Raw genomic sequence first — 50,717 nt, 5'->3', positions numbered from 1 at the left:
GCCTCATGATTTTCATTCTGAAACGCAAGTGAGCGATTAAAAACAAAGCGACAAGCCCCAGCGAAGCGCCGCATATCGCGCTCTTGCTGGCCATTAGGTCTTAGCTGGAATTTAAAGGCTTGTAATCGTTTCATATGGAAGATGATATTTTTGGCCTATGACAAAAGAAATTGATATTCGTCGAGGAAGACATTGCACATTCCTGATGCATGTTCACCTGGTATTTGTTGCCAAGTATCGACGCCGAGTATTTGATCAGGATGCTATCGAGAAGTTACGCAGTTACTTTGCCAGTGTATGCGCTGATTTTGATGTTGAACTGGTTGAGATGGATGGAGAAGGTGATCACATTCATTTGTTGGTTAACTACCCACCAGAATTAGCGGTATCCAGTTTGGTTAACAGTCTTAAAGGGGTGTCCAGTCGATTGCTTCGTCGTGATCGCCCAGACATTACCACACGGTATTACTACAAAGGCGTTCTGTGGACTCCGGGCTACTTTGCCAGTAGTTGCGGCGGTGCGCCAATATCCATCATCCGGCAATACATTGAGCAACAGCAAACACCAGGTTAGGTAGAAAACCGTGCCTTCGCCCTGAAGGACGGGGATATAAGGCACACTGGGTAAGCGTCGGCCACACCAGCGGCCGACACAATAAAACGGTTATGAAATTGGATAGGTGTACGGTGCGTTAACGCCCAGCGGCAGCCCCAGCGCCCACCACACCAGCAGGAAGATGCTCCAGCAGATAAAGAAGATCACCGAGTAAGGCATCATCATGGATACCAGGGTACCCACACCGGTGGATTTCACATAGCGCTGGCAATAGACCACCACCAGAGGGAAGAAGACCATCAGCGGAGTAATAATGTTGGTGGTTGAGTCACCGATACGGAACGCCGCCTGGGTCAGCTCCGGGGAAATGCCCACCGCCATCAACATTGGTACCATGATTGGCGACAGCAACGCCCATTTCGCAGAAGCAGAACCAATCAGAATGTTCACTACCGCCGTCAGCAGAATCATACCAATGATGGTGGCTTCACCCGGCAGCGCCATGGTTTTCAGCACATCCGCACCCGCCAGCGCAATCAGCGTACCAATATTGGAATCGCCAAACGCTTTGATAAACATCGCGCAGAAGAATGCCATCACCATGTACGAACCCATTTTACTCATGGATTCATTCATCGCATTGATCACATCTTTACCGCTGGTAAAGGTCCCGGCAACAAAACCGTAGACGATGCCAGGAATGATGAAGATCAGGAAAATCAACGGCACGATAGATTTCATAATCGGTGCGCCGTAGCTGGTGAGCGAGCCATCCGTTGGGCTGCGCAGCAGTGAAGTTTCCGGCCATGCCAGTGCGGCCAGACCTGCCAGCCCCAGAATCATCACCAGACCTGCGGCTTTAAAGCCGCGGCTTTCCTGAGGGCTGTAGCTGCTCATATCTTCGTTATGCTGAAAATCACCGTCAATTTCCAGTTTAGAAACGCGCGGTTCAACAATACGTTCGGTGACCCACCAGCCCACCAGGGTAATCATGATGGTCGAGCCGATACCGAAGAACAGGTTACATAAGGTGTTAACGGTGTAAGTGTTATCCAGAAGCTGCGCGGCAGTCTGGGTGAAACCTTGCAGTAACGCATCATTACCGGTTGGCACCATATTGGCCGCAAAGCCGCCAGAGACACCGGCAAATGCCGCCGCAATACCTGCCAACGGGTGGCGTCCGGCGGACATAAAGATAATGGCACCCAGTGGGATCACCAGCACGTAGCCCGCATCTGCCGCCACGTGGCTGAACATGGCGACGAAAATAATCATCGGCGTCAGCAGCTTCTTCGGCGTCACACGCAGCATTTTTTTCAGGCCGGTATTAATAAAGCCTGAGCTTTCCGCCACGCCCACGCCCAGCATTGCCACCAGCACAATACCCAGCGGGGCAAAACCGGTGAAGGTGGTGACCATGGAGGAAATCGTGACGGTTAAGGCCTGCGCTGAAAGCAGGTTGTTGATTTTAACGGCTTCATTCGTCACCGGGTTGACGACGTCAAAATCAACGGTGGAAAGCACCGCCGACATCGCCATCACTACCAGTAAAAAATAGAAAAAGATTAACGCGGGTTCGGGTAATTTATTTCCTGCTTTCTCAACGGCGTTGAGAAACCCTGTCATTAGACGACCTTCCGTGTTCCTTGTCGTTGTGCTCATTACTACCTCGTCTTCCTGTTACATTCATAAAAGTCATTGCTCGGCGCAATTAATAACATTTTAGAATAATTAACAGCTACTAACTTTACGTTACTAGTAAAAACGCGACATTGTAGAGTGATAGATATCAAGAAATTGGCGAAAAGCCATACAATGCGGTAATGAACCGGCTACAAATTAGAATAAAAAACGCCTAAAACTTCCCAAAACGCCAGCCTGTGTATCAGGTGGTCGCCGTATGCTGGCGTACAGAATGTGGTGGGAATGTCGGATTCGCTTGCGCTAATCCGACTTAAGAGGACTATTCCGGCGGTAAAACGGGCTGTTTTTCAGGGCGCGGATATTTTTTAAGCCAGCGGCCGCTGACCATTCGCCAGTAGAACAGCACGCCGCGCACCGTCCAGTCGAAGAACATCCCCAGCCAGACGCCAACCACTCCCATACCCAGTATCACCCCAAGAGTGTAACCCGCGACCACGCGGCAGCCCCACATGCTTGCCATCGAAACCCACATCGCAAAGCGGGCATCCCGCGCGCCTTTCAGCCCGGCAGGCAGCACCCACGAGGCCGCCCAGATTGGCATAAATGCCGCATTCAGCCAGATTAGGATCTTAACGACTTCTTTTACATCATCTTCATGGGTGTAGAACGAAGCCATCAGGCCTGCGAAGGGCGCCGAACCCCAGGCGATAATTGTCAGCCCAAGCGTGGCGAGCCAGAACACATGGCGCAGCTGCCGTTCGGCCTGACCGATCTGCCCCTTACCTAAGCGCTTACCGACAATAATCGTAGAAGCCGACCCCAGCGCGTTGCCCGGCAGGTTAATCAATGCCGCAATCGAGAAGGCAATAAAGTTACCGGCAATGACGTTTGTTCCCATCCCGGCAACAAACATCTGCGTCAGCAGCTTACCTGCGTTAAACAGCACCGATTCAATGCTGGCCGGAATACCAATTCCCAGCACTTCCCACAAAATGCCTACTTTGAGCGGCCTGAAATAGCTTTTTAGCGAGATGCGCAACGAAGGGGCAATCCCCGCCACTAACACATAAATAAAAGCGAGCGCGCCGATGTAGCGCGAGATTGTCAGCCCCAGACCGGCCCCGAAGAAGCCCAGACCGTTCCACCCCAGCGCGCCGTAAATCAGGATGCTGCTGATAATAATATTGAGAATATTCATTCCGCCATTAATCAGTAACGGAATTTTGGTGTTTCCTGCCCCGCGCAATGCGCCGCTGCTGATAAGCGCGATGGCCGCCGCCGGGTAGCTCCACACCGTGGTTTGCAGGTAGGAAAGCGCCAGCGCTTTCACTTCCGGCGTTGCCGCTCCGGCAATAACATCTACCACATGTTCGCCCGCAAGGTGGATGCCCGCCGCAAGGCCAATGGCGATGATAGTCATTAATATCAGCGACTGGCGCGCGGCATCACGAGCACGCTTTGGATCACGCTTGCCTAAACTGAACGCCACCACCACTGTGGTACCGAGATCGACGGCAGCAAAAAATGCCATAATGACCATGTTAAAGCTGTCAGCAAGGCCGACCCCCGCCATCGCCTCTTTTCCCAGCCAGCTCACCAGGAAGGTACTCAAGACCCCCATCAGCAGAACGCAGGTATTTTCGAGGAAAATAGGCACCGCAAGGGGTGTAATCTCGCGCCAGAACAGCACTCGATAGCTTTTTCGTTTGGCATACCAGCGTGTTTTTGCCACGCGCTGGCGTAGTGCAGCATGTAAATTCAAGATTGACCCTGGGGGAAGTGAAACCACATTTCAAATAATGATTTACAAACGCTTATCCTGCAAAGGATTTTTCAACCGTTTGCCTGGAAAAGCGGCAATGGCAGACGAATGGCCGGGCTGAGATTTTTTACCAGATGAATCTATGCCACCAATAAAAAACCTGCAAAATCAATTTATTGATATTCAGCTATTCGCCAGGCAGAAGAAAAAACTACACTTTTTTCTTCTGTAATCAGCGCGCTCAATAAGTGGCGATGTTTGCCGTTTTGCATCAGTAATGGTTTTAGATCACGAAGGGTTAACATTACTTATAAAAATAACTTTCACTGCAACAACCTTCAGGGCGACGGGATACAACGATTTGCTTTAATACTCAACAGGTTGAACATTAAAAGAGCAAACAAAATTTTTTTTCGCATCCCCTTTGACATGGCATGAGCTAATCGCTACTATGCGCCCCGTTCACACGATTCCTCTGTAGTTCAGTCGGTAGAACGGCGGACTGTTAATCCGTATGTCACTGGTTCGAGTCCAGTCAGAGGAGCCATTTTGTTATTTTCATGCATCCTTGCGAATCTTGATTCAACGGGTTAGCGTGAAAAAGCTTCCCGATGCGTTTTTAGTTTTCCCTCTGCATTGGGAAAGTTTGGTGGTCTGATCTGGGGTCATTTCAGTTCGATTATGGAGTGACCACCAAATGTCTCTTACCGACGCTAAAATTCGCAGTACCAAACCCTCTGATAAACCCTTTAAGTTGACCGATTCTCATGGGCTGTATCTGCTTATCACTCCCTGCGCTCCCGTCTCTGGTACCTCAAATATCGCTTTGATGGCAAAGAATCCCGTATTGGTTTAGGCCCCTACCCTCAGTTATCCCTTACCGAAGCAAGGCAACAACGGGAAGGTATTCGCAAGCTACTGACTTAGAATATCAATCCAGTTCAAACCTCCAGATACTGGATATAAGGCCCAATATCTGGAAGCAATACAATCTAGCCGATCATTCGATCCCATCATTAATGTTGCAGATAAAAACGGTCGAGGTTCATGACTTTCGTCCATGCTTTTATAAAATCCTTGTAGAATTTTTGCTTTGCATCAGCAGAAGCGTAGGCTTCGGTCGTAGCTCGAAGCTCTGAGCTTGCACCAAAGATTAAGTCTACATTGGTTGCCGTCCAGCGTTTTTGACCGCTTTTTTTATCGAAACCGTCGTAAACTCCCACTTTACTGGTATTTTTCTCCCAACGTGTGTCCATGCTTAAAACATTTACGAAGAAGTCGTTGCTAAGGACACCGGGATTATCGGTCAGCACACCATTTTCAGAATGACCTTGGTTAATATCAAGGGAGCGTAAGCCGCCTAGTAAAACCGTCATTTCTGGAATGGTCAGATCAAGCGTACTGGCCTTATCTACCAACGCATCGATAGGTGATAACGCATCCGGTTCATTATGGTAATAGTTACGGAACGCATCGGCTGTAGGTTCAAGCACAGCAAAAGATTTCACATCCGTTTGTTCCTGGGTTGCATCCACCCGACCCGGTTCGAATGGGACATGAATAGTAACTTTAGCTTCTTGTGCTGACTGTTCTAAACCGACATTACCAGCCAGCACAATCACATCAGCAAGAGACACTTTACGCTCGCCGTGAGAAGCTTGGTTAAAGTGATCGCGTACGGTCGTTAACTTATCAAGGACTCTTTTTAGCTCTGGTGGATCATTAACGGCCCAATCACGTTGAGGCTCCAGGGCAATGCGTGCACCATTTACTCCGCCACGATGATCGGTGGTGCGATGGGACGCCGCCGCCGCCCAAGCTGTTTTGACAAGTTCTCGATTACTTAGACTCGTTGCTGTAATTGCCTTTTTCAGCTTATTGATATCCTGCTGATTAATTTTCGCATAATGCGCTTTTGGCAATGGATCTTGCCAGAGGAAGTCTTGTTCAGGGACTTCTGAACCCAAGTATCGAGATTTTGGCCCCATATCACGAACGACCAGTTTGAACCATGCACGTGCAAAAACGTCAGCAAATTCTTTGGGATTTTGTGCCCAACGTTCGATAATTGCTCTATAAACGGGGTCTGTTTTGAGGGCGATATCCGTAGTGAACATCATTAACGGGTGCATTTTTTCTAAATTATCTGGCTCCGAAGCATCCGGAACCACGTTTTTAGCGTCTTTAGGGACCCACTGAGTGGCTCCTGCAGGACTTTTGGTTTGTACCCAGTCGTACTTAAGTAAATTTTTAATGTAGTTATTGGTGAAGTGAATAGGATCAGAAGACCACGCCCCTTCCAGGCCACTGGTAATAGCATCTGTCGCTTTTAACTTGCCTGTTACACACTTATTTTTCCACCCCAAATCTTGCTGTTCGACCGGGGCAGCTTCAGGAGCTGCTTCGACACAAGAAGCTGGCGCTGCACCATGTGCTTTACCAAAGGTATGACCACCCGCGATTAAAGCTACGGTTTCTTCATCGTTCATCGCCATGCGTCCAAAAGTAAGGCGAATCATTTTTGCGGCAAGGGCCGGATCTGGAACGCCAGCGGGGCCTTCTGGATTGACATAAATAAGGCCTTTATTACTGGATGCTAAAGGTTTTTCTAACTGAGCCTGACCATTACCCTCAAAATGGCCCTGTATCGCTTCTTTGTCCGGGAAAAATTTAGTCCCAGGCCCCCAATAAACCCGCTCAGATTGCCAGTCATCAGGTCTTCCTCCGACAAAACCGAGGGTTTTAAAACCCATTGAGTTCAAAGCTACATCACCAGATAGAACGATCAGATCTCCCCATGATAGTTTCTCTCCGTATTTTTGCTTCACAGGCCAAAGTAAGCGACGTGCTTTATCTAAGCTGGCATTATCTGCCCAACTATTGAGTTCGGCGAAGCGTTGTTGGGCACCTTCTTCTCCGCCACGGCCATCCAGTAGACGATACGTCCCGGCATTATGCCAGGCCAGGCGAATAAAGAAGGGGCCATAATTTCCGTAATCGGCAGGCCACCAATCTTGCGAAGTGGTCATGACATTAAGAATATCTTTGCGAACCTCCGCCAGATTCAGAGTAAGAAATTTTTTACGGTATTCTGCTTGATAATCGGCGCCATAAGGATTGGATTCGCTGTTATTAAAGCGAAGAGAATCTAAATCTAATTGGTTTGGCCAATAGAATTGATTGCTCTTTTCTATACCATTCGCCATTGCCGTAGGCAGGACACCGGCAAATAAGTTTGATGTCAGTATTAAAACAGTCAATTTCAGTTTATTTTTCATATATTAGCCCACTCGTTATTGTCAATAATCAAGAAAATAAAGATTCTGTTGCATTAAGGTACCGTCAGGTAACATACTTTTTTTATGATGTTGTCTGCTATATCTCTGATCCAAAAAGCGTTGCGTCGTCAACATTATTCCCGTCGAATTAATGCCCTGTGTGTTCGCTGAAATCTGGCTTATGCAATGCCTGTGCACACTCTCGGATAGATGCTGGAATTCTATTTTTCAGCTCAAGATTGCCAAACTGGGCAGTCTCAAAAAGAGAGTGCGGCGGCATGTTTTATTATCCATGACTCATGATTGTTTAACTTTACGCTCTGAGTTTACTTTGATAATTGCAGCAGTAACTGATTCTATTTTCAGGAAAATGGAAGAATGGGCAAGTTTAAAAATATGACCTTTCTGCTGGACGTAGTGATGGCGGGTGGACTGACCGGTGCAGGGATTGCCAGTAAAGCCTGGTAGGAAGTAGAGCGGATGTGTAACAGCGGCGGCTGATCGTTATTTTTAGCCTTGTCGGTTTTAGCCGCAACGATAAAAAACATGTCGGCCCCAGTTTGTCCACCCACAACGACATTTTCAACCGTTGGAGGTCAGCGTATTCAGTGAGTTCTTTATCAATGGGCTGGATAAAAAATAAGTTGGTTCTCAGGGTTTTGTTCATAAAAATAAAATAATTAATTCTGTTTTACTGCAATTATCAAAAGTGAATATGTAGCCCAGAATGACTCATAATGATCTGTACACATGTATCTCGGTTGTCAGCACCCTATTTATGAAGATATCTACAGGGGGAATAACGTCGATTGAACATTAAATTAGCCAAAAAACGCGCGAGTGGTGCGAGCAATTACTTTAGATTTACTCAGGATATTGAAAGCGACGCTCGTTGATATTATTCAATAAAACTGGAGGTTTTTATGTTAGTTAAAAAAATTAGTGATAACCATGAAAATATTTCAGCACTTACAAAGTGTACCAATAAAAATATAGGCACACATAAGCTACTAGAAAACAATGAATTTACCATATGGCAAATTCACCTGGAGCCAGGGGAAGAACTCCCGCCACATCTCCATGACAAGCCCTACTTTTGGACCGTATTAACTGATGGATACGCACGCGCACTTTACGACGATGGTAGCGTGATCGAAGTAGAATATAAGAAAGGAGACACTAAATACTTTCCAGATTTAACTTCCAAAAAAAAATTCATTCACTCTCTTATTAATCAGGGCCAGTCACCACTTGTTTTCGTCACAGTTGAATTTCACTCTGTCAGATAGAGGAATATTGCTATCCCATCTAGTTCATTATTTTATACCCATACTAAATCAAGTTGCATCGCGGCGGTAAAAGAATAAAACCCGATGAGGTTATTGAAGTAAGTGATTATTCGGCCCATAAATGCGCCTTCCCCGTCGGGACCACTGCTAGCGTCATTCAAATCTACTGAAAGCAGATTTGTCGGGCGCGTGAGTGTAGCCAGCAAAGAGGCAACTTGAAGAATGACGGGTATAAACCAATATAGGTATCCATTATGACCAAAGGTTCTGATCTCCTCGTCGCTGCACTAGAAAATGAAGGTGTCGACCAAATATTCGGCATCCCCGGTGAAGAAAATCTCGACGTAATGGAGTCGCTCCGCAAATCCTCGATCCAGTTAGTTTTGACTCGACACGAGCAGGCAGCCGCATTCATGGCTGCGACGTACGGTCGGTTAACCGGCAAGCCGGGCGTCTGCCTTACAACACTTGGACCGGGTGCCTTGAATCTTTCGACGGGTGCGGCATACGCGCTTCTCGGTGGTATTCCAATGGTAATGATTACCGGGCAGAAAGGAATACTTTCGTCCCGACAGGCCAGATTTCAGGTGGTCGATGTCGTGGCATCGATGAAACCGCTGACTAAACTTACCCGGCAAATCGTCTCGCCGCAGATAATCCCGACAATGGTCAGGGAGGCATTCCGGATCGCACAGGAAGAAAGGCCCGGCCCGGTTCATCTTGAGCTTCCAGAGGACATCGCAGCCGAGGAATGCGAGCCGATCGGCTTGGTTACTCCGAATAAGCTGGAGCTGCCAATAGCAAGTGATGCGGCACTCGATCACGCAGCTTCACTGATCACCGCTGCACAGCGCCCGCTGCTCATGTTCGGAGCAGCAGCCTCGCGTCCCCGCTCAACGTCAGACATTTCGCATTTTGTCGTTCGTACTGGCATTCCATTTTTTACGACCCAAATGGGGAAGGGAACGGTTTCCGGCGGAACAGATCTGTACATGGGTACTGCCGCGCTATCGGAAAAGGACTATGTCCACGAGGCAATCGAGCAGGCTGACCTCATCATCACCATCGGCCATGATACGATCGAAAAACCGCCTTTTATTATGGGTAAGAGTGGTCCAAATGTCGTTCATATCGGCTATCAGCCTGCGACCGTCGAGCAAGTCTACTTCCCGCAATCGGAGGTCATCGGCGACATCGGCCCCTCACTGAAGGCGCTGGCAGATCGCCTTGAAGGCAAGCTACCAAACGCTCAGGCCCTTCTTCATCTGAGAGCGCGAATCCTTGAGCGTGTCACCGTTCGTGAGGAAGAGGATCGATTTACGCCCCAGCGACTGGTCCACGACATCCGGGAGGTCATGCCACAGGACGGTATCCTCGCGCTTGACAATGGCATGTACAAGATTTGGTTTGCGCGGAACTACCGCACGCGCGTTGCAAACACACTGCTGCTCGACAATGCTCTTGCGACAATGGGGGCTGGGCTCCCATCGGCCATTGTCGCCTCGATGCTTTACCCCAAGCGGCGTGTCATGGCGATCTGCGGCGACGGTGGTTTTATGATGAACTCGCAGGAACTCGAAACGGCCGTCAGGTTAAAACTTAATCTTGTCATTCTCGTCATCGAGGACAATGCCTACGGCATGATCCGCTGGAAGCAGGCGGTAGAAAAATTCCCGGATTTTGGGATGACGTTTGGTAATCCGGATTTCGTCAAATATGCACAGTCCTATGGTGCAAAGGGTATAAGAGTCAACGATATCGCCCAATTTAAGCAATCTCTTGAGGATGCTTTTTCTGCTGGAGGCGTCTGTCTGGTGAACGTTCCCGTCGATTACTCTGAAAATGAACGAGTACTTGTGAAGGAGTTACGTGAGCGGCTCCCTACTATTCTGGAGGATGGAGATGGCGCATAATCTAAAGGTTTATCAGGCATTCGACCATGAGGTCATCGCAGAAATCTCGACGGACGATGCGAACGCTCTTGAGTGTAAGCTCAACATTGCCGCAAGGGCTTTCGCAGATCGTGATGGCTGGTTGCCGGCGCATAGCAGGATGGCGATCCTCAGAAGGGTGTCAGAGCTTCTGTCGGAAAACCGAGATCGGTTCGCTGTCATGATTGCACGCGAGGGTGGAAAGCCGCTCACTGATGCAATCAACGAGGTTACTCGGGGCATTGATGGTCTTATTAATGCAGCCGACAAGTTACGACATTTTGGCGGCAGTGAAATCCCGATGGGCCTTACTGCCGCCAGCATGAACCGATGGGCATTCACAACCAAGGAGCCGATCGGTGTCGTGGCGGCGATATCGGCATTCAACCATCCTCTGAATCTCATCATTCATCAGATTGCGCCTGCGGTAGCCGTGGGCTGTCCAGTCATCATCAAGCCGGCAACAACCACTCCGATCTCTTGTATCGAGATCGTCAAACTATTCTGGGAAGCTGGGCTGGACAAACGCTGGTGCCAGACTTTCATCACAGAAGACAGCGCGCTTGCCGAGAGACTTGCCACGGATCATCGTATCGCCTTCATGAGCTTCATCGGCTCGGCAAAGGTTGGCTGGTATCTGAAGAGCAAGCTGCCCCCAGGCACGAGATGTGCGCTGGAACACGGCGGCGCGGCTCCCGTCATTATCGACCGTAGCGCCAATATCGACGCCATCGTCGGGACGATCGTCAAAGGCGGGTATTATCATGCGGGTCAGGTCTGCGTTTCCGTGCAGCGCCTGTACGTTCATAATGACATTCTATCCAACTTCACCGACGCGCTCGCTGCCACGGTAGCAAACCTTCGTGTCGGTGACCCCACATTGAAAGAAACTGAGGTCGGGCCGCTTATCTTGCCTCGAGAAGCTGATCGTGTTTCAAGCTGGATCAGGGAAGCTACCGATGCAGGTGCTAAACAATTCGGTGGAGGACGGCTGTCAGAGACGACCCTAATGCCCTCCGTACTGCTTGAGCCACCTGTTGATGCTAAGGTATCGCGACTGGAGGTCTTTGGCCCCCTCACCTGCGTCTATGGCTATGGCGATGTTGACGAGGCGATCCGAATAGCTAATTCGCTGCCATATGCGTTCCAGGCAAGCGTCTTTACCTCGGATATCGCGATTGCCCTCAAGGCGGCACAACACCTTGATGCAGCTGCTGTCCTCGTGAACGACCATACCGCTTTCCGAACCGACTGGATGCCCTTTGCTGGTCGTAGGCAGTCCGGATATGGTGTCGGAGGTATTCCATGGACGATGGAAGATATGGCCAATAACAAGATGGTAGTGTTTAACGGCGTGAGTTGATCAGCAATATCTTTGCGACGGGCAGGAGCCGTGGTTCTATCACATTAAGGCGTCGTCAGGTAACCTGAGCACCCTCGGAGAGAGGGTGAAAGCTTCATGCGGACGCTTGCATCGAATTCCTGCCAGTCTTTTGCCACAGATAATTGATTGGGAATAGTGAACTGATCTTACCCGCGAATAGTGGACACGCGACTAAGTGAGTAAACTCTCAACCAGAGGTGACTCACATGACAAAATCAGCATCAACCATCAAAAACATCCGCAAGCAGCACTCGCCTAAATTCCGTCAGGAAGCCCTTAAACTGGCTGAGCGCATTGGTGTTGCCGCTGCAACCCGCGAGCTCAGCCTGTATGAATCGCAGCTTTATAACTGGCGCAGTAAACAGCAGCAACAGCTCTCATCCTCTGAGCGTGAAAATGAACTCGCTGCTGAAAATGCCCGTCTCAAACGCCAGCTGGCGATCCCAGTCAGAGGAGCCAAATTTAGAAAAGCCTGCTTAGGAAACTTAAGCGGGCTTTTTGTTTTGCAGCATCTATTAGCCTGCCGTTCCAGGCGTCCATAACAATTATTGCTTTTATGGCCCCGCTTGCCACTTCCGTTCGATCCCGTCGATGACATACTATCGAAACCTGCTTATTGAAAAGCAGGATTAAGGAGAGAAGATGACGCATCAGACAGTCGCCAGCGCCCTTACCCCAAACCAGGCCCTCGATAAACTAGAGGAGCTGTACGATGCCGCGGTCAATGCGCTGCGTGACGCCATTGGCCAGTATGTAGAGAAGGGTTCACTCCCCGAATTACAGCAGCGTGCCGCAGGATTGTTTGTTTACCCGGAGCTGCGCGTCAGCTGGGATGGCACCGTTCGTCACCCCAATAAAACTCGTGCCTATGCCCGCTTCACCCATTCCGGCAGCTACACCACCACCATTACCCGCCCCACGCTATTTCGCCATTATCTCGCCGAACAATTAACGCTGCTTTATGAAGATTATGGCGCCCGGATTGAGGTCGGTTTATCGCAGCATGAAATCCCCTACCCTTATGTAATTGATGGCTCCAGTTTATCGCTTGACCGCTCCATGAGCACCGGTTTGCCGCGCTATTTCCCGACGACCGAACTGGCGCAAATTGGAGATGAAACGGCTGACGGCCTGTTCCATCCCACCGAGTTTTACCCGCTTTCCCATTTCGATGCGCGCCGCGTCGATTTCTCGCTGGCCCGCCTGCGTCATTACACCGGTACGCCGGTTGAACATTTCCAGTCATTCGTCTTATTTACCAACTACACCCGCTATGTCGATGAGTTTGTACGCTGGGGCTGCCAGCAGATCCTCGACCCGGAAAGCCCGTACGTTGCTCTTTCCTGTGCAGGAGGCGTGTGGCTGACTGCCGATAGCCAGGCCCCGGAAGAAGCCATCTCCGATCTCGCCTGGAAGAAGCATCAGATGCCGGCCTGGCACCTGATTGACGCCAACGGCACCGGCATCACGCTGATTAACATTGGGGTGGGTCCGTCGAATGCGAAAACTATCTGTGACCACCTGGCCGTATTACGCCCGGCAGCATGGCTGATGATTGGCCACTGTGGCGGCCTGCGTGAAAGCCAGTCGATTGGCGATTATGTGCTGGCGCACGCTTATCTGCGCGATGACCACGTGCTGGATGCGGTGCTGCCACCGGATATCCCAATTCCAAGTATTGCCGAAGTCCAGCGCGCCCTGTACGACGCCACCAAGCTGGTGAGCGGGATGCCGGGTGAAGAAGTTAAACAGCGTTTACGCACCGGTACGGTAGTCACTACCGACGATCGCAACTGGGAATTGCGCTATTCAGCCTCGGCCCTGCGTTTCAACCTCAGCCGCGCGGTGGCTATCGATATGGAAAGCGCCACTATCGCCGCCCAGGGTTATCGCTTCCGCGTGCCGTACGGTACCTTGCTGTGTGTTTCCGATAAGCCGCTGCACGGTGAGATAAAGCTCCCCGGCCAGGCCAACCGTTTTTATGAAGGGGCGATTTCCGAGCATTTGCAAATTGGCATTTGCGCCATTGACCTGCTGCGTGCCGAAGGCGAACGTCTGCATTCGCGCAAGTTACGCACCTTTAATGAACCGCCTTTCCGCTAAGAGAAGAGAAGAATGCAACCTCAATCACCTCTGGCTGCGCTACGCAGCCTGCTTAAAGAGCGCGAACTGGATGGCATGCTTATTCCACGCGCCGATGCTCATCAAAGCGAATACTCGGCCCCCTTTGACGACAAGCTGGCATTTATCAGCGGTTTTGATGGCTCGGCGGGGCTGGCTTTAATTCTGGCCGACCGCGCATTGCTGTTTGTTGATGGCCGCTACCAGGTTCAGGCGCGCCAGCAGGTCAAGCTGGATGAGTTTGACATTCACCATTTACACGATGAACCGGTACATCTCTGGCTACGCGACAACCTGCCTTCCGGCAGGCGCATAGCCTTTGAACCGATGCTGATGGTCAATAGCCAGTATGAAAGTCTGCGTACCAGCGGCTGCGATCTGGTTGCCGTTAACGACGATCCTCTCAATGAGATCTGGACTACGCGCCCGGCAGCGCCGCGCGGCGCGATCCGCCCAATGCCCATTGCGGTTAGCGGCGAATCAACAGCCTCTAAATGCAGCCGTGTGGCAAAAGCACTGGACCACGCAGGTGCCGATTATCTGGCCGTGACTTTGCCAGACAACATCGCCTGGCTGTTAAATGTCCGTGGTTCAGATATCCCGATGAGCCCGGTGCCGCTCTCTTTTGCGCTGGTCAGCGCCGAGGGCGGTGTGGAATGGTTTGTTGATGAAGAGAAACTGCGCCAGCTCGACAGTTCACTGCTGGAGTCTGTCAGCATCCAACGCCCGGAGGCTTTTATTGCGCGCTGCCAGCAACTCGCCGCCGGCAAGAGATTCTTGCTTGATGAGGATAACGCGCCGGTCGCGGTTCGTTTTGCCGTGGAGCAAGGTGGCGGTGCGATTAAGTGGCAGGCTGACCCTATCACGCTGATGAAAGCCAACAAAAACGACGCTGAGCTGGAAGGCTATCGCGCCTGTCACGTCCAGGACGGGGCGGCATGGGTGAATTTCCTCGCATGGCTTAGCCACGAAGTCCCGCTGCGTGAAGCGGCAGGCAACCCGCTTAGCGAACTGGAAGCGCAGGAAAAGCAGCTCGCATTGCGCAAAGCGTGTGACAACTTCCGGGAACAGAGCTTCGGTACCATCTCTGCCGCAGCGGCTAATGCAGCCATGTGCCACTACCACAGCACCCCGGAAACCAACGTCGCCATCACCAGCAACGAATTTTACCTTAATGACTCCGGCGGCCAGTATTCCAATGGCACCACCGATGCCACGCGCACGCTGAATTTTGGGCAAGTCGACGCCCAGCGCCGCCTGCACTATACCGCCGTGTTAAAAGGCTTCCTGTCGCTGATTTCACTGCAATTTCCACAAGGTACGCAAGGCCACCAGCTGGATGCTTTTGCCCGGCGCCCGTTGTGGGAGCTGGGGCTGGATTACGATCACGGCACCGGTCACGGCGTTGGCCATTGTCTGCTGATTCATGAAAATCCTCACCGGATGGCAAAGAAGGTTAATCCATGGCCAATGCAGCCGGGCAACATTCTGACCATCGAACCGGGTTATTACCTGGCGGGAAGCCACGGCATCCGCATTGAAAACCAGGTTGAAGTGGTCGCCTCTCAGCCGGGCTTCTGTCAGTTCGCCTCGCTGACGCTGATCCCCATCGACCTGAGTGCCGTAGAGCTGTCCTTGCTTAGCGAGCAAGAGATAGCCTGGCTTGATGAATATCACCAGAGGGTACGCGAGACGCTATCGCCACACGTTGCAAGCGAAGCGCGCCCATGGCTGATTGAAGCCACCGCACCGGTCAGAACGCAGCGCGCGTAATGACGCTTAAGAGCCGTGTTTTGCCGGCTCCCTGCGTCTGTTTGCTGATTAAACCAGCAAACAGACGCATTTCCTCAAAACAGCCTTTGACAACCCTGCGGCCGCTCGTTACTATGCGCCCCGTTCACACGATTCCTCTGTAGTTCAGTCGGTAGAACGGCGGACTGTTAATCCGTATGTCACTGGTTCGAGTCCAGTCAGAGGAGCCAAATTTAGAAAAGCCCGCTTAGGAAACTAAGCGGGCTTTTTGCTTTTCGGGCCTGCTTATAAGTCCCTGTTCAGTTAGGTTTTAATAAGTTAGCATAAAAATATTTACCGATGGGTATCTGTTTTTCCCTGAGCATGCGGCGAAATTGGTGGTCTGATTTGGGGCCATGTCAGCCCGATAATGAAGTGGCCACCATATGTCCCTGTCCGACGCGAAAATCGGCAGTATCAAGCCTTCTGATAAACCCTTTAAACTGACTGATTCTCAGGGTCTGTATCTTTTACAGTAAAAATCCGTAGTGAGAACCATCCGGCAGTTCAATATCAAGGCGTAGCTTGCCGCCGGTCGCTTCAACGTAACGTTTCAGTGTGGAAAGCTTCAGGTCGCGCCCTGGTTTTTCCATTCCTGCAACGGTAGGTTGCCTGATGCCCAGCGCTTGCGCCATTTCGACCTGCGTTTTCTGTACTTTCTCGCGCAGTTCGGCAAGGTGAATGTTGAGCAGGATGTCCGTCGCCATCGCCTGAGCTTCGGCCACAACTTCAGGTTTTTCATCCGCAATAAGCTGTTCCAGAGTTCTGCCCATCGCGTTACTCCTTCTCTTTTATTGTGTTCAGCCAGTTCGTGAATTCCCGATCTGCAACCGGGAGCATCTCATCGTAAAAACGTTTTTCATTGCCGATTTTATTTCCAGCACAAAGTACAATGCCGGTACGGGTTGGATCAAAAGCGAAAAATGCCCGTATCGGATTGCCCCGGCTCTGAATGCGCAACTCTTTCATGTTGCTAAAGCGGGAGCCTCTGAGCGTATCGGCATAAGGTCTGGACAAACGCGGCCCCTTTTCCCGCAGGACCAACAGCGCTGCAAGCACGCTGGCCCGCTCGGTATCATTGAGCGAGGAAAACCAGCGATCAAACGTATCCGTTGTTTTAATCGCCCACACGGGATCTCCAGAGAGATATAGGTTAAATACTATATAGATGTAAAGCTATAAAGATGATTATGAAACGATGGAATGAGGGATTCATGCGACGTTGCTGCAAAGGCTTCGCAGTGATTAGCGAGTACGGTGAAATCCATGGTGGTATTAAAGGGAACATGAACAGTTCGTCCGACACTAGCTAACCTGTCGGGATGCTGATGGTTCTCTGGAGTGGAACCGCCCTCTGTCGCCGGAGAAAGATCGGCTGATTTTAGCCGTAAGGACCAAAGCATCAGCGATTGTTCGAACCGACCTTTCCGCCGCGTTACGCCATCTTTCCCAGCAAGGCTGCAGAGCAGCCAGTTAATGGCAAAGGCGATCCCAGTCAGCGGCGCCAAATAATGAGTAACAGTTACCGTTAAAATCGGTAACCATTACTTATTTAAGAAGGTTTTTTCACGCAGGATTAAGCGCCGGAGCTATCGAGCAAATCTTTGCTGGCCGCTTTTAAGTACTGGAACATAGACCAGAAAGTGAGTACCGCCGCGATAAAGAACAGGCCTATCCCCGCATACTCGACCCACAGATTCGGCCGCCAGAGCATACCGATCAGCGCCAGCATCTGCGCCATGGTTTTGGACTTACCGATCCAGGAGACCGCGACGCTGCTGCGCTTGCCAATTTCCGCCATCCATTCGCGCAACGCCGAGATAATGATTTCGCGAGCAATCATGGTGGCCGCAGGCAGCGTCACCCACCATGAATGGTAATGTTCAACCACCAGCACCAGCGCCACTACCACCATCACTTTATCCGCTACCGGATCGAGGAAGGCACCAAAACGGGTGCTCTGATTCCAGCGACGCGCCAGAAAACCATCAAACCAGTCGGTAATAGCGGCAAACCAGAAGATAAAGGCGCACAGGAAAGGTGCCCAGCTGAACGGCAGATAAAAAGCCAGCACAAAGAATGGGATAAGGATGATACGAAACAGAGTAAGCAATGTTGGGATATTAAATTGCATAGTGCTGGTTAACTGTCTGTCGTAAGTGGAAATTGTCTCTATGTTGCTACAGAGGCCTTAATGTTTCAACGAGTAGAAGATCTTTTCTGCAAGCAGCTGCGAGATACCCGGCACTTTTGCAATTTCTTCTACCGATGCATCCTTTAACGGTTGCAATCCACCCATATATTTCAACAACATCTGGCGACGCTTTGGTCCAACGCCCTCAATGGTCTCCAGCGCGCTGGTATTTTTCACTTTGGCACGCTTTTTCCTGTGGCCAGAAATCGCGTGGTCATGGGATTCATCCCGGATATGTTGGATAACATGCAGCGCCGGTGAATCTGACGGCAGCGAAAAGCCTTCCCCTTCCGGTTCAAAAAACAGGGTCTCAAGCCCGGCTTTACGATCGGCACCTTTTGCCACGCCTAATAATAAGGGATGATCTTTGTCCCATGCGACATCAAGCTGCGCGAAGACCGTTTTCGCCTGGCCGAGCTGCCCTTTCCCACCATCGATAAGAATCACGTCAGGAATTTTATCCTCATCAAGGGCTTTGCCGTAACGGCGACGCAGCACCTGATTCATCGCGGCATAGTCATCACCCGGAGTAATACCTTCGATGTTATAGCGGCGGTATTCAGCACGCAGCGGGCCACTGGCATCAAAAACCACGCAGGAAGCCACCGTCTGCTCACCCATGGTGTGGCTGATGTCAAAACACTCCATTCTTTTAATTTCCGGCAACGCCAGCACGCTGGCTAATGCCGCCAGCCGTTGGTGAATGGTCGACTGCTGCGCCAGCCGCGTCACCAGCGCGGTAGCGGCATTGGTGCGGGCAAGCTTGAGGTAACGGGCGCGATCGCCGCGTGGCTTCGTCTGCACGTTGATACGCCGCCCTGCCAGCTCCGTCAGGGAGTCTGACAGCAAGGTTTTATCCGGCAGATTGAAATCCAGCAGGATTTCAGAAGGCAGCGTACGCATCTGGCTGCCCTGCAGATAAAACTGCCCGACAAAGGTTTCCACCACTTCCGCAAGCTCCGTGCCGCCTGGCACTTTGGGGAAGTAGCTGCGGCTACCCAGCACCTTGCCCTGGCGGATAAACAGAACGTGAACGCAGGCCATCCCCGAGTCAAACGACACGCCAATGACGTCCAGATCGTCGCCGGTATTGGAAACAAACTGCTTTTCAGTGACGCGACGCACGGCCTGAATCTGGTCACGAATGCGGCCGGCCTCTTCAAACGCCAGGTTTTTGCTCGCCTGCTCCATGCGCTCAATCAGCTGATTGAGAACCTGATCGTCCTTACCGGACAGGAATAAGCGGACATATTCTACCTGCTGAGCGTAATCTTCTTCGCTCACTAAACCGGAGACACACGGCCCCAGGCAGCGCCCAATCTGGTATTGCAGGCAAGGACGCGAGCGGTTGCGATAAACATTGTTTTCGCACTGGCGGATCGGGAAGATTTTTTGTAATAACGCCAGCGTTTCGCGTACCGCATAGCCGTTAGGGAATGGTCCAAAATACTCCCCTTTCGCGTGTTTCGCCCCGCGATGCATAGCCAGTCGCGGGTGGGTATCAGCGCTCAGGAAAATGAAAGGATAGGATTTATCATCGCGCAGCAGCACGTTATAGCGCGGCTGGTATAGCTTGATGTAGTTGTGCTCCAGCAGCAACGCTTCGGTTTCTGTATGGGTTACCGTGACGTCAATATGCTGGATTAATGCCACCAGCGCTTGGGTTTTACGGCTGGCAAGATGGCTGCGGAAGTAGCTCGACAGCCGCTTTTTCAGATCTTTGGCTTTACCAACGTAAATCACCGTCTCGCTGGCGTCATACATGCGATAGACGCCAGGCTGGCTGGTTACGGTTTTGAGAAAAGCGCGTGGGTCAAAGGTTTCACTCACTACTGATTAACGTCTCCGCACTAAATAAACCATGACGAATGGCCAGGTGTGTCAGCTCAACATCGCCACTGATATTCAGTTTACTAAACATGCGGTAACGATAACTGTTAACCGTTTTTGGGCTAAGACTAAGCTGCTCTGAGATCTCATTGACCTTCTGGCCTTTGGTGATCATCAGCATAATCTGTAATTCACGCTCAGACAAACTGGCAAACGGGGTATCCGTTTTTTCCGGTTCGATCTGGCTTAACGCCATCTGCTGGGCAATGTCGGAGGCAATATAACGCTGGCCGGCATTCACCGAACGAATAGCGTTAACCACATCCTGTGGGGCCGCGCCTTTACTTAAATATCCCGCAGCGCCTGCCTGCATGACTTTTGCAGGTAGCGGATTTTCGGTGTGAATCGTCAACATAATCACTTTGATATCGCTTGAATAGCGTGCGATTTTGCGTGTCGCTTCAAGACCGCCAATCCCCGGCATGTTCATATCCATCAGCACCACATCCACCGGATGGCTACGGCACCACTTTACGGCATCCTCACCGCAATTTGCTTCACCTGATATCTTGATCCCTTTGATATCTTCAAGAATGCGTCGTATCCCTGCGCGCACCAGTTCGTGGTCATCAACAAGAAGTACGTTGATCAAAGGGGAACTCTCCAGAAAAGGAATTACGCTGCTAAAATTACCGCACCATATTAACGGGTTTTCCGACAACTTTAAAATGCAAAAACAGACTTTCAGAAGTTACACGGCTGCTGGTGATTTAATTGTACCGTGGAAACTCGGCAAGCTAGCGGATTTATTTATACTTTAAATAGTAAAAATGCTTTTCACATTAAAAAAAACGACACACCATTAATATAAGAAAACCTGAACAATCGCCGCAGGCAGGCTTTTATTTAACCTTAATTAAACATATTAAAAACAATTCCACAGCATTCTTACCCCTGGCGACCGGTACCCAAAGCGTAAGCACTAATAAAATGGTTTACGACTGTGCTATACTCCGCCGCCTTACGAAACCGTTACGCGAAACAACGGTGTATTCACCGAGACCGAGGAACACAAATGAGCACTCCTGATTTTTCCACCGCAGACAACAGTAGTGAACTGGCTATTGAAGTCACCTGCCTGAAAGCCATGCTGACTCAGATGCTGAAAGCCATGGGCCAGGCCGATGCCGGCAAGGTTATCATTAAAATGGAAAAGCAAATTGCTCAGATGGACGACTCGGCACACGCGGAAGTGTTTGGTAATACGGTTAAGCAAATTAAACAGGCATACCGTCAGTAAGGGCTAAACGACGGCTGGATGAGGCATTTTCTCCAGCCGTTTTGTTGCCGGCATTATCGGCGTACGCTTATCTTTAAATTATTCCAACCGCCGCGGCATAACAGGCAATTTGCGTTTTATTCGGCGCATTGAATTTCTTCTGCATATTTTTCTGGTGAAAGTTAACGGTATTTTCTGATATCGATAAAATCATCGCTATTTCAGCCGAGGTTTTTCCTTCTCCCGTCCACTGCAATATTTCCCGCTCGCGCTTGCTGAGCTTCAACGGCATCGCATCCATTGACGGATCGTGAAGACGCATTAATGTCATCAGGCTCAATTCCCCCAGATATTGCAGGCGCAATGCCAGCTCATCATCGGGTAATATTTTCCCTTTCTCCGTAGTACGCGACACCGAATAAAAGCCAAACGCATGGTTAGGCGCCATCACACACTGGCTGATCCCGCGCCTTAAACCGTGATCCCGAGCGGCATCCCAGAATAGCTGGGTGTCGCTAAAAAGCTCGTCATTCCACGGTAAATGTCCACGGATAAAATTATCCGGACGCAGCACCGGATCAATGGCGAAGTAATTTTCCGCATGGTAACGATCGAGCCAGCTTTGTGGATATGACGATCTTAAAAATGTTTTTGGCCGGGTAAACGGCACCGGATGACGAATGCAAAGCGAGTAATAATCAAACTCCAGCAGCTGCGTTTGCCGCTGGAGAATTTTGTTTATTTCATCCGCCTGCGTGACGGACTGAAAGAGAGCCAGCGCATCCTGCCGCCAGTGGAAAAAGTTGCGAGCATCCATGATGTCTGGCGTTTCTCCTGACATGTATATCATTACCAAATGTAATACGTAACGCTATCACATTTATCAGCATTATTAATCTGTTTAATCACGGCTCCGGTCATGGAGCCGCGTGGCTTGCTGGCTACTGGGTGAGGAATTTTTCGAGGAATTGCTGTGTTCGCGGCTGCTTCGGATTAGCAAAGAGTTCACGCGCCGGCCCCTGCTCCACAATGCGCCCCTGATCCATAAAAATGGCGCGGTCGGCAACGTCGCGGGCAAAACTCATTTCATGGGTCACAATCACCATGGTGCGCTTTTCTTGCGCCAGCTGGCGGATGGTGCTCAGCACCTCCCCCACCAGCTCAGGGTCAAGCGCTGAGGTCGGCTCATCAAACAGAATCACTTCCGGGCGCATCGCCAGCGCGCGTGCAATCGCTACGCGCTGCTGTTGCCCGCCAGAAAGGCGACGTGGATAGCTGGTTTCTTTACCGCTTAACCCGACTTTTGCCAGCAGTTCACGCGCGCGCGCCAGGGCTTCCTCCTTCGGCTCTCCTTTGACTATCACCGGCCCTTCAATGATATTTTCAATCACCGTGCGATGTGGGAAAAGGTTGAAGCTCTGGAACACGAAACCGACGTGCTGGCGCAGTTCGCGCACCCGATTTTTCTGTTTACTGAGCGATTGCGCGGCATCAATAGCGATCTCACCCACTTTAATGGTTCCCGCTTCCGGCTGCTCCAGCAGATTGATGCAACGCAGGAGCGTAGTTTTACCCGAGCCGCTCGGCCCGATAATCGCCACCACTTCACCCGCTTTCACTTCCAGATCGATGCCGTGCAGCACGGTCTGCCCGTGGAATTTTTTGACCAGTTGTTTTACGTCGATGGCGCTCATTTGGGATCCCTGTCCTGGCGATTAAGTTGATTTTCAAAGTAGTTTTGCAACGAGGAAAGCACCGTTGCCATCACCCAGTAAATCAATGAAGCCGCGAGATACATGGTAAACACCTCAAGGGTACGCGAGGTAATCAGCTGAGCCTGGCGGAACAGCTCAGGGACCTGAATCGTTGCCGCAAGGGAAGTATCTTTGACCAGGCTAATAAAACTGTTGCTCAGGGGCGGTAATGCCACGCGAGCCGCCTGCGGTAAAATCGCCCGACGCAGGGTTTGCCAGGGTGTCATACCAATACTGGCCGCGGCTTCCCACTGCCCTTTTTCGATGGAGGAAATCGCCGCGCGCAGCGTTTCCGAAGCATAGGCTGCGGTATTGAGCGATAAACCAATCATCGCCGCCGGAACAGGATCCAGCTCAATGCCGAACTGCGGCAGGCCGTAATAGATCATAAACAGTTGCGCGATTAACGGCGTACCGCGGAACACGGAGACGTAAAAACGCGACAGCCATGAAAATGGCCAGAACGGCGATAAACGCATCAGCGCCAGCAAAAAACCGAGAACCAACCCAAAGAACATGCCGCCGATGCTGAGCTGCAGCGTAAAGACGGCCCCTTTGAGCAGAAACGGCGCTGAGTCCAGCACCAGTTGAATACTCTCTTGCATAGTAACCCTGTATTTTTATTATGACTTAGATGTGCGGATGGTAAGCAAACAGCGCTGGCGCCCCACCGGTATGAATAAAGACTATCGGGCCGGTGTCTTTAAAGCGCTTTTGGGCCACGCCGTCAATTAATCCCGCCATCGCTTTGCCGGTATAGACCGGATCGAGCAGAATGCCTTCCAGGCGTGCCAGCAGTTTAATCGCCTCCAGCCCTTCTTCATTAGGCGTGCCATAACCGGGGGCGAAATAGTCATCCCAGAGCTGAATCGGATTATTTGCGCTAACGCTCAGGGAGTGCGCAACGGCCTGCTGTAGCGCCTCTACTTTCGGCAGCTGTTCGGCAATGGTGCGCGACACGGTGACGCCGATCAACTCAACATCCGGCATAACTTGTTCCAGCCCAACCGCAAGCCCTGCATGCGTCCCTGCGCTGCCGGAGGCGACCACCACAGAAGAGACGTTCACCGCACCTTCACACTGTTGGGCTATTTCCAGCGCGCTTTCCACATAACCCAACGCGCCCAGCGCATTAGACCCGCCAACCGGAATGATATACGGACGGAAACCCTGTGCTTCGAGGCGCACGGCGACCTCTTCGAGTTGGTTATCCGGTGAATGCAGCGCCGCGCACATTTCAATTTCCACATCGAACAGATCGAGCATTAAACGATTGCCGTTGCTGAGGTAGTTTTCTGCCCGGGTGGCAATCGGATTTTCCAGCAGGGCGACGCACTTCAGGCCAAGTTTTGCCGCCACCGCAGCGGTCTGGCGCACATGGTTCGACTGAATCGCGCCGGCAGTAACCAATGTGTCGGCCCCTTCGCGCAATGCATCAGCAGCGAGGAACTCAAGCTTGCGCAGCTTATTACCGCCCAACGCCACGGGCGTAGTGTCATCACGTTTAATGTAGATTTCGCGGCCGAGGTAGTCAGAAAAGCGCGGCAGATAGTCAAGCGGCGTAGGGGCACCAATAAATTCCAGACGCGCAAAGCGCGTCAGATTGTGCAGTGACATGAACAGCTCCGTTACACTGATAAAAATTTCACATTCCTTCATTATGTACCAGCACGGCCCTTTCCCGGCAAATACAAATAAAAAAGGCGGATGTCGCTTACGCTAATCCGCCCAACGCTGCCCGAATGAATTATTTGGTTACGTCAGCCCCAAACCACTTCGCAGAAAGCTTCGCTAAAGAACCGTCTTTGTGCATTTCAGCGATAGCTTTGTCGATCGCTGCTACCAGGTCTTCATTGCCTTTACGCACCGCGACACCCGCTTCCTGACGAGAGAACGCATCCCCCGCTACCGCCAGGGTATCTTTGGTTTTCTTCACCAGATCCAGCGCGGCCAGGCGGTCAACCAGAATCGCGTCAATACGGCCTACGCGCAGATCCTGATATTTCGTCGGGTCATCATCATAGGTGCGGATATCAACGCCCTGCGCGTTGGCGCGCAGCCACTCTTCGTAGTTGGTCCCAAGGCCGACACCCACTTTTTTCCCTTTCAGCGATTCAGGCCCGGTGATGCTGCCCTCATTGCCCTTTTTCACCAGCGCCTGAATACCCGAAACGGTGTACGGCGTGGAGAAATCATATTTTTTCTTACGCTCATCGGAGATGGTGACCTGATTGATCGCCACGTCGATGCGTTTAGAATCCAGCGACGCCAGCATGCCATCCCATTTAGTCGGCTTCAGGGATGCCTTCACGCCGATGTGTTGTGCCAGCTGCTCGGCAAATTCCACTTCAAAGCCGGTCAGCTTGCCATCGTCCCCCTGGAAGCTAAACGGGGGATAGGTCCCTTCCAGCCCAACCAGCAGCGTGCCGCGCTCTTTGACTTTATTGAGTAAATTTTCTGCCGCAAAAGTTTTTACGCTCGCGCCCGCGACCATTGCCACAGCCAGCACGCCCATCAGCGCCTGACGCCCCACCATTGCAAATTTCATAGTCACCCCGAATATTGATAATTTTGTTGTATTGTAACGGCTTAATATAATCAATCAAAACCACTGCGCTACAACTTATGCCATTTTAATATATATCAGAAGTTGATTTATTTTCCTGGAAATGAACATTCATATTTTGCTTCCGGGCCTGAAACTGTCCGTACTTGCGTAGCGCAATGCGGTAGTTATTGGTGCTGGTGGGCGGCAACCAAGGTTCAAGCGAATCGTCGAAGTAGCCTTTAACGGAGCCAGGGGCGGGAATATTGTGCGAGGCCAGATGAGTTCCGAGACGGCGCAGGCGCACCACATATTCACGGATAGTGCCGTGGCTCATTGCGGTTTGCTCGCACAGATACTCTTTAAAGCCGATGATATCAAAATAGTGCTGCTGTTCTTTGCAGTATAAATCGCCACAAAAACGGCACAATGCCGCCCAGGCGTGGCGCTCAACCTGCCAGCTATGCTCATCCATTAGGGTATCAAGCCGTGCGATGGCGGTTTTGCTGACGATTTCGCCCCGGCGTGTGAGAGTAATGCGGTCAAGCAATTTTGCGCACCTGCCGCAATGTGTTTGCGTGTGTTTAAAATCTTTTAAGAAGCGGTTTAATGGCCGTTTTTTTAACTGTTGCACCGTCATGATGGTATCCCGGTAAGCTGATATTTCGGCGGCACTCCCTACAACTTACCGAGCTTAGTGCGTAAGCGTTTAATCGCCTGGCTGTGCAACTGACTGACGCGCGACTCCCCCACTTCCAGCACCGCGCCAATCTCTTTGAGATTCAGCTCTTCCTGGTAGTAAAGAGTCAGCACCATCTTTTCGCGATCGGGTAACGCCTCAATGGCGTCCATCACGCGTTGGCGTAAATTCCCTTCCAGCAGCTGCTGGAGCGGGTTCGCCTGCTGATGATCCTCAGTAATCAGTTCGATACTGTCACCATGCTCTTCATGCCACTCGTCATAAGAGAAAAGCTGGCTGTTATTGGTGTCGAGCAACATCTGACGGTATTCGTTGAGCGGGATATCCAACCGTTCAGCCACTTCTGTTTCGGTGGCATTGCGACCCAGCTCTTGCTCCAGTTGACCCATTGCCTGCGCAACGCCGCGGGCGTTACGCCTGACGCTGCGGGGCACCCAGTCACGGCTGCGCAACTCATCAAGCATCGCCCCACGGATGCGCTGCACCGCGTAGGTGGTAAATGCCGTTCCTTGCAGGGCATCATAACGTTCCACTGCGTTTAACAACCCGATGCCGCCCGCCTGTAGCAGGTCGTCAAGCTCCACACTCGCGGGCAGGCGTACCTGCAGGCGTAATGCTTCGTGACGCACCAATGGTACATAACGCTGCCACAGCGAGTGTTTATCCATCACACCTTCAGCGGTATACAGTGAATTCACGATAAACAGCCCTGCGTTAGTTGAGTTATCGGCATGATTATCCGTTTCTGCAGGGGTTTTAATCGCAAGAATAGTGGGCGAAATAAGGGGTTATTTAGGGTGATGGGTAACAGTGGTTAGCAAAAAACCCCGCAAGCGCAGGGTTTGGTCAGAATTTTGCGTTTAATTAAAAAATTAACGCAGCAGAGACAGCACGCCCTGCGGAACCTGGTTTGCCTGCGCCAGAACAGAAGTACCCGCCTGCTGCAGGATCTGCGCGCGAGACATGTTAGAAACTTCGGTCGCGTAGTCAGCATCTTCGATACGGCTACGAGCAGAGGTCAGGTTATTGATGGTGTTGCCCAGGTTAGTGATAGCAGATTCAAAACGGTTTTGAACCGCACCCAGCGCACTACGCTGAGTATCGATCTGAGCTAAAGCAGCATCAATTGCTTTTAATGGATCGGCAGTACTGCCACTTTTCATATCACCTAAATCTAATGCAGCACCGTTCAGCGTAAAGGTAGCGGTGTTACCTGCTACAGTCGCATCGGCTGGATTGAGAGCAATATAGAACGTTTTTGCCGTACCAGCTTGAACATCTAAGCCTTTATCCTGTGCGTTTTTAGCCTCAACCGCGGTTAAAGTCGCAGCAAAAGTAACGGCCGCAAATAAATTACCATTATCATCTTTTACCGCTGTACCACCTACTGTAACCTTCGTATCTGCAACACCCGTTGCTGTACCAATTTGAGCAGGAGTCACCCCAGCAATTGCTGTTGTAGTCACTGCGGTGGTGGCACCCCAGGTTGCCTGGTAGTCAGCGGCAACGAGAGCGCCAGGCGTTCCGTTTGGTCCAGAAACGTTGAAACCACCTAGTTTAAGAGTACTTGCAGTAACTTCGCTCAACCCAATTTTGATAGTTTCATCATCGTTTGCACCAACCTGAATGGAAAGAGTCTGATTTTTACTCAAGACCTTAGTGCCGTTAAATTGAGTCTGGGCAGAGACACGATCGATTTCGTCTAGACGTTGTTTAATTTCATCCTGAATGGATGACAGGTCAGTCTTAGTGTTAGTGCCATTTTGAGCCTGTACAGTCAGTTCGCGAACACGTTGCAGGTTGTTGTTGATTTCGTTCAGCGCACCTTCGGTAGTTTGAGCCAGAGAAATACCGTCATTGGCGTTACGAGAAGCCTGCGTCAAACCTTTAATGTTTGAGGTGAAGCGGTTGGCGATTGCCTGACCTGCCGCATCGTCTTTAGCGCTGTTAATTCGCTGACCGGAAGACAGACGCTCGATCGCGGAACCCAGAGCGGACTGAGATTTGTTCAGATTGTTTTGGGTCAACAGCGACAGGCTGTTAGTGTTGATAACTTGTGCCATGATTTTATCCTTATCAATTCACATTTTATGGTTGGGCTGTTGCCCACGGTTTCTCACCGTCTACCCATGTATCGGCACGCTATTTTCGAACTTTAGAATAATTTCATTTTTTCTCTAGCCGCCGAAATAACCCGTAACGCCTTCATTATTCCCGCCATTAGACAAGCGCAAATATCATTAAACTTTGCGCTCTCGTTGCCGATACCACAGTGAATAATTCTTAGTAATGAAAAGGGAATAATAATGGCTAGCGTTTCTTCATTAGGAGTCGGCTCCAATCTGCCGCTGGATACCCTGTTAACCAATCTTTCGACCGCAGAAAAAGGGCGACTGACGCCGATTACGGCACAGCAGTCCAGCTATAGTGCAAAACTTACCGCTTATGGTTCACTTAAAAGTGCGATTGAAAAATTCCAGACCGCCAACACGGCACTGAATGATGCCGCTATTTTTAAAAGCAGTATTGCCAGCAGCAGCACTGCTGATTTAGGCGTGAGCACTGGTGCAGGTGCCGCAGCGGGCAAGTACACCATCAGTGTCACGCAACTGGCTCAGGCACAATCCCTGGCAACAGCGGGTAAGAGCAGCGCTACCGATAAGCAGAGCAATGTACTTTCAACCGATCGCAAACTGGTTATCAACCAGCCGGGCCGTGAAAAACCGCTGGAGATACAGCTAAGCGATGACCAAACCTCTTTAAATGGCATTCGCGACGCCATTAATACCGCCGACGGTGGCGTATCAGCGAGCGTAATTAAAAATAAAGACGGCGAGTTTCAGCTGGTTATTTCTTCTGCCGAAACTGGCGTTGAAAATGCGATGACCATTAGCGTCACAGGTGATACCAAACTTAACGATCTTATTGGCTATGATTCAAAGACCACTACTGGTGGTTTATCACAAACCGTCGCCGCCCAAAATGCCCAGTTGACCATTAATAATATCCAGGTTGAAAGCGCCAGCAACACCGTCAAAGATACCCCGGAAGGCGTGACGTTAACGCTAAATAAAGAAGTCACCAACGCCACCGTCAGCGTGAACAAAACTAACGAGAAATCGACCGCGGCGATTAAAAGCTGGGTTGATGCCTATAACTCAATGCTGGATACCTTCAGCTCGCTGACCAAATATAGCGCTGTTGAAGCCGGTGCCAGCCAAAGTTCTGGTAATGGCGTCCTGCTTGGTGACAGCGTCATTCGCATCATTCAAACCGGCATTCGCTCTCAATTCACGACTGGCGATACCGGCTCAAATTTTAGCACCTTATCGCAAATGGGCATTGCTCAAGACCCAACCACTGGCAAACTAAAAATTGATAACGATAAACTGAGTACTGCATTAACCAAAAACTCTGTTGATACGCAAAAACTACTGGTTGGCGATGGCAAAACCACCGGTATCACTACCACTACCGCTAATCTGGTAAAAAATTATCTGGCTGATGATGGCATTATCGACAGCGCCACCACCAGCATTAACGCCACGTTGAAAAGCCTTACTAAGCAATACCTTAACGTCAGCTCCAGCATTGATGACACCATCGCCCGATACAAAGCCCAGTTCACACAGCTCGACACCATGATGAGCAAGTTGAACAACACCAGCTCGTATCTGACTCAACAATTATCATCCAAAAGTTCCTGATAACAAGGGGTAATTATGTACAGCCCGCGGGGTATACAAGCCTATGCTCAAATCGGTGTCGAAAGTGCCGTGATGAGCGCGAGTCCGCATCAACTGATTGTGTTGCTTTTTGATGGAGCATTAAGCGCTTTGGTCAGAGCCCGCTTGTTTATGCAGCAAGGAGAGCTGGCCGCCAAGGGCGAAGCGCTGAGTAAAGCCATCAACATTATCGATAACGGTCTGAAAGCAGGTTTAGATAATCAACAAGGCGGTGAAATCGCCGCGAACTTATCCTCTCTGTACGACTATATGATTCGCCGCCTGATGCAGGCCAACCTGCGTAATGATGTGGCGGCCATCGAAGAAGTGGCAGGGCTATTAACCAATATTGCCGATGCCTGGAAACAGATTTCGCCTCTGAATACTGCGCGGGAGCCTGCCTGATGTCGCCGTATGTAGAACTGATCAGCCGCTGGCAGAACGTGATGCTGCTAAGCCAGTCGTTACTGGAGCTGGCACAGCGCGGCGAGTGGGATTTATTGCTGGAGCAGGAGGTTGCTTATCTGCAAGGCATTGAAACGCTTAACGCGAATCCAGTCCCACCCGGGACGGTAAAAGCGGTGCAGGATATGCTGCAGCAAAACCTTGCGCAAATTCTGGCCAACGAACAGGCGCTAAAAAATTTATTGCAGCAGCGTCTGGACGAGCTCAGTTCATTAATTGGCCAGTCTTCACGCCAGCAAACCCTGAACCACACGTATGGCAGGTTATCAGGCCAGTTACTGGTACCGAATGCGCCACGATAGTGTTGCAGCAATCGATAACTAATCCGCTACCTGCTCTAAAATCTTCCATACTCCAGAAGTCAGCTAAATGACTCCTGGAGCATGGATTGATGAAAAACCCAACTTTGTTGCAATTTTTCCACTGGTATTACCCAGGTGAGGGTAAGCTGTGGGCGGAAGTCGCCGAACGTGCAGCAACGCTCAATGATATCGGCATCAATATGGTCTGGCTGCCCCCCGCTTATAAAGGCAGCTCCGGCGGCTACTCCGTCGGCTATGACGTTTACGATCTCTTCGATTTAGGTGAGTTCGATCAAAAAGGATCGGTTGCCACCCGCTATGGCGACAAAACACAATTGCAGGCTGCGATAAAAACCCTGCAAGAAAATAAGATTGCCGTACTGCTGGATGTGGTGCTCAACCACAAAATGGGGGCGGATGAAAAAGAGCGTATTCAGGTCAATCGCGTCAATGAAGAAAATCGTAATGAAATAGACGCAGAAGTTATCGAATGCGAAGCCTGGACGCGCTACACCTTTCCCGCCCGCGCCGGAAAATATTCACAGTTTATCTGGGATCACAAATGTTTTAGCGGCGTTGACCACATCGAAAATCCTGATGAAGACGGTATTTTTAAAATCATCAATGATTACACCGGCGAGGGCTGGAACGAGCAGGTTGATGATGAACTGGGTAATTTCGACTACCTGATGGGCGAGAATATCGACTTCCGCAATCACGCCGTCACCGAAGAGTTAAAATACTGGGCGCGCTGGGTGATGAGAGAGACCGGCTGTAACGGCTTCCGGCTGGATGCGGTAAAACATATTCCGGCCTGGTTCTACAAAGAGTGGATTGAACACGTTCAGGAGGAGGCGGAACAGCCGCTGTTTATCGTGGCTGAATACTGGTCACACGAAGTCGATAAACTTCAGGACTATATCGCGCAGGTCGACGGGAAAACGATGCTGTTTGATGCGCCGCTACAAATGAAATTCCACCAGGCGTCGAAACAGGGTCGTGATTACGACATGAGCCAGATTTTTACCGACACCCTGGTAGCAGCCGATCCTTTCCACGCCGTGACGCTGGTTGCCAATCACGACACCCAACCGCTGCAATCTCTTGAAGCTCCCGTTGAGCCCTGGTTCAAACCGCTGGCCTATGCGCTGATTCTGCTGCGTGAAAACGGGGTGCCCAGCGTCTTTTATCCAGACTTGTTTGGTGCCAGCTACGACGATGAAGGTGGCGATGGCGAAATTTATCACATCGATATGCCGATCGTTGCGCAGCTCGACGACCTCATCCACGCCCGTGAACGCTTTGCCCACGGCGTGCAAACGCTGTGGTTCGATCACCCCAATTGCATTGCCTTTAGCCGCAGCGGCACTGACGAGTTTCCCGGCTGCGTGGTGGTGCTATCAAACGGGGATGAAGGCGAGAAAACCATGACGCTTGGTGATAATTACGGAGGTAAAAAATGGCGCGACTATCTGGGTAACCGTGAAGAAACCCTCACCACCGATGATAACGGCTGCGCGACCTTTACCTGCAATGGCGGCAGCGTCAGCGTGTGGGTAATGGAGGAGGCGCTATAGCGTGAGCTATGTCTCCCTCTCTCATCGCAGAGAGAGGGGGGAAATCGCCGCTAGGGTCATTGGGTTTCCAGCGGGTTTTTCTGCAGGAAATCCGCACATTCCTGCGTCGGACGGGCAACGCGTTTCATCGTCATCCCTGCATACTCCAGGGTTTCGCCTTCACGCTCAAGGCTGTAAACCTCGCGCCTGTGGGTGACGTTATACCAGTCCTCGGAGCGCATCATAAGCTTACCCGGCAGAGCAATTACCCGCTGCCACTGGCGGCAATCCAGCGTATCCCCGGCGGGCGTAACCACCAGCGTCGCTATCGCCTCTGGGCTTACCATCTCACTTTGCGGCCCTTCGGACTGCCAGTAACCGGCGAGTCCCGCAGGCGCTGGGGTTTTCACCACTTCGCGGTAATCATCAACCTGCACACAGCCGCTCAACGCCAGCAACACTGTCAATAATGCAATCTTCTTCATCATCTATCCCGACCGCGGAGAAAAAATAATTTTCGCATTAAAGCACTTAGCTCGCCAGTGTTTCGGCATAAAGCCATTAATCTATGTAAACAGCGGCACACTACACCTGCATGTTCATGCGTATGAGGCTTTAATTTAGCAGAACATGGAAAACACGTAATAGCACACATTAAGACAGATGCTTAGTGCGAACTTTCAGGACTAAGGTTGTCGTTTATGAAAGCTCACGCTAATTTTTTGTCCCATCCATGCCCTATCATGTTGCTGACACATCACCTAACTCACCGTTCCTGGCGTAGTTCAGCACAGCTTCACCATACGAAACTGATCTTACCTACATATTGTGGGCACAGACCTAAGCGAGGGCGAGGTTTTGGTTTTCAAACTGTTCCAGGCAGAGAGCGCTACAGGCACTGTAACGTCGCCAGCGATTGCGATCGCACACAATATAATTAAACACTGTCGACCACATTATTTCCCGGCTGCCAAAGCGTTATCCGTGAATACATTCCACTTTCAGCGAGCTGAGGTAGAAAAAGCGTATTACGCGTCACTGAATGACCGAGATATGGCAGCCTGAGCTCTCAGGCAAAATACTTCCAGGAAAACCGGAGCAGTTCAGTGCGCTGCTGCGCCAGAATTGTTGCAGGCTTAGGGTATCGCACCATGATGCCCCTCTGGTAAGTGATAATTTACTTTGGCATAACTTTGGCGCACAAGACGATAAAAACGGCCCCTGAAATGAGCGAGCCGGGGAACAGAATCAACCTAACACCATCTTGCCAATCATTAGACCCATCGCCACTGAGACAATTACGTTCACCAGGCCGGGGCGCATAAAGCTGTGGTTAAGCACATATTTGCCGATGCGGGTGGTGCCGGTATCGTCGAAGGCCAGCGCCGCGAGGCACTGCCCGGCCACCGGGATAAAGAAGTAGCCGTTGACCGCAGGCCAGGAGCCAATCAGCGCATACGCCGGTAATCCAAGCGCCAGCCCCAACGGCAGCAGGATCAGCGTGGTCGCCGCCTGGCTGCTGACCATCGCCGAGACAAAGAACATCATGATGGCGATAAGCCAGGTATGTTCCTGCAACAGCACCTGCACTTCCGATTTGATCAGGTCGATATGGCTGCTGACAAAGGTTTCGCTCATCCACGCCAGGCCAAAGGCGCAGACGATGGCCAGCGCACCAGCGCGGAACACGCTGCCACTGAGAATTTGATCCACTGGCGGGCGGCACAGCAGCACAATCAGACAGGCGAAAGAGAGCATTACAATCTGGATCGCCGCCGACATCGAGAGCGGTTGCAGCCCTTTGGCGGTGTCGACCAGCGGACGCAGGCCTGGCACCAGCCCCAGCAGCACAATCACCACCGCGCCGGTCAGGAACAGCAGCACCGAGAGTTTGGCTCGCGGCGCGATTTCGGCGCTGCGCTCCGCTTTGCCAATCGGCTTGAGAAGCCCTTCCACCAGGCGACGCTGGTATTCCGGATCGTCCTTCAGCTCTTTGCCTTTATTAAAGGTGGCGATGGCCCCCGTCGCCACGCCAATCAGAGTCGCCGGGATGCAAATCATCATGATGGTGGAAATAGAGATGCCAAACGGGGCCATCAGGCCGATCATCGCCGCCATAGCCGCCGAAATCGGGCTGGCGGTGATCGCCTGCTGAGACGCTATCACGGAAATCGACAGCGGACGCTCCGGGCGAATACCGGAATCCCGCGCCACTTCGGAGATCACCGGGAGCAGGCTATACACCACGTGCCCGGTGCCGGACATAAAGGTGAAGGTATAGCAGATAAACGGGGCCAGCAGTGTGATATAGCGCGGATGGCTGCGCAGCATTTTTTCCGCCAGCCGGACTAATAAATCCAACCCGCCGGACGCCTGTAATGACGATGCCGCTAATACCACCGAGAGAATAATTAAAATAACGTCGATGGGCGGCGACGAAGGCGTCAGACCAAAACCAAATACCAGCACGCCAACGCCAAGGCCGCCAACCATTCCTAAAAATACGCCGCCAATACGGGCGCCAAACATCAGGGCTACAAGGATAAAACACAATTCTGTCCAGAACATACTTTCCCCCGGATAATGGAGTGAATTCCAGTTATGTTTTTATGTAATCGGTGAGAGGCAATTAGCCGGAATACGGTTTACCAAAGCCAAACGCGCCATAATGATGTAATACCTGGCTGGCTGATTTCCCGCCTGCAGCCATGGCGCGAATAATATCGTCTTGTTCCGGTTGAGGTTTACCGCATGCCAGAATGGACAGCATAAAGCCGGTTAAAAAAGCATCGCCTGCGCCGAGAGTATCGACGGGTTGAATATAAACCGGTTGCCATTCGATGAGTTTATTTCCGGCATAGTAATACACCTTTTCATGTCCGCTCGTGGCAATAACATGTTTACAGCCGTAATCGTAAAATTTATAAATCTTATTAATGGTCTCTTCGACCGATAACGCCCCACAGGAAATAAATCCGTAATCCACCCACGGGCAAACCTGTTTAAAATAGTCGTCAGTCCCACGTCCGGAAAAATCAAACGACAGGGTGATATTGCGTTGTTTAATTTTTGCTAATTCAGATTCGAGAAATCCGTTAATACTGGAGTGCGCCGCATCGAATTGGGAAATATAATCGAGGTCGTCATCGGATAATTGCAGCGGATGTTCCCGTAATACGCCGTTTTTATTACTGGTGACAAATTCCCTGTCGCCATCCACCAGCCGGATACAGGCATAGCCGTTTTCCCCGATATAATGGCGACAGCGCTGACAATCGATTTTCAGTTCCTGCAAAGTATCCCGCACATGCTGCGCGGCCGCATCGTTGCCGAAAGCGCCGAGAAACGCGCTTTCATAGCCCGCCAGCCGGGCGTATACCGCGAAGTTGAGCGCATTGCCTCCGGGGTACATCACGCCGGAATGAAGATATTTATCAACGACATTATCACCAATGCCAATCACCTTAATGTCCATCATTATTCCTTGTTGATAGTGATAAACCGAGCGTCCCTGCCCCTGCGTCAAATCCTGGCGTGATTAATATTCGACCTTCCACATGTAGCGACGGGTCGTTAACGGATGCTGACGGATCTCGGCCAGCGCACGGTTATAAACCGGGTAAACGTTGTTGAACAGCGAATGGTTGAAGTAATCGATCACTGTCGGCTTGATGGTGGAAAGGCCCAGCTCTTTGGCATCCACCACTTCGATACGGCGACCATATTTTTTCAGGAAGTTCAGGGCGCGCTCGTCCACCGCGCGGGTGCTGCCTTCAGAGAACTGGAAGAAGAACGGCGTGTTGGCATCGGTGATTTCGAACGGGCCGTGGAAGAACTCGCCGCTGTGGATGCAGGCGGAGTGGATCCACTGCATTTCCATAAAGATGCAGATGCTCTGCAAATAGGCCGCGCCGTAACCCGCGCCGCTCGCCATGGTGTAGATGACTTTGTCGTCTTTGTATTCCTGAGCGAACGCCTGAGCACGGTTCTGCAAATGATCCCACGCGCGGTACACGATGCGGTTGATTTTGCTCAGGCCATCCTGGAAATCCTCGTAATGGGCATAACCTTCGGTCTGGTTGAGGATTTCTACCGCGGTGATCAGGCCCTTAAGGGTTTTCTCTTCGGCGATGTCTTTGCCGTCGCCAAAGCTGTAGGTTTCTACGAAGTCGCAGTGGGCCACCAGCGGGGAGTCGGTCACCCAGGTCAGGCCGATAACCGGCACGCCGCGGCTCTGGGCCAGCTCTGCTGCTTTAATAGTTTCCGGGGTGTTGCCTTTGTGGGACGCGACCACCACTACCGCGTTATCACCCAGCGCCACTGGCGGGTTATTGATAAATTCGCCGCTGTTGTACAACCCGACTGTGACCTTAGTGGCTTCTTTTTCCAGGAAGGCTTTCGCCGGGTAAAACGCCGCATACGAGCCGCCGCAGGCGACATAATACACATGAGTGATCCCGCCCTTCTCCGCTTTTCTTTCAACGATGCCGCTAATGATTGCTTTAATACTCATCACTTTTCCCCTTGGGTCGTTTCTGACGTTAACCGCGAGACAGCCGCACGCCAATCAATGTATCTAAATGTATTGCTATGGATGTATAACATTTACATACATTTAGATCAACGAGTGGCCCGCCAAAAAAATCGGGATCCACGATACGGATCCCGATTTACGCTGTAACGGCGTAACAATCAACGATGAAAAATGGGGGTCAGACGGTAAAACGCAATTTGTCGCCGACGATCAGCTGATGAGAAATGCAGGACATTTCGCCTTTGTTATCAATCATCTCGCTCTTAATCGAGATCAGCGGATAGCGGCTGGCGACGCCAAGGTAATGGGCCACCTCAAAACTGGCATACACCAGTTCAATGGTTTTGCTGGAGTGGGTAAACCACAGACCATGCTTGTCACGCAGGGTGTCGTACAGCGAATTACTGTTGAGATCTTCATTCAGCAGCGTAGCAAACTGCGGAGGGAACCGGACCGTTTCCAGCGATACCGGCACGTCGTCGGCATAGCGGATACGCTCAATCACCACCGCCTTTTCTCCCTCAGGAATGTTCAGTTTGGCGCGGGTCTCTTCGTCGCAGGCTTCAAACACCGACTTGATGGTGCGCGAACCGGGGCGGCGGCCCTGGGATCGGCACAGCTCGCTGAAGCTCATGATGCCGGTCATGCTGCGCTGGAACTTCTCGCCGGAGACAAACGTCCCTTTACCTGATACCCGGGTGAGGAAGTTTTCTCGCGTCAGCGCATCCAGCGCTTTACGCACCGTCACGCGGCTCACCTGCCAGCTGGCGCTGAGATCGTTTTCGGTGGGGATCTGCTGCCCCGGCTGATACTCGCCCCTTAGAATCGCCTCTTTGAGAGCTTCTTCAAGCTGCTTATACAGCGGTTTGGCACTGGAGGTATCCGGCAGATTCACTTTATGTATCCTTTTGTATTATCCTAAGACCGATAGCGCATAGTTTACAATATACAACAATTTGCTTATGGCTACACTGTAGCTGAGGGTTAGTTAGCAAGGAGAAAGACAGTATGCAATGGAATTCCTCTTTTTAGCCCCGGCACGCCAGCTCGCTATTCTTCCCGATGGCGCTCATTTTCTATGATTTCGTCGCCTATCTCACCACCGATATGATCCAGCCGGGGATCATTCACGTAGTGCGGGAATTTAACGCCGGCGTTAGCCTGGCTCCGGCGTCTGTACGCCTGTATATGGAGGATGGCATTGCATTACAGTGGTTACTCCGGGCGATGTCGGATCAGATAGGGCTGATTTTTCCCATGCTGTAGTGCTTTACTATTTTTTCCAAAGACTTGCCAAAAGGTATGGTTTCCGCCGCGCTGAATATTGTGCTGCTAAGCACCAGTGCGGCGAAGATGAGGAGGAAAGTTGGATTTACTTCCAGCGGATAGAGGGCTGGCGTTTCATACCCTGTCGGTAGTGGATAGCTTGATTGTGGTTTCCTTCCTGACGGGGCTGTTGAAAGGGGGTCGAGAGGACTCTGTAAATAATTCTGTATAACTGCCACCGAATTAAAGGTGATCTCGCAGGCACTCACTAAACTCGATAATAAAATGACTCATCGCCAGCCACCAGTTCTGGATCGGCATATTTCATTTTTTGAAGCATCCTTAATCGTCAGATAAATAATTTTTCGCACCGAGTTGTCTGTCGGGAACACCTTTCGATTATTGATGGCTGCACGGATAACGCTGTTCAGTGATTCGATTGTATTTGTCGTGTAGATTGCCTTGCGGATATCAGGCGGTGTGGTGGCTGAAAAAGCTTAAAATCCGGCGAAGCTTTCTGAACACGACGGTTGCACTGTTTAGTCGTGGATGGCTGATAGCGACCAGATTGCCATTTTGAACCAGAAGTTATCGGCATTTGTCCCATCTATGCCCCACGCAAAAGCTATTTGATGATAATTTCTTTATATATCAAATAGCTTAAACCACTAAACCTGCATGTTCATCACTTCCTGATACGCCGAAACCAGCTTGTTGCGTACCTGGATGCCCATCTGTAGCGAAACTGACGATTTTTGTAGATCGACCATCACATCATTGAGCGCAACGCCGGGCGTGCCGAGGGCAAATTTTTCCGCCTGGGTACGGGCCGTCGTTTGCGTTGTGCTGATGCGGTCAAGTGCCGCATGCAGTTCACCGGCAAAGCTCACTTTTGGCTCGTGATGCTGAACCGAATTCCCCGCCGACAGAGCGGTTGCCTGCAGCTGCTGAAGTACACCTTCGATGCCCTGAATCGCCATTTCCCTACTCCACTGATTTTTTAACCCGGCAAGGTTACCACCCTGCCGCCAGGACAAAGGCGGTAATTAGCGGCAATAAATAGAGCTAATTCAGCCATCGAAAGTACAGATAAAGAAAATAATGACGGTGCCATCTGTGTGGAACTTTTGTTGTGGGAGCCCGGTTTGTTCACTCTTTATAGTAAAAATGATGTTAACGCTCAGCCGCGAGGTGCTCAATGACCGCGGCAAGCCAGACACAAACGTCACCAAACAAAACCCAGGAGTGGCTGACCCGCATTCGTGCAAATCCTAAAATTCCGCTGGCGGTGGCAGGCGCTGCGGCGATCGCCATTATTGTCGCGCTGGTGCTATGGGCTAAAGCACCTGATTACAAAGTGCTTTACAGCAATCTGGCGGATCAGGACGGCGGCGCTATCGTCACGCAGCTCACCCAAATGAATGTGCCATATCGCTTCTCGGATAACGGCAGCGCGATTCTGGTGCCGGCCGATAAAGTCCATGAACTGCGTTTACGCATGGCACAGCAAGGGTTGCCGAAAGGCGGCGCGGTTGGCTTTGAGCTGCTGGACCAGGAAAAGTTTGGTATCAGCCAGTTTAGCGAGCAGGTGAATTACCAGCGTGCGCTGGAAGGCGAGCTGGCGCGAACTATCGAAACGCTCGGCCCGGTAAAAACGGCGCGTGTACATCTCGCAATGCCAAAACCCTCGCTGTTTGTCCGCGAACAAAAGTCCCCTTCCGCTTCCGTCACTCTAAGCCTGGAACCCGGCCGTGCATTAGATGAAGGGCAGATCAGCGCCGTAGTACATATGGTTTCAAGCGCGGTAGCAGGTTTACCGCCGGGCAACGTCACGCTGGTCGATCAGGGCGGGCACCTGCTTACGCAGTCCAATACCGCAGGCCGTGACCTGAACGATGCGCAGCTTAAATATGCGATGGACGTCGAAAGTCGTTTCCAGCGCCGCATTGAAACCATTCTTGCGCCCATTGTTGGTAGCGGGAATGTTCACGCGCAGGTCACAGCACAGATTGATTTCTCCAATAAAGAACAGACTGAAGAGCAGTATCGCCCGAACAGCGATCCTTCTCAGACGGCTGTGCGCTCGCGCCAGCTCAACCAAAGTGAACAGGTCAATGGCCGTAACCCAGGCGGTGTGCCGGGGGCGCTTTCCAACCAGCCGGCTCCGGCAAATAACGCGCCAATTACCACTGCCCCGCAAAACAATGCGGCAAATGCGCCGCAGCAAAATCAAACGACCTCGCTTGGTGGATCGGCCCCAACCGGCTCCAGCAATACTCAGCGCGATGAAACCACTAACTACGAAGTCGACCGCACCATCGTGCACACCAGGCTGAACGTGGGTGAAGTGCAACGCCTCTCTGTTGCGGTAGTCGTGAACTATCGCCAGCTAACCGATGGCAAGCCGCTGCCGTTAACGGCTGAACAGATGAAGCAGATTGAGAATCTGACACGTGAAGCGATGGGCTACTCCGATAAGCGCGGCGACACGCTCAACGTGGTGAATTCACCGTTCAGCGCTACGGAAGATACCAGCCTTGAGCTGCCGTTCTGGAAACAGCAGGCCTTCTTCGAAACGCTGATGTCGGCGGGTCGCTGGCTGGTGGTGCTGATTGCCGCCTGGCTGCTGTGGCGCAAACTGGTGCGCCCACTGGTTCAGCGCAAAGTCGTGATGCAACAGGCTCAGGCTGAAGCCGAACGCCAGCGAGTGACTGAGGAAGATGCCGTCTCCGTTCACCTGAGCAAAGACGAACAGCAGCAACAGCGTAAAGCGAATCAGCGCCTTAGCGCAGAGGTAATGAGTCAACGCATTCGCGAAATGACGGATAAAGATCCGCGCGTGGTTGCGCTGGTGATACGCCAATGGATGAGTAACGAACTATGAGTATTAGCGGAACAGAGAAAAGCGCCATTCTGTTGATGACCATTGGTGAAGACCGTGCGGCTGAGGTATTCAAGCACCTCAGCCCGCGTGAAGTCCAGCATCTCAGCGCGGCAATGGCCAGTATTAACCAGATCTCCCATAAGCAGCTGACCGAAGTGCTGGCCGAGTTCGAACAAGAAGCCGAACAGTACGCTGCGCTATCAATTAACACCAACGACTATCTGCGTTCGGTGCTGATCAAAGCGCTGGGCGAAGAGCGAGCCTCCAGCCTGCTGGAGGATATTCTGGAAACCCGTGATACCACCTCGGGCATGGAAACGCTCAACTTTATGGAACCGCAAAGTGCCGCCGATCTGATTCGCGACGAGCACCCGCAGATCATCGCCACCATTCTTGTGCACCTCAAACGTAACCAGGCGGCCGATATTCTGGCCTTGTTTGACGAACGTCTGCGTCACGATGTGATGCTGCGTATTGCGACTTTCGGCGGCGTGCAGCCTGTAGCACTGGCCGAGTTAACCGAAGTGCTTAACAGCCTGCTCGACGGCCAGAACCTCAAGCGCAGCAAAATGGGCGGCGTAAGAACCGCAGCCGAAATTATCAACCTGATGAAAACCCAGCAGGAAGAAGCCGTTATCTCCGCAGTGCGCGACTTCGACGGCGAACTGGCGCAGAAAATTATCGACGAGATGTTCCTGTTCGAAAACCTGGTGGAGGTCGACGACCGCAGCATCCAGCGTCTGCTGCAGGAAGTGGAGTCCGAATCGCTGCTTATTGCTCTCAAAGGTGCGGCGGAACAGCCGCTGCGCGAGAAATTCCTGCGCAACATGTCGCAGCGTGCGGCCGATATTCTGCGCGACGACCTCTCCAACCGTGGCCCGGTGCGCCTGTCGCAGGTGGAAAACGAACAGAAAGCCATCCTGCTTATTGTTCGCCGTCTGGCAGAAGCCGGCGAGATGGTGATTGGCACCAGCGAGGATACCTATGTCTGACGGACTGCCGTGGCAAATCTGGACGCCGGACGATCTGGCACCGCCTGCACAAAGTTTCGAGCCGTTGTTCGGGGCCGATTCGGCTATCGATGGGGTTGAAGCTTGTCAGCAAAGCGAGCCCGATTTACAACAGCAGCTGGCCCAGGTGCAGCTGCATGCCCATGAACAGGGGTATCAGCTCGGCTATGCCGAAGGGCAAAAAACGGGTCTTGAAGAGGGTCGCCAAACCGGTTTTCAACAAGGCCTGCAACAGGGACTTGACGAAGCCAGACAGCAGCAGGCACCGGTGCATGCACGCATGCAGCAGCTGGTCAGCGAATTCCAGTACACGCTTGATGCGCTGGACAGCGTCATCGCATCACGCTTAATGCAGATGGCGCTGGAAGCGGCACGCCAGGTGATTGGCGAAGTAAAAGTTATTGATAACAACGCGTTGATTAAACAAATTCAGGCGCTGTTACAGCAAGAACCGCTGTTCAGCGGCAAACCGCAGCTGCGCGTCCATCCGGACGATTTAAACCGCGTGGAAGAAATGTTGGGCGCAACGCTCAGCCTGCATGGCTGGCGGCTGCGCGGCGACCCGAGCCTGCATCAGGGCGGCTGCAAAGTCTCCGCGGACGAAGGCGATCTTGACGCCAGCGTGGCCACGCGCTGGCAGGAACTCTGCCGCCTTGCAGCCCCTGGAGTATTGTGATGACCGCCCGTCTGAACCGCTGGCTCAATACGCTGGATAATTTTGAAGCGAGGATGTCGCAGTTGCCAACGGTGCGCCGCTATGGCCGCCTGACTCGAGCCACGGGCCTGGTACTGGAAGCGACCGGGCTGCAATTACCGCTGGGTGCCACCTGCATTATCGAGCAGCACTCCCGGGATATTGAGTGCGAAGTGGTCGGGTTTAACGGCCAAAAGCTTTTTCTGATGCCGCTTGAAGAAGTGGAAGGGATTTTACCGGGCGCGCGGGTTTATGCCCGCGCCACCAGCGATGGCGGTCTGCACAGCGGCAAACAGTTGCCGCTCGGTCCGGCGCTGCTAGGACGCGTACTGGACGGCAGCGGTCGCCCGCTCGACAGCCTGCCTGCGCCGGAAACCGCTACCATGGGCGCACTCGGCGCCGCGCCCTTCAACCCGCTACAGCGAACCCCTATTGAACACGTTCTGGACGTTGGCGTGCGCTCCATCAACGCGCTGCTGACGGTAGGACGCGGGCAGCGTATGGGCCTGTTTGCCGGTTCGGGCGTCGGGAAAAGCGTGCTGCTGGGCATGATGGCGCGTTATACCCAGGCCGATGTGATCGTGGTGGGGTTAATCGGCGAGCGCGGGCGCGAGGTCAAAGATTTTATCGAAAACATTCTCGGCCCGGAGGGCCGCGCGCGCGCGGTGGTAGTTGCTGCGCCTGCGGATGTCTCGCCGCTGCTGCGGATGCAGGGGGCCGCTTACGCCACCCGCATTGCTGAAGATTTCCGCGATCGCGGCCAGCACGTGCTGCTGATTATGGACTCCCTCACCCGTTACGCGATGGCGCAACGCGAAATCGCGCTGGCTATCGGCGAGCCTCCCGCTACTAAAGGTTATCCGCCGTCGGTGTTTGCCAAACTCCCGGCGCTGGTTGAACGTGCGGGGAACGGTATCCACGGCGGTGGCTCTATTACCGCATTTTATACCGTTCTGACCGAAGGTGACGATCAGCAGGACCCGATTGCCGACTCGGCACGCGCCATTCTTGACGGCCATATCGTGCTGTCGCGCCGCCTGGCGGAAGGTGGCCACTACCCGGCCATCGATATCGAAGCCTCTATCAGCCGTGCCATGACCTCATTGATTAGCGATCGGCACTACGCACGCGTGCGTCATTTCAAACAGTTGCTATCGAGCTTCCAGCGCAACCGCGATTTGGTCAGCGTGGGGGCGTATGCCAAAGGCAGCGATCCGCAGCTTGATCAAGCGATCGTGCTGTGGCCGCAGCTGGAAGCCTTTTTGCAGCAGGGAATTTTTGAACGCAGCGGCTGGGAAGAAGCATGTCAGTCACTGGAAATTATTTTTCCGACGGCTTAACGCCGGGCAACAGCTTTCGTCGGTTGGATTAGCTTGATGGGAGAACCTCATGAACCACAGCACAGCACTGGATACCCTACGCGATCTTGCGCAAAAAGAGGTCGAAGATGCCGCCGTACGCTTAGGGGAGATGCGCCGTGGCTGCCAGCAGGCAGAAGAACAGCTCAACATGCTGATTAGCTATCAGTTTGAATACAGCTCAAGCCTGAATGACACCATGAGCCAGGGAATTGCCAGTAACCGCTGGCAGAATTATCAGCAGTTTATCCAGACGCTGGAGAAGGCTATCGACCAGCATCGCCAGCAGTTGATGCAGTGGAATGGCAAGGTCAGCCAGGCGCTCAATATCTGGCAAGAGAAGCAAAAAAGACTGCAGGCCTGGAGCACGCTGCAGGAGCGCAAAGCGGCCCAGGGGCTGCAGGCTGAGAACAAACTCGATCAAAAACTGATGGATGAATACGCCCAGCGGGCAACACTGAGGAAAGCAGAATGATAACGCAGCCCCTGATGATCACGGCTCCTGATGCCGCGAGTCCTTCATCTGCCGCTACCGGCAGCGCAGTCTCCCGCGATAAAGTCTTCAGTGAAGATTTTCTGAGCCTGCTGAGTAACGCATTGCCGGGCCAGCTCACGCTGGCTGACGGGAAAACCGTCTCGCTTGAAGCGGCACTCAATAAAACGGTGGGTAAAGGCGAGGCTTCTGCCGATGAAAAAGCCACCCTTGCCTCGCTGCTGGATAATCCCGATACGCCAGAAGCGTTGTCTGCCCTGCTCTCTAACGTAAAGCAAACCAGCAGCGAAGAAAAAACGGCGCGCAATAACGCGCTGGATGAGCAAACTCACGTCCTGAGCAGCGCGGAAATGCAGGCATTAAGCGCGCTGTTTGCCATGTTGCCGCAGCAATTGCCGACGGCCAATGCGCTGAATACCGAGCCTGCAACCGACAGCCATGCAGCAGTAAGCCTGAACGCATTGCTTGCGGGTGCTGGAGTGAAAAACATCCCTACGGGTGATGGGCGAACCGGTGTTTCTGCATCCGATAACCGCGTGGCGCGGGACAGTACACCGCTGGCCAAAAATACATCTGTGGCCGCTAATCCCGTGGCGGAGACGAAAATCCTTATCGCAAACCATGCGGAAAGCAGCAGCCATGATGCCGCAGCAAACAATACCACTACCGCAACGACGCTCCCGACGCCCGCTTTTAGTACTGCAACAATAGCCACACCGGCCAGCATGCAAATTGCCGTACCGGTCGCACCGCAAATTAGCGCCCAGCTCGGCAGCCAGGAGTGGCAGCAGGCCGTCAGCCAGCATATTACGTTGTTCACTCGCCAGGGGCAGCAAAGCGCCGAACTGCGTCTGCATCCTGAAGATTTAGGGCAGATCCAAATCAGCATGAAGCTTGACGATAACCAGGCGCAGCTACAGATGGTCTCCGCCCACAGCCACGTGCGGGCGGCGCTGGAGGCCACCCTGCCAAACTTGCGGATCGCGCTGGCAGAAAGCGGAATTGAGCTTGGGCAAAGCAGCATCAGCAGCGAAAACTTTGCCGGACAGCAACAGCAAGCGGGACAACAGCAGCAACAGGCACCCCGTTCAGGCGGCGCTTTCCCCTTCATGGGGGAAGCCGAGGCGCTGGCCGTTCCTGCCAGCGTGCAGCGTCTGGCATCGGGGAATAACGCGGTGGATATTTTCGCCTGAGCTTCGCTCCCTAAGCTAAACGCCAGAGGTAGCAACAAATATCCCGTTTTTTCGGCCCTTTGACTGACTAAAGACACCGGATAATCACCCCATATGCCGTACCGATACAGGAAAGATGCGTTTTATGACTGACAACGCTTTATCAAAAGGCCGCAGGCGCTCCATCTGGATACCGTTACTGATCCTGATTACCCTTGCGGCATGCGCCACCGCCGGTTACAGCTACTGGCGTATGCAGCAACAGCCGGCATCGGCTCAGGTGAAAGCCCCTGAACCACCGCCAGCCCCGGTATTTTTCGCGCTGGATACCTTTACCGTGAATCTGGGCGATGCTGACCGCGTGTTATATATCGGTATCACCCTGCGCCTGAAAGATGACGCGACGCGTCAACGCCTGAGCGAATTTCTGCCCGAAGTCCGCAGCCGTTTACTGCTGCTCTTTTCCCGCCAGGATAGCGCAGCCCTTGCCAGCGATGAAGGTAAACAGAAGCTGGTGGAAGCGATAAAGCATACGCTGGCCCCGCCGCTGGTCGCCGGGCAGCCGCAACAGGTAGTCAGCGACGTGCTGTATACCGCCTTTATTTTGCGGTAGTCCCATGGGAGACAGCATTCTTTCTCAGGCCGAAATCGACGCGCTGTTAAATGGCGACAGCGATAGCGCTGACGAAGCCAGGGCCAGCGTCGTCAGTGAAACCGATATTCGTCCTTACGACCCGAATACCCAGCGTCGCGTGGTGCGTGAACGCCTCCAGGCGCTGGATATCATTAACGAGCGTTTTGCCCGCCAGTTCCGTATGGGGCTGTTTAACCTGCTGCGCCGCAGCCCGGATATTACCGTCGGCGCGACCCGCATTCAGCCCTATCACGAGTTTGCCCGCAACCTGCCGGTGCCGACCAACCTTAACCTGATACACCTCAAGCCGCTGCGCGGCACCGGCCTGTTCGTCTTCTCCCCAAGCCTGGTCTTTATCGCCGTGGATAACCTGTTTGGCGGCGACGGGCGTTTCCCAACCAAAGTGGAAGGCCGGGAGTTTACCCATACCGAGCAGCGCGTGATTAACCGCATGTTGAAGCTGGCGCTGGAATCCTACAGCGACGCGTGGAAAGCTATCTATCCGCTGGAGGTGGAGTATGTGCGTTCCGAAATGCAGGTCAAATTTACCAATATCACCACTTCGCCAAACGACATCGTGGTGAATACGCCATTCCATGTGGAAATCGGCAACCTGACCGGCGAATTCAATATCTGCCTGCCGTTCAGCATGATTGAGCCGCTGCGCGAGCTGCTGGTGAACCCGCCGCTGGAAAACTCCCGCCAGGAAGATCAGAGCTGGCGCGATACCCTGGTGCGCCAGGTTCAGCACTCGGAGCTGGAGCTGATCGCCAACTTCGCCGAGATTCCGCTACGCCTGTCGCAAATTTTGAAATTGAAACCCGGTGACGTACTGCCGATTGACAAGCCGGACAGGATCCTGGCGCACGTAGACGGCGTGCCGGTGCTGACCAGCCAGTACGGCACGCTTAACGGCCAGTACGCTTTGCGCGTCGAACATTTGATCAACCCGATACTGAATTCGCTGAACGAGGAACAGCCCAAATGAGTGATATTAATCAACCGTCCGACGACAATGCCGGCTCCGTGGACGATCTGTGGGCTGATGCGTTAAACGAACAAAAAGCCACCACCAGCAAAAGCACCGCAGACAACGTGTTCCGCGCGCTGGAGGGAAATGACATGGCGGGCGCGATGCAGGACATCGATATGATCATGGATATTCCCGTCAAGCTGACGGTGGAGCTGGGCCGCACGCGTATGACCATCAAAGAGCTGCTGCGCCTGTCGCAAGGCTCGGTTGTCGCGCTCGACGGTCTGGCTGGCGAGCCGCTGGATATTCTGATCAACGGTTATCTGATTGCGCAGGGTGAAGTGGTGGTGGTGGCCGATAAATACGGCGTGCGTATCACCGATATCATCACGCCGTCTGAACGTATGCGCCGTCTGAGCCGTTAAGCCGATGAAAACCCAGGCCACGGTCCAACAACAGCCTGCCGCCAGCACCGGTTCACCGCTGGTGCAGGTAAGCGGCGCCCTAACGGCGATTATCGTTTTTATCCTGTTCGCCGCCTGGGTGGCAAAACGCTTTAGCTTTGCGCAGAAAACCGGCTCCAGCAAAGAACTGAAAGTGAGCGCCAGCTGCAGCGTTGGCCCGCGCGAACGAGTGGTGATTGTTGATGTGCAGGACGCCCGCCTGGTGCTCGGCATCACTGCCGGGCAGATCACCCACCTGCATACGCTGCCCGCCGCTGCGGTTAGCGAAAACGCCTCACCCACCCCGCCGCCAGCTGATTTCCAGGGCCTGATGAAAAACCTGCTTAAACGTAACGGGAAAGATTGATGACACGTTGGCTCCCCTTCTCGTTGCTCGGCCTGCTCGTTGTGATGCCAGCCGCCTTCGCCCAGCTGCCGGGGCTTATCAGCCAGCCGATGTCTAACGGCGGGCAGAGCTGGACGCTGCCGGTCCAGACGCTGGTGTTTATTACCTCGTTGACGTTTCTACCGGCCATCCTGCTGATGATGACCAGCTTTACGCGCATCATTATTGTTTTTGGCCTGCTGCGTAGCGCACTGGGCACGCCGTCTGCGCCGCCGAACCAGGTGCTGCTGGGGCTGGCGCTGTTTCTGACCTTTTTTATTATGGCACCGGTGTTCGATAAAATTTATACCGATGCTTATCAGCCGTTTAGCGAAAATAAAATTCAGATGGATGAGGCGATTGAGCGCGGTTCAAAGCCGCTGCGCGAGTTTATGCTGCGCCAGACTCGTGAGGCCGACCTGGCACTGTTTGCCCGTTTAGCCAATACCCCGCCGCTGGAAGGCCCGGAAGTGGTGCCGATGCGCATCCTGTTACCGGCTTACGTCACCAGCGAGCTGAAAACCGCATTTCAGATTGGCTTTACGGTGTTTATTCCATTTTTGATTATCGACCTGGTGATCTCCAGCGTGCTGATGGCGCTGGGGATGATGATGGTACCACCGGCAACCATTGCCCTGCCTTTCAAGCTGATGCTGTTTGTGCTGGTGGACGGCTGGCAGCTGCTGGTTGGGTCGCTGGCGCAAAGTTTCTACAGCTAGAGGGAAAAAAGATGACGCCTGAATCGGTCATGATGATGGGCACCGAAGCGATGAAGGTGGCTCTGGCACTCTCCGCTCCGCTGTTGATGGTGGCGCTGGTAACGGGTCTGATAATCAGTATGTTGCAGGCCGCCACGCAGATAAACGAAATGACGCTGTCGTTTATCCCAAAAATTCTGGCGGTATTCGTCACCATTATCGTTGCGGGGCCGTGGATGCTTAATCTGCTGCTGGATTATATGCGCACGCTGCTGACCAATATTCCGATGAACATTGGATGATTAATATTGATAGCGGGCAGTGGCTCAGCTTATTGAGTATGGGATTCTGGCCTTTTCTGCGCGTGCTGGCCCTGATCTCCACCGCCCCGATCCTCAGTGAACGAGCCATTTCGAAGAAGGTGAAAATTGGCCTCGCGCTGACGATCGTCTGGATAATCGCCCCCACCCTTACCGTCACCGGGGTGACGATTTTTTCCGCCGCCGGATTCTGGCTTGCCGCTCAGCAAATCCTGATTGGCATTGCGCTGGGGTTCACCATGCAGTTTGCCTTTGCCGCTATTCGCACCGCCGGTGAAATCATCGGCCTGCAGATGGGACTTTCGTTCGCCACCTTCTTTGATCCCGGCAGCCGCCTGAATATGCCGGTGCTGGCCCGCTTTATGGATATGCTGGCGCTGCTGCTGTTTCTGGTGTTTAACGGCCATTTATGGCTGATTTCAGTGCTGGTCGATACTTTTCATACCCTGCCCATCGGCGGCAACCCGATAAACAGCAATGCGTTTATGGCGCTGACACGGGCCGGTGGTTTGATTTTCCTTAACGGGTTGATGCTGGCGCTGCCGCTCATCACCCTGCTGCTGACGCTCAACATCTCCCTCGGTCTGCTTAACCGTATGTCGCCACAGCTTTCGGTGTTTGTGATTGGTTTTCCGCTGACGCTTGCGGTAGGTATGCTGGTGATGAGTGCCTTAATTCCATTACTGGCCCCTTTTGCCGAACGCTTATTTAGTGAGGTCTTTAATTTACTTGCAGATATTGTCAGCGAAATTCCCGCAACGCGATAAGACGATTGACAAAGAAGGGCAAGGCATGACTTTTATTATTTTCCAGTTATTGCCCTGGCATTAATTCCCCTTTTTTATTATGCCTTTCTGAGGTTATTCCTAAAAACCATTCTGAATAACATCCACCAGGATATAACTGGTGCGGCTTATATGCTTTTAGGTACTTCACATAATGTAATATTCACTTTACTTTGAGAGCATTCTTAACAAATTATACACAACTTTACTGGATAGTTAGTACGCCTAAAAATACTTAATTACGGGTGGGGGGTATTATGTCAACGATCATTATGGATTTATGCAGTTATACCCGGTTGGGGTTAACAGGTTATTTAACCAGCCGTGGCATCCGAAAACGACAGATGACCAACGTGGAGACTATCGAAGAGCTAGCCGTCGCTTGTGAGTCACGGGCACCTAATGTGGTGTTTATTAATGAAGACTGTTTTATCCATGATGCGCAACGCAGCGAGCGAATTAAGCAGATCATTAATCAGCATCCCAGCACGTTATTTCTGGTGTTTATGGCCATCGCCAATCTTCATTTTGATGAGTATCTTCTGGTGCGCAGTAATCTGTTGATTAGTTCGAAATCTATCAAGCCAGAATCGCTGGATGAAATCCTTGCAGAATATTTAGCAAAAAATGCGCACTGCATCGGGCATATTAATTTACCCACGTTATCATTAAGCCGTACCGAGTCCAGTATGCTTAAAATGTGGATGTCCGGACAAGGCACGATTCAGATCTCTGACCAGATGAATATCAAGGCTAAAACGGTTTCATCGCACAAAGGAAATATAAAACGCAAGATAAAGACCCATAATAAGCAGGTGATTTATCATGTCGTGCGGCTGACGGATAATGTTACCAACGGTATTTTTGTCAATTTACGCTAGCGTAAATTACGCGGCGGCGGATAGCGGGCTTATCCGCCCTGCAAGCGTTACTGAGATTACTGACAAAGAAGGAAAAAGCGT

The 50,717-nt window shown here is 52.1% G+C and carries 48 protein-coding genes, 2 tRNA genes and 5 pseudogenes; 30 read left to right on the top strand and 25 right to left on the bottom strand.

Annotated features, from left to right (window positions below; translation table 11 throughout):
* Positions 1-134 (bottom strand): helix-turn-helix domain-containing protein (locus EHN07_RS18245; protein WP_167467337.1); only part of this gene is annotated, 134 nt, incomplete at its 3' end.
* A gap of 23 nt (positions 135-157) precedes the next feature.
* On the opposite strand from EHN07_RS18245, the gene tnpA reads away from it, so the two are divergent.
* Positions 158-574: an IS200/IS605 family transposase gene (gene tnpA / locus EHN07_RS18240; RefSeq protein WP_124025444.1), complete on the top strand. Its 417-nt coding sequence runs from the start codon at positions 158-160 to the stop codon at positions 572-574.
* Between the two features lie 90 nt (positions 575-664).
* Here the strand turns inward: tnpA and EHN07_RS18235 are convergent, their stop codons facing one another.
* Together EHN07_RS18235 and EHN07_RS18230 are read right to left on the bottom strand one after the other, a co-directional pair.
* Positions 665-2,182 (bottom strand): AbgT family transporter, encoded by a 1,518-nt coding sequence (locus EHN07_RS18235; RefSeq protein ID WP_124025443.1) that lies wholly within the window; start codon positions 2,180-2,182, stop codon positions 665-667.
* A gap of 337 nt (positions 2,183-2,519) precedes the next feature.
* Positions 2,520-3,962, bottom strand: coding sequence for an EmmdR/YeeO family multidrug/toxin efflux MATE transporter (locus EHN07_RS18230; protein WP_124025442.1), 1,443 nt, complete (start codon positions 3,960-3,962; stop codon positions 2,520-2,522).
* Positions 3,963-4,433: 471 nt separating this feature from the next.
* On the opposite strand from EHN07_RS18230, the gene EHN07_RS18225 reads away from it, so the two are divergent.
* Positions 4,434-4,509 (top strand) — tRNA-Asn (locus EHN07_RS18225).
* Between the two features lie 150 nt (positions 4,510-4,659).
* Positions 4,660-4,886: pseudogene (locus tag EHN07_RS18220) on the top strand (Arm DNA-binding domain-containing protein); the annotation flags it as partial.
* Between the two features lie 92 nt (positions 4,887-4,978).
* Here EHN07_RS18220 and katG read toward each other — a convergent pair.
* Positions 4,979-7,168, bottom strand: coding sequence for a catalase/peroxidase HPI (gene katG, locus EHN07_RS18215; RefSeq protein WP_244202432.1), 2,190 nt, complete (start codon positions 7,166-7,168; stop codon positions 4,979-4,981).
* 995 nt (positions 7,169-8,163) lie between these two features.
* Between katG and EHN07_RS18210 the strand changes: the two genes are divergently transcribed.
* The 7 genes and pseudogenes from EHN07_RS18210 (at position 8,164) to EHN07_RS18175 (ending at position 15,947) form a co-directional block, all read left to right on the top strand.
* The gene (locus EHN07_RS18210; protein WP_208647006.1) at positions 8,164-8,529 is read left to right on the top strand and encodes a cupin domain-containing protein; all 366 of its coding nucleotides are present in this window, start codon (positions 8,164-8,166) and stop codon (positions 8,527-8,529) included.
* A 254-nt stretch (positions 8,530-8,783) separates the two neighbouring features.
* The gene (locus EHN07_RS18205; RefSeq protein ID WP_124025440.1) at positions 8,784-10,442 is read left to right on the top strand and encodes an acetolactate synthase large subunit; all 1,659 of its coding nucleotides are present in this window, start codon (positions 8,784-8,786) and stop codon (positions 10,440-10,442) included.
* Entirely contained in the window at positions 10,432-11,823 is a 1,392-nt protein-coding gene (locus EHN07_RS18200) for an aldehyde dehydrogenase family protein (RefSeq protein WP_124025439.1), read from the top strand. The genes EHN07_RS18205 and EHN07_RS18200 overlap by 11 nt, the downstream gene beginning before the upstream one ends.
* A gap of 227 nt (positions 11,824-12,050) precedes the next feature.
* Positions 12,051-12,284, top strand: a pseudogene (locus EHN07_RS18190) (transposase); the annotation flags it as partial.
* A gap of 202 nt (positions 12,285-12,486) precedes the next feature.
* Entirely contained in the window at positions 12,487-13,947 is a 1,461-nt protein-coding gene (locus tag EHN07_RS18185) for an AMP nucleosidase (protein WP_124025438.1), read from the top strand.
* A 12-nt stretch (positions 13,948-13,959) separates the two neighbouring features.
* Complete coding sequence (locus tag EHN07_RS18180) at positions 13,960-15,738, top strand: aminopeptidase P family protein (RefSeq protein WP_124025437.1); 1,779 nt, start codon at positions 13,960-13,962, stop codon at positions 15,736-15,738.
* A 133-nt stretch (positions 15,739-15,871) separates the two neighbouring features.
* Positions 15,872-15,947: transfer RNA gene (locus tag EHN07_RS18175), tRNA-Asn, on the top strand.
* Positions 15,948-16,226: 279 nt separating this feature from the next.
* Here the strand turns inward: EHN07_RS18175 and EHN07_RS18165 are convergent.
* From EHN07_RS18165 to uvrY, 5 genes are all read right to left on the bottom strand, one after another.
* Complete coding sequence (locus EHN07_RS18165; protein ID WP_124025436.1) at positions 16,227-16,529, bottom strand: helix-turn-helix domain-containing protein; 303 nt, start codon at positions 16,527-16,529, stop codon at positions 16,227-16,229.
* 4 nt (positions 16,530-16,533) lie between these two features.
* The gene (locus tag EHN07_RS18160; protein WP_124025435.1) at positions 16,534-16,887 is read right to left on the bottom strand and encodes a type II toxin-antitoxin system RelE/ParE family toxin; all 354 of its coding nucleotides are present in this window, start codon (positions 16,885-16,887) and stop codon (positions 16,534-16,536) included.
* A gap of 445 nt (positions 16,888-17,332) precedes the next feature.
* Positions 17,333-17,890: a CDP-diacylglycerol--glycerol-3-phosphate 3-phosphatidyltransferase gene (gene pgsA, locus EHN07_RS18155; RefSeq protein ID WP_124025434.1), complete on the bottom strand. Its 558-nt coding sequence runs from the start codon at positions 17,888-17,890 to the stop codon at positions 17,333-17,335.
* A gap of 57 nt (positions 17,891-17,947) precedes the next feature.
* Positions 17,948-19,780, bottom strand: coding sequence for an excinuclease ABC subunit UvrC (gene uvrC, locus EHN07_RS18150; protein ID WP_124025433.1), 1,833 nt, complete (start codon positions 19,778-19,780; stop codon positions 17,948-17,950).
* Positions 19,773-20,432, bottom strand: a complete 660-nt coding sequence (gene uvrY / locus EHN07_RS18145; RefSeq protein ID WP_124025432.1) for a UvrY/SirA/GacA family response regulator transcription factor — start codon at positions 20,430-20,432, stop codon at positions 19,773-19,775. Before uvrY ends, uvrC begins: the two co-directional genes overlap by 8 nt.
* A 423-nt stretch (positions 20,433-20,855) precedes the next feature.
* On the opposite strand from uvrY, the gene EHN07_RS18140 reads away from it, so the two are divergent.
* Positions 20,856-21,080, top strand: a complete 225-nt coding sequence (locus EHN07_RS18140) for a DUF2594 family protein (RefSeq protein WP_034458173.1) — start codon at positions 20,856-20,858, stop codon at positions 21,078-21,080.
* 73 nt (positions 21,081-21,153) lie between these two features.
* On the opposite strand, the gene sdiA is transcribed toward EHN07_RS18140, so the two are convergent.
* From sdiA to EHN07_RS18100, 8 genes are all read right to left on the bottom strand, one after another.
* Complete coding sequence (sdiA, locus tag EHN07_RS18135; protein ID WP_124025431.1) at positions 21,154-21,876, bottom strand: quorum-sensing transcriptional regulator SdiA; 723 nt, start codon at positions 21,874-21,876, stop codon at positions 21,154-21,156.
* Between the two features lie 124 nt (positions 21,877-22,000).
* On the bottom strand, positions 22,001-22,753 hold the full coding sequence (tcyN, locus tag EHN07_RS18130; RefSeq protein ID WP_124025430.1) for an L-cystine ABC transporter ATP-binding protein TcyN: 753 nt from the start codon (positions 22,751-22,753) through the stop codon (positions 22,001-22,003).
* On the bottom strand, positions 22,750-23,418 hold the full coding sequence (gene tcyL / locus EHN07_RS18125) for a cystine ABC transporter permease (protein WP_124025429.1): 669 nt from the start codon (positions 23,416-23,418) through the stop codon (positions 22,750-22,752). Before tcyL ends, tcyN begins: the two co-directional genes overlap by 4 nt.
* 25 nt (positions 23,419-23,443) lie before the next feature.
* Positions 23,444-24,430 (bottom strand): D-cysteine desulfhydrase, encoded by a 987-nt coding sequence (gene dcyD / locus EHN07_RS18120; protein WP_124025428.1) that lies wholly within the window; start codon positions 24,428-24,430, stop codon positions 23,444-23,446.
* A 130-nt stretch (positions 24,431-24,560) separates the two neighbouring features.
* Positions 24,561-25,361 (bottom strand): cystine ABC transporter substrate-binding protein, encoded by an 801-nt coding sequence (tcyJ, locus tag EHN07_RS18115; protein WP_124025427.1) that lies wholly within the window; start codon positions 25,359-25,361, stop codon positions 24,561-24,563.
* Between the two features lie 85 nt (positions 25,362-25,446).
* Positions 25,447-25,998, bottom strand: a complete 552-nt coding sequence (gene fliZ / locus EHN07_RS18110; protein WP_124025426.1) for a flagella biosynthesis regulatory protein FliZ — start codon at positions 25,996-25,998, stop codon at positions 25,447-25,449.
* A 38-nt stretch (positions 25,999-26,036) separates the two neighbouring features.
* The gene (locus EHN07_RS18105; RefSeq protein ID WP_124025425.1) at positions 26,037-26,756 is read right to left on the bottom strand and encodes an RNA polymerase sigma factor FliA; all 720 of its coding nucleotides are present in this window, start codon (positions 26,754-26,756) and stop codon (positions 26,037-26,039) included.
* Between the two features lie 174 nt (positions 26,757-26,930).
* On the bottom strand, positions 26,931-28,121 hold the full coding sequence (locus EHN07_RS18100; RefSeq protein ID WP_124025424.1) for a FliC/FljB family flagellin: 1,191 nt from the start codon (positions 28,119-28,121) through the stop codon (positions 26,931-26,933).
* Between the two features lie 243 nt (positions 28,122-28,364).
* Between EHN07_RS18100 and fliD the strand changes: the two genes are divergently transcribed.
* The 4 genes from fliD (at position 28,365) to amyA (ending at position 32,127) form a co-directional block, all read left to right on the top strand.
* On the top strand, positions 28,365-29,765 hold the full coding sequence (fliD, locus tag EHN07_RS18095; protein ID WP_124025423.1) for a flagellar filament capping protein FliD: 1,401 nt from the start codon (positions 28,365-28,367) through the stop codon (positions 29,763-29,765).
* A gap of 15 nt (positions 29,766-29,780) precedes the next feature.
* Positions 29,781-30,188, top strand: a complete 408-nt coding sequence (gene fliS / locus EHN07_RS18090) for a flagellar export chaperone FliS (RefSeq protein WP_124025422.1) — start codon at positions 29,781-29,783, stop codon at positions 30,186-30,188.
* Positions 30,188-30,550, top strand: a complete 363-nt coding sequence (gene fliT / locus EHN07_RS18085; protein ID WP_124025421.1) for a flagella biosynthesis regulatory protein FliT — start codon at positions 30,188-30,190, stop codon at positions 30,548-30,550. The genes fliS and fliT overlap by 1 nt, the downstream gene beginning before the upstream one ends.
* Positions 30,551-30,639: 89 nt before the next feature.
* Positions 30,640-32,127 (top strand): alpha-amylase, encoded by a 1,488-nt coding sequence (gene amyA, locus EHN07_RS18080; protein WP_124025420.1) that lies wholly within the window; start codon positions 30,640-30,642, stop codon positions 32,125-32,127.
* Between the two features lie 56 nt (positions 32,128-32,183).
* Here the strand turns inward: amyA and yedD are convergent, their stop codons facing one another.
* The 6 genes and pseudogenes from yedD to EHN07_RS18050 form a co-directional block, all read right to left on the bottom strand.
* Positions 32,184-32,591 carry a lipoprotein YedD gene (yedD, locus tag EHN07_RS18075; RefSeq protein ID WP_124025446.1) on the bottom strand — a complete coding sequence of 136 codons (408 nt, stop codon included), beginning with the start codon at positions 32,589-32,591 and terminating at the stop codon, positions 32,184-32,186.
* A gap of 355 nt (positions 32,592-32,946) precedes the next feature.
* Positions 32,947-33,123: pseudogene (locus tag EHN07_RS18070) on the bottom strand (IS3 family transposase); the annotation flags it as partial.
* A gap of 231 nt (positions 33,124-33,354) precedes the next feature.
* Entirely contained in the window at positions 33,355-34,674 is a 1,320-nt protein-coding gene (locus tag EHN07_RS18065) for an anaerobic C4-dicarboxylate transporter family protein (protein ID WP_124025419.1), read from the bottom strand.
* Between the two features lie 61 nt (positions 34,675-34,735).
* The gene (locus EHN07_RS18060) at positions 34,736-35,581 is read right to left on the bottom strand and encodes a fructoselysine 6-kinase (RefSeq protein ID WP_124025445.1); all 846 of its coding nucleotides are present in this window, start codon (positions 35,579-35,581) and stop codon (positions 34,736-34,738) included.
* Between the two features lie 63 nt (positions 35,582-35,644).
* Positions 35,645-36,619, bottom strand: coding sequence for a 6-phosphofructose-aspartate deglycase (gene fraB / locus EHN07_RS18055; protein ID WP_425267207.1), 975 nt, complete (start codon positions 36,617-36,619; stop codon positions 35,645-35,647).
* Positions 36,620-36,818: 199 nt separating this feature from the next.
* Positions 36,819-37,535 carry a GntR family transcriptional regulator gene (locus EHN07_RS18050; protein WP_124025417.1) on the bottom strand — a complete coding sequence of 239 codons (717 nt, stop codon included), beginning with the start codon at positions 37,533-37,535 and terminating at the stop codon, positions 36,819-36,821.
* Between the two features lie 167 nt (positions 37,536-37,702).
* Between EHN07_RS18050 and EHN07_RS18045 the strand changes: the two are divergent.
* A pseudogene (locus tag EHN07_RS18045) lies at positions 37,703-37,885 on the top strand (MFS transporter); the annotation flags it as partial.
* Positions 37,886-38,149: 264 nt separating this feature from the next.
* On the opposite strand, the pseudogene EHN07_RS18040 reads toward EHN07_RS18045, so the two are convergent.
* A pseudogene (locus EHN07_RS18040) lies at positions 38,150-38,385 on the bottom strand (transposase); the annotation flags it as partial.
* 189 nt (positions 38,386-38,574) lie between these two features.
* On the bottom strand, positions 38,575-38,886 hold the full coding sequence (fliE, locus tag EHN07_RS18035; RefSeq protein ID WP_124025416.1) for a flagellar hook-basal body complex protein FliE: 312 nt from the start codon (positions 38,884-38,886) through the stop codon (positions 38,575-38,577).
* A gap of 218 nt (positions 38,887-39,104) precedes the next feature.
* Between fliE and fliF the strand changes: the two genes are divergently transcribed.
* The 14 genes from fliF to rcsA all read left to right on the top strand — a co-directional run bounded on the left by fliF (position 39,105) and on the right by rcsA (position 50,636).
* Positions 39,105-40,790, top strand: coding sequence for a flagellar basal-body MS-ring/collar protein FliF (gene fliF, locus EHN07_RS18030; protein WP_124025415.1), 1,686 nt, complete (start codon positions 39,105-39,107; stop codon positions 40,788-40,790).
* On the top strand, positions 40,787-41,782 hold the full coding sequence (fliG, locus tag EHN07_RS18025; RefSeq protein ID WP_124025414.1) for a flagellar motor switch protein FliG: 996 nt from the start codon (positions 40,787-40,789) through the stop codon (positions 41,780-41,782). Before fliF ends, fliG begins: the two co-directional genes overlap by 4 nt.
* Entirely contained in the window at positions 41,775-42,476 is a 702-nt protein-coding gene (fliH, locus tag EHN07_RS18020) for a flagellar assembly protein FliH (RefSeq protein WP_124025413.1), read from the top strand. The genes fliG and fliH overlap by 8 nt, the downstream gene beginning before the upstream one ends.
* The gene (gene fliI, locus EHN07_RS18015) at positions 42,476-43,834 is read left to right on the top strand and encodes a flagellar protein export ATPase FliI (protein WP_124025412.1); all 1,359 of its coding nucleotides are present in this window, start codon (positions 42,476-42,478) and stop codon (positions 43,832-43,834) included. The genes fliH and fliI overlap by 1 nt, the downstream gene beginning before the upstream one ends.
* Before the next feature lie 49 nt (positions 43,835-43,883).
* The gene (gene fliJ, locus EHN07_RS18010) at positions 43,884-44,327 is read left to right on the top strand and encodes a flagellar export protein FliJ (RefSeq protein WP_124025411.1); all 444 of its coding nucleotides are present in this window, start codon (positions 43,884-43,886) and stop codon (positions 44,325-44,327) included.
* On the top strand, positions 44,324-45,538 hold the full coding sequence (locus EHN07_RS18005) for a flagellar hook-length control protein FliK (protein ID WP_124025410.1): 1,215 nt from the start codon (positions 44,324-44,326) through the stop codon (positions 45,536-45,538). The genes fliJ and EHN07_RS18005 overlap by 4 nt, the downstream gene beginning before the upstream one ends.
* A 124-nt stretch (positions 45,539-45,662) precedes the next feature.
* Complete coding sequence (gene fliL / locus EHN07_RS18000) at positions 45,663-46,130, top strand: flagellar basal body-associated protein FliL (RefSeq protein WP_124025409.1); 468 nt, start codon at positions 45,663-45,665, stop codon at positions 46,128-46,130.
* A 4-nt stretch (positions 46,131-46,134) separates the two neighbouring features.
* Positions 46,135-47,139, top strand: a complete 1,005-nt coding sequence (fliM, locus tag EHN07_RS17995; RefSeq protein WP_124025408.1) for a flagellar motor switch protein FliM — start codon at positions 46,135-46,137, stop codon at positions 47,137-47,139.
* Entirely contained in the window at positions 47,136-47,549 is a 414-nt protein-coding gene (gene fliN, locus EHN07_RS17990; protein WP_124025407.1) for a flagellar motor switch protein FliN, read from the top strand. The genes fliM and fliN overlap by 4 nt, the downstream gene beginning before the upstream one ends.
* A gap of 4 nt (positions 47,550-47,553) precedes the next feature.
* Entirely contained in the window at positions 47,554-47,934 is a 381-nt protein-coding gene (fliO, locus tag EHN07_RS17985; protein WP_124025406.1) for a flagellar biosynthetic protein FliO, read from the top strand.
* Positions 47,934-48,671: a flagellar type III secretion system pore protein FliP gene (gene fliP, locus EHN07_RS17980; RefSeq protein ID WP_124025405.1), complete on the top strand. Its 738-nt coding sequence runs from the start codon at positions 47,934-47,936 to the stop codon at positions 48,669-48,671. The genes fliO and fliP overlap by 1 nt, the downstream gene beginning before the upstream one ends.
* Positions 48,672-48,682: 11 nt before the next feature.
* Positions 48,683-48,952: a flagellar biosynthesis protein FliQ gene (gene fliQ, locus EHN07_RS17975; protein WP_124025404.1), complete on the top strand. Its 270-nt coding sequence runs from the start codon at positions 48,683-48,685 to the stop codon at positions 48,950-48,952.
* Positions 48,949-49,737, top strand: a complete 789-nt coding sequence (fliR, locus tag EHN07_RS17970; RefSeq protein ID WP_124025403.1) for a flagellar biosynthetic protein FliR — start codon at positions 48,949-48,951, stop codon at positions 49,735-49,737. The genes fliQ and fliR overlap by 4 nt, the downstream gene beginning before the upstream one ends.
* A gap of 275 nt (positions 49,738-50,012) precedes the next feature.
* Positions 50,013-50,636: a transcriptional regulator RcsA gene (rcsA, locus tag EHN07_RS17965; RefSeq protein WP_124025402.1), complete on the top strand. Its 624-nt coding sequence runs from the start codon at positions 50,013-50,015 to the stop codon at positions 50,634-50,636.
* Positions 50,637-50,717: the final 81 nt, after the last annotated feature.

The sequence above is a fragment of the Buttiauxella warmboldiae genome, from assembly GCF_003818135.1.
Taxonomy (GTDB): Bacteria; Pseudomonadota; Gammaproteobacteria; order Enterobacterales; family Enterobacteriaceae; genus Buttiauxella; species Buttiauxella warmboldiae.
The sequence above is the reverse complement of the archived record's forward strand: the minus strand, read 5'-3'. Positions and strand labels throughout refer to the sequence as shown.

What these genes read in the sequence shown, in the direction of transcription:
- fraB (WP_425267207.1), bottom strand. Translation starts at nt 36,619, where the DNA reads ATGAGTATTAAAGCAATCATTAGCGGCATCGTTGAAAGAAAAGCGGAG.
- tcyJ (WP_124025427.1), bottom strand. Translation starts at nt 25,361, where the DNA reads ATGAAATTTGCAATGGTGGGGCGTCAGGCGCTGATGGGCGTGCTGGCT.
- fliS (WP_124025422.1), top strand. Translation starts at nt 29,781, where the DNA reads ATGTACAGCCCGCGGGGTATACAAGCCTATGCTCAAATCGGTGTCGAA.
- fliP (WP_124025405.1), top strand. Translation starts at nt 47,934, where the DNA reads ATGACACGTTGGCTCCCCTTCTCGTTGCTCGGCCTGCTCGTTGTGATG.
- EHN07_RS18185 (WP_124025438.1), top strand. Translation starts at nt 12,487, where the DNA reads ATGACGCATCAGACAGTCGCCAGCGCCCTTACCCCAAACCAGGCCCTC.
- rcsA (WP_124025402.1), top strand. Translation starts at nt 50,013, where the DNA reads ATGTCAACGATCATTATGGATTTATGCAGTTATACCCGGTTGGGGTTA.
- EHN07_RS18100 (WP_124025424.1), bottom strand. Translation starts at nt 28,121, where the DNA reads ATGGCACAAGTTATCAACACTAACAGCCTGTCGCTGTTGACCCAAAAC.
- fliQ (WP_124025404.1), top strand. Translation starts at nt 48,683, where the DNA reads ATGACGCCTGAATCGGTCATGATGATGGGCACCGAAGCGATGAAGGTG.
- katG (WP_244202432.1), bottom strand. Translation starts at nt 7,168, where the DNA reads ATGGCGAATGGTATAGAAAAGAGCAATCAATTCTATTGGCCAAACCAA.
- fliD (WP_124025423.1), top strand. Translation starts at nt 28,365, where the DNA reads ATGGCTAGCGTTTCTTCATTAGGAGTCGGCTCCAATCTGCCGCTGGAT.
- fliZ (WP_124025426.1), bottom strand. Translation starts at nt 25,998, where the DNA reads ATGACGGTGCAACAGTTAAAAAAACGGCCATTAAACCGCTTCTTAAAA.
- dcyD (WP_124025428.1), bottom strand. Translation starts at nt 24,430, where the DNA reads ATGTCACTGCACAATCTGACGCGCTTTGCGCGTCTGGAATTTATTGGT.
- EHN07_RS18200 (WP_124025439.1), top strand. Translation starts at nt 10,432, where the DNA reads ATGGCGCATAATCTAAAGGTTTATCAGGCATTCGACCATGAGGTCATC.
- fliO (WP_124025406.1), top strand. Translation starts at nt 47,554, where the DNA reads ATGAAAACCCAGGCCACGGTCCAACAACAGCCTGCCGCCAGCACCGGT.
- EHN07_RS18210 (WP_208647006.1), top strand. Translation starts at nt 8,164, where the DNA reads ATGTTAGTTAAAAAAATTAGTGATAACCATGAAAATATTTCAGCACTT.
- EHN07_RS18180 (WP_124025437.1), top strand. Translation starts at nt 13,960, where the DNA reads ATGCAACCTCAATCACCTCTGGCTGCGCTACGCAGCCTGCTTAAAGAG.
- EHN07_RS18005 (WP_124025410.1), top strand. Translation starts at nt 44,324, where the DNA reads ATGATAACGCAGCCCCTGATGATCACGGCTCCTGATGCCGCGAGTCCT.
- EHN07_RS18235 (WP_124025443.1), bottom strand. Translation starts at nt 2,182, where the DNA reads ATGACAGGGTTTCTCAACGCCGTTGAGAAAGCAGGAAATAAATTACCC.
- EHN07_RS18205 (WP_124025440.1), top strand. Translation starts at nt 8,784, where the DNA reads ATGACCAAAGGTTCTGATCTCCTCGTCGCTGCACTAGAAAATGAAGGT.
- EHN07_RS18140 (WP_034458173.1), top strand. Translation starts at nt 20,856, where the DNA reads ATGAGCACTCCTGATTTTTCCACCGCAGACAACAGTAGTGAACTGGCT.
- fliJ (WP_124025411.1), top strand. Translation starts at nt 43,884, where the DNA reads ATGAACCACAGCACAGCACTGGATACCCTACGCGATCTTGCGCAAAAA.
- sdiA (WP_124025431.1), bottom strand. Translation starts at nt 21,876, where the DNA reads ATGGATGCTCGCAACTTTTTCCACTGGCGGCAGGATGCGCTGGCTCTC.
- fliI (WP_124025412.1), top strand. Translation starts at nt 42,476, where the DNA reads ATGACCGCCCGTCTGAACCGCTGGCTCAATACGCTGGATAATTTTGAA.
- fliH (WP_124025413.1), top strand. Translation starts at nt 41,775, where the DNA reads ATGTCTGACGGACTGCCGTGGCAAATCTGGACGCCGGACGATCTGGCA.
- EHN07_RS18165 (WP_124025436.1), bottom strand. Translation starts at nt 16,529, where the DNA reads ATGGGCAGAACTCTGGAACAGCTTATTGCGGATGAAAAACCTGAAGTT.
- fliN (WP_124025407.1), top strand. Translation starts at nt 47,136, where the DNA reads ATGAGTGATATTAATCAACCGTCCGACGACAATGCCGGCTCCGTGGAC.
- EHN07_RS18065 (WP_124025419.1), bottom strand. Translation starts at nt 34,674, where the DNA reads ATGTTCTGGACAGAATTGTGTTTTATCCTTGTAGCCCTGATGTTTGGC.
- EHN07_RS18060 (WP_124025445.1), bottom strand. Translation starts at nt 35,581, where the DNA reads ATGGACATTAAGGTGATTGGCATTGGTGATAATGTCGTTGATAAATAT.
- fliT (WP_124025421.1), top strand. Translation starts at nt 30,188, where the DNA reads ATGTCGCCGTATGTAGAACTGATCAGCCGCTGGCAGAACGTGATGCTG.
- fliM (WP_124025408.1), top strand. Translation starts at nt 46,135, where the DNA reads ATGGGAGACAGCATTCTTTCTCAGGCCGAAATCGACGCGCTGTTAAAT.
- fliR (WP_124025403.1), top strand. Translation starts at nt 48,949, where the DNA reads ATGATTAATATTGATAGCGGGCAGTGGCTCAGCTTATTGAGTATGGGA.
- yedD (WP_124025446.1), bottom strand. Translation starts at nt 32,591, where the DNA reads ATGAAGAAGATTGCATTATTGACAGTGTTGCTGGCGTTGAGCGGCTGT.
- fliF (WP_124025415.1), top strand. Translation starts at nt 39,105, where the DNA reads ATGACCGCGGCAAGCCAGACACAAACGTCACCAAACAAAACCCAGGAG.
- fliE (WP_124025416.1), bottom strand. Translation starts at nt 38,886, where the DNA reads ATGGCGATTCAGGGCATCGAAGGTGTACTTCAGCAGCTGCAGGCAACC.
- fliG (WP_124025414.1), top strand. Translation starts at nt 40,787, where the DNA reads ATGAGTATTAGCGGAACAGAGAAAAGCGCCATTCTGTTGATGACCATT.
- tcyL (WP_124025429.1), bottom strand. Translation starts at nt 23,418, where the DNA reads ATGCAAGAGAGTATTCAACTGGTGCTGGACTCAGCGCCGTTTCTGCTC.
- amyA (WP_124025420.1), top strand. Translation starts at nt 30,640, where the DNA reads ATGAAAAACCCAACTTTGTTGCAATTTTTCCACTGGTATTACCCAGGT.
- tnpA (WP_124025444.1), top strand. Translation starts at nt 158, where the DNA reads ATGACAAAAGAAATTGATATTCGTCGAGGAAGACATTGCACATTCCTG.
- fliL (WP_124025409.1), top strand. Translation starts at nt 45,663, where the DNA reads ATGACTGACAACGCTTTATCAAAAGGCCGCAGGCGCTCCATCTGGATA.
- pgsA (WP_124025434.1), bottom strand. Translation starts at nt 17,890, where the DNA reads ATGCAATTTAATATCCCAACATTGCTTACTCTGTTTCGTATCATCCTT.
- tcyN (WP_124025430.1), bottom strand. Translation starts at nt 22,753, where the DNA reads ATGAGCGCCATCGACGTAAAACAACTGGTCAAAAAATTCCACGGGCAG.